We start from the raw sequence: 56193 nt of genomic DNA on the forward strand, positions 1-56193 counted from the left end.
CGGTCAACGCGTCAGGAGTGGCCGAGTTCCTCCTCGGGCCCCGCATCCTCCACCGAGCCGCCCGTACGGTCCGGCCGGAGAGGCAGCGGGTCGACCTTCGTCTCGTCGATCACCGGCGGCGCCGGCCGCGGCGGCTTCGGCATGACCGCGGCCTCCGAGTGGCCGCCGCAGCCGAACGTCAGCGAGACGACGCGGCCGTCCGCCGGAGAGAACTCGTTCGCGCAGACGCCGAACGCCTGCCGCAGCGATCCGGCCAGCGGGACCAGGAAGCCGCACGAGACGCAGGCCGCGGGTGCCGCCTGCGCCATGGGGGTCTTCGCACCGTAGCCCTCTTCCCAGCGGTCGGCCGCCGTGTGCAGGCCGTAGCGGGAGAGGACCCGGGCGCGGCGCATGCCCAGCTCCTCGGCGAGCGCGGCGATGCTGCTCCGCGACGGGAGGCCTTGCAGGGCGCCGGACGCCCCGTTCGCGGTGGTGGGCGGCGGCGTCGCGGACGCCTCACCAGCGGCCTCCCCCGCCGCACCGGCCGTACGGCGCGCTTCCGCGCTCCCGGCAGCCTCGCGCGCAGTCTCGTCCGTCGCTTCGCGCGCAGCCTCGTCCCGCGCTTCGCGAGCGGTCTCGTCCTCCGACTCGCGCGCCGCCTCGGCGTCCCCCGCGACCACGGAGTTCGGCGGCGGCTCGTCCTCGCCGGAGTAGCCCGGCTCCAGGCGGAGGTCGTCCGCCTCGATCGGCAGGAGATCACCGGGACCGAGGTCGCCGGGGCGCAGCCGTTCGCTCCACGGCACCCACTCCGGCGCGAGCAGCGCCTCGGGACCGGGCAGCAGCACGGTTTCGTCGAGCGTGACGAGCTTCGCGCGCGAGGCGCGGGTGACGGTCACCGCCCAGCGCCAGCCGCGGTAGGCGGCCTCGCGGCAGGCGAAGAAGTGCGTGACGACGCGGTCACCTTCCGCCACGGCGCCGAGGTGCTCGCCGACCGAGTCCTCGCCCGCGGCTTCGACGGCCGCGGCGAGGGCGAGTTCGACCGCCTCGGCGCACATGCGGTCAGGGGTACGGCTTCGCATCGTCGCAGCACTCACAAGAATCGATTCTCTCCTACGCCGTATCACGCGTGCGCCAGCCGGACCGTGCGAACCGGCCGTGGCCGACCGGACGGCCGGAGGGCGGCGGACGGAGCGGACCGCAGGACCGCGTCGACGTCCGCGCCCGATCGGCCTCGGGCGCACCTGCTACGACCCATTCTGCGGGATCGCCGACAGGTGCGGAGCCAAGAACGACGGCCGGTGCGCGCAACGCACGCTACCCCGCCCGGGGCCGCGGGGCCCACCCTCCCCCTCTCCTCGTCCCCACAAAGGCCCCGCGAAGGCCCCGCGACGGCCCCGCGAAGCCGTGGCTGACATGCCGCCGGGCCCGCGAAACAGCCATGCCTCGTACGAGTTGGGGCAGTATGACGGGGTGGCAGCCGACTGGTCGTCCGCACGCACGAGTCCGCTCCGGCGTATCGGCGCGGCGGTCGGACGTGCCCTTCATCTGCCGTTCACCGCCACCGCCCGGGGCATCCGCCGTGTCACGCACGCGCACGGTGCGGGTGAGTCGGGGCTGGGCAAGCTGATCGAGCTGCACGCCGTCAACGGCGCGGGCGACATGCTCATCACCATCGCCCTCGCCTCGACGGTCTTCTTCTCCGTCCCCACCGACGAGGCCCGCGGCCGCGTCGCCCTCTATCTGGCGATCACGCTGGCGCCCTTCGCGCTGCTCGCCCCTGTCATCGGCCCGATCCTCGACCGCTTCCCGCACGGCCGCCGCGCGGCGATGGCGGCCTCGATGCTGGCCCGTGCGCTGCTGGCGCTGACCCTGTCGAACGCCGTGTCCACCGGCGGCATCGAGCTGTACCCGGCAGCCCTTGGCGTCCTGGTGGCGTCGAAGGCGTACGGCGTCGTGCGCAGCGCCGTCGTCCCGCGGCTGCTCCCTCCGCGCTTCGCCCTGGTCAAGGCGAACTCCCGGGTGACGCTCGGCGGTCTGCTGGCCACGGGCATCGCGGCGCCGGTCGGGGCCGGGCTGCAGATGATCGGGTCCGGCTGGCCGCTCTACGGCGCGTTCGCCGTCTTCTGCCTGGGCGCGTTCCTGGCGTTCACGCTGCCGCACAAGGTGGACTCGGCGAAGGGCGAGGGAAAGGCCCGCTTCATCTCCCACGAGTTCCCTCCGCACCACAAGACACAGGACACACACCCGACGGGCGTGACCGGTGCCGGCGCGTCGCGCGCCACGCACGCCCCGGTGTGGTTCGGCAGGCTCCGGCGCGGCGGCGCCTCCGCGGGACGGAAGCCGAAGAAGCCCGGGCTGCGGACCGTCGGCCCGTCGGTGCTGCACGGGCTGCAGGCCAATGCCACGCACCGGGCGCTCTCCGGCTTCCTCATCTTCTTCCTGGCGTTCCTGCTGCGGGAGCACCCGCTGGGCGACCGGAGCGCGGCGTTCTCGCTGGGCATGGTGGCGGTCGGGGCGGGTGTCGGGAACGCGCTGGGCACGGCCGTCGGCGCCTGGGTCAGGTCCCGTACGCCGGAGCGGATCATCGCCGCGGTGCTCGGGCTCGCGCTGGGCACGGCGATCCTCGCGGCGGTGTTCTTCAACCAGGTGACGATCACCGCGCTGGGGGCGGTGGCGGGGTTCACGCAGGCCCTCTCGAAGCTGTCGCTGGACGCGCTGATCCAGCGGGACGTGCCCGAGGTGGTGCGCACCTCCGCCTTCGCCCGCTCCGAGACGCTGCTGCAGATGTCGTGGGTCGTGGGCGGCGCGATCGGTATCTCGCTGCCGCTCAACGGCGTCCTGGGCATGTCGGTGGCGGCGGCGATGTGCGCGGCCGGCGCGGCCCTGACCGTACGGGGGCTGCTGTCCGCGGGGCGGCGCGGCTCGCCGCACCCCCGCGTGGCGTGAGAGGAGCGGGCCGATAGCCTTCGCGCATGACCTCTGCGCTTTTCAGGAGCAAGACCCGCCGCACCGTGGTGGCAGCCGGTGCCGCCGTTCTCGGCCTCGTCGCCCTCTCCGCCTGCGAGAAGCCGACCCCGCTGGCGACGGTCACGGTGGGCTCGAACTCCGCTACCGCCGAGGCCGCCTGCTACAGCGACAAGGGGATCTCGCAGAAGGAGCTGCAGAGCTGCTTCTCCGAGAAGGGCGGCAAGAAGGTCACGGTGCACGACGGCGAGAAGATCCGCGTCGGGGTCGACCCGGAGATCGCCGAGTCCGGCTGGGTCATGGTCGTCAACGGCCAGCCCACGATGGCCGAGGCAAGCAAGGACACCTACCGCTCCTTCGACTTCGACCAGATCTTCGCCGCGCAGCAGGGTCAGCCGGGCGGTGCGGCCGCGGCGCCGAAGACCGCCAAGGTCGCGATCATCGAGCTCAAGGGCGGGGACGAGCCCAAGGGCCTGTGGCAGTTCAACCTCAGCAAGGCGTCCTGACGGACCGCCGCAGCTCCTCGATCGGGCACCGACGATGAGCGGGCCGGGCGCGCGGACCACGCCGCCACCGCCGGACGCGGAACGGCGGCCGGTGCGCCTGCTCGTGGTCACCGCCGTGACGGCGGAGGCGGACGCGGTGACGGCGGGCCTGGCCGATGCGGACGCCGTACGCGAAGCCCACTCCGTACGAACCGACGCGGACGCCGCCGTACGCGAAGCCCACCCCGTACGAGCCGACGCGGACGCCGCCCGGACGAACGCATCCGCCGCCGGTGTCCCGCTTCCGCAGCGGATGCGCCGCCCTGGCCTCCTCGCCGACGTCCTGGCCGCCGGGGTCGGACCCGCGGCCGCCGCGGCCGGCACCGCGACGGCGCTGACCACCGCCGCGCTCGCCGGCCACCCGTACGACGTCGTCGTCTCGGCCGGGATCGGCGGCGGGTTCGCGCCCGTCGCCCCGCTCGGCAGCCTCGTCGTCGCGGACGCGATCGTCGCCGCGGACCTGGGGGCCGAGGACGCCGGATCGCCCGACGGGTTCGTGCCCGTCGACGCGTTGGGCTTCGGCCGCACCGTGCACCACCCCCCGCCCGGTCCCGCCGAGCACGCCGCGAAGGGCCTGGAGCGCGGGGGCCTGCGGGCCGTGCTCGCGCCCGTCCTCACCGTCTCCACCGTGACCGGCTCCGCCGAGCGCGCCGCCGCGCTGCGGGCGCGCCATCCGCGCGCCGCCGCCGAGGCGATGGAGGGCTACGGGGTCGCCGAGGCCGCCGCCACGCGCGGCGCACCCTTCCTCGAAGTGCGCGCGGTCTCCAACCCCGTCGGACCGCGCGACCGCGGCGCCTGGCGGATCGCCGAGGCCCTGGATGCCCTGCGGCAGGCGTTCGGCCTGCTCGCCCCGATCGTCGAGGAGGAGTTCCGATGAGCCCGGCCGGCCCGGACGGCGCACTGCGGATCGCGTACTCGCCGTGCCCCAACGACACATTCGTCTTCCATGCGTGGGCCCATGGCCACGTCCCCGGCGCGCCCGCGCTGGACGTGACCTTCGCGGACATCGACCTCACCAACGGCATGGCGGAGCGCGGCGAACTGGACGTCCTCAAGGTGTCCTACGCGGTCCTGCCGTGGATCACCGACCGCTACGCGCTGCTGCCCTGCGGCGGGGCGCTCGGCCGCGGCTGCGGGCCGCTGGTGCTCACCCGCGAACCGGGCCCGGACCTCGCGGGCCGTACGGTCGCCGTGCCGAGCGAGCGGTCGACCGCGTACCTCCTCTTCCGGCTCTGGGCCGCGGACGAGGTGCCGGGCGGCGTGGGCGAGGTCGTGGTCATGCCGTTCCACGAGATCATGCCCGCCGTGCGCGACGGCAAGGTCGACGCCGGGCTGGTGATCCACGAGGCCCGCTTCACCTACCAGGACTTCGGGCTGCACCGCCTCGCCGACATGGGCGAGCACTGGGAGTCCACGACGGGGCTGCCGATCCCCCTCGGCGCGATCGTCGCCCGCCGCGACCTCGGCGAGGAGCGGCTGCGGCAGCTCGCGGACGCGGCGCGCGACTCGGTGCGCATGGCCTGGGCGGACCCGGAGGCCTCGCGCGCGTACGTGATGGAGCACGCGCAGGAGATGGACCCGGCCGTCGCGGACCAGCACATCGCGCTGTACGTCAACGAGTTCACGGCCGGTCTCGGGGACGAGGGTTACGCCGCGGTGCGCGCGCTGCTGACACGTGCCGCGGCCGAGGGGCTCGTACCGCCCGTCGGCCACGACGCGCTGAGTCTCTGAACCGATTCCCTGAGACGCCCGGAGCCCGGGCAGCGTTGCCGGTGCTGTTGCCGGTGCCGGACGGCCCCGCTAGACGTCCAGTTGGTCGGCCACCGCGCGCAGCATGCCGGCGATCTTGCCGCCGTGCGCCTTGTCCGGGTAGCGGCCGCGCTCGAGCTGCTGCGCGACGTTCTCCAGCAGGGTGGTGAGGTCCTGGACGATCGAGGCCAGTTCGTCCGGCTTACGGCGCTGGGCCGCCGCGACCGATGGTGCCGGGTCGAGCAGTGTCACCGAGAGGGCCTGGTCGCCGCGCTGGCCCGCGACCACGCCGAACTCCACGCGCTGGCCCGGCTTGAGTGCGTCCACTCCGTCCGGAAGCACCGAGGAGTGCACGAAGACGTCGCCGCCGTCGTCGCGGGAGAGGAAGCCGAAGCCCTTCTCACTGTTGAACCACTTGACCTTGCCGGTAGGCACGTCCGTCCTCGTCCTCGTGATCGTCGGGGAAAACACACACCACAAACAGCTCCGGAGAGCAGTACAGCGGGCCCGTCCGGACCCGCAGCCCCCCAAGGCTAATGGTCAGGTGGCTGGTGACAAGACGTCGCCGGGTGGTTCCGATCCGCTCCCGGACGCCACCTACCCTGGTCGGGTGACCCATGAAACCCGAGCGCCGGCCGCCGGACCCGGCGACCGCCTCGTCCGTATCGGCGCCATCGTCTTCGTCGTCGGCGCACTGGCCACACTGGCCACCGTGGCCCCGCTGTTCCTGGGCGCCGAACCGCTCCCGCCGGCCGCCTACTTCGTGTCCATGCTCATGGGCGCCGGCTTCGCCGTCGCCGCGGCCGGAGTGCTGAGGTCGGTGGCGGCGCAGCGCCGTCAGGCCAGGGAGGCGGCGCGGTCCTCCGCGTAGCGCTGCAGCCAGTCCGGGAAACCGGTCAGATCGGGCAGCACGACGTCCGCGCCCGCCGTGCGGAGTTCGGCCGCGTCGCACGGCCCGGTGGCGACCGCCACGGACAGCGCGCCCGCGGTGCGCGCACCGCGCACGTCGCCGGTGTGGTCGCCGACGTACACGGTGGCCCCGTGCGCGATCAGCGCCTCCGCCTTGGCCTCCGCCCACAGCCCGCCGATCACCGAGTCCGCCTCGATGCCGAGGTGGGTGAGGTGGGTCTCGGCGTGCGGCTGGTTCTTGGCGGTGACGACGACGGCGCGGCCGCCGAGCCGTCGCACCGCCGCAAGTGCCTCGCGCGCCCCGGCCATGGCGAGGGTCGGGGCGATGGCGTGGGCCGGGTAGAGCGAGCGGTAGAGGGCCGCCGTCTCCGCGATCCGCTCCTCGGGGAACCAGTGCGCCAGTTCGTGCTCCAGCGGCGGCCCGAGCCGGCTGATCGCGAGCTCGACGTCGATGTCCGTGGCGGTCTCGGCGACCAGGGCCTCGTAGGCGGCCTTGATGCCGGGCCGGGAGTCGATCAGCGTCATGTCGAGGTCGAAGCCGACCGTCAGCGCGGGTATGGGCATGCCCGCCATTGTGCCGTCCGCGGTCACGGCGCCCGACGGCCCCCTTATGCTGAGGCTTGCCTAACCTCCTGCACAGGATCGGCTCATCACACCGGAGGCCGGCGCCTGGTGCGCGCGCACCGGCGCCCTGTGCCAGGACACCGCAGCAAGAGAACAGCGAAGGGACCGATGACAGCCGCGACCGCCACCGGCCCCGGACGCGTTCTGGTGGCCCGACGCCTCGCGTGGACCGCCGCGGCCGTCGTCGCCCTGCTCCTCGCGGTGCTGCTGAGCCTCGCCGTCGGGGCGCGCGCCATCGCCCCCTCCGCGGTCCTCGACGCCCTGCTGCACGGCGGTACGGGCGAGACCGCCGAGATCGTCCGCAGCCTGCGCGTGCCGCGTACGGTCATCGCGGTCATGGTCGGCGCCGCGCTCGCCATGGCGGGCACGGTGATGCAGGGCATCACCCGGAACCCCATCGCCGACCCGGGCATCCTCGGCATCAGCCAGGGCGCCGCGGTCGGTGTCGTCCTGGCCATCGCCTTCGCCGGTGTGCACTCGCTCACCGGCTACGTCTGGTTCGCGTTCGCGGGGGCGGGCGTCGCGGCGGTCGCCGTGTACGCCATCGCCTCCAGCGGGCGGGGAGGGGCGAGTCCGGTGAAGCTCGCGCTCGCGGGCGCCGCCATCAACGCCCTTCTCGTCTCGGTGATTCACGCCGTCCTCACCACGGACGCCGCCACGCTGGACGAGTTCCGCTTCTGGCAGGTCGGCTCGGTCTCCGGGCGTGAGAGCGCCGTCATCGAGCAGACCTGGCCGTTCCTGGCGATCGGCACCGTGCTCGTCCTCTCCGTCGCCCGCGGCCTGGACGCACTGGCCCTCGGCGAGGACGTCGCCAAGGGGCTCGGCCAGAAGGTGGCGACCGTACGGATCGTGGGCGGCCTGGGCTCGACGGTCCTCACCGGCGTGGGGGTCGCCGCCGCGGGTCCCATCGCCTTCGTCGGCCTCGCTGTTCCGCACATCGCCCGCGCGGTCGTCGGCACCGACCACCGCTGGGTGCTGCCGATGGCCGCGCTCATCGGGCCGGTGATGCTGCTGGTCGCGGACGTCGCCGGCCGGATCGTGTTCCCGCCGTCGGAGGTGCCTGCGGGCGTGGCCACCGCGCTGATCGGCGTCCCATTCCTCGTCGCCCTGGTCCGCCGCAAGACGGTGTCGTCATGAGGGGCAGGGGATCCGGGGAGCGGACGGTTGGCGGCCACGCGGTGGGGCGCACGAGCTTCCAGCACGCCGGGGAGGGCGTATGACGGCGGTCGCCACCACGACGAAGTCCCGTACCGGGGGCGGCATACGGCCCGCCGGCTACACGGTCGTACGCGCCGGGCGCGGGTCGTTCCTGCTGCACCGCCGGGCCGCCGTCGTCGCCGGTCTGCTGACCCTGGCGCTGGCCGGCGTGTGCCTGGCGTATCTGTGCGTCGGGGAGTCGACGGCCGCGCCCGTCGAGGCCGTGAAGGCCGTCCTGGGGCTTCCGTCGCAGGAGGAGTTCGTCGTCGGCACGCTGCGGCTGCCGCGGATGACCGTCGGGCTGCTGGTCGGCGCGGCGTTCGGCGTCGCGGGCGCGCTCATCCAGACCGTCGCGCGCAATCCGCTGGCCAGTCCCGACGTCATCGGCATCAGCCACGGCGCGAGCGCGCTGACGGTGGGCGCGCTGACCTTCGGCGTCACCTCGTTCGCCGTCCTCCCCTACCTCTCCGTCCTCGGCGGCCTGTCCGCGGCCGCACTGGTGTACGTCTTCGCGTGGCGCGGCGGGCTGCACGCCGCGCGGTTCGTGCTCATCGGCATCGGCTTCGCGATCGCCCTGCGCTCGGTGACCCAACTGTTCCTCACCAAGGGGGACTTCCTGGTCGCCCAGCAGGCACAGGTGTGGATGACCGGCTCGCTCAACGGGCGGGGCTGGGAGGAGGCCGGGCCGCTCGGCTGGACCCTGCTGGCGCTGCTGCCCGCGATGCTGTGGGCGGCGCGCGCCCAGCGCTTCGTGTCGCTCGACGACTCGACGTCGACCGCGCTGGGCTCCCGGCTGGGGCGGGACCGGCTCGGCCTGGTCCTGCTCGGCGTCGTCCTGGCGTCCGTGGCCACGGCGTCCGCGGGGCCCGTGGACTTCGTGGCCCTGCTCGCACCGCAGATCGCCCGGCGCCTGACGCGTACGGCCCAGATCCCGCTGCTGTGCGCGGCGTTGACGGGCGCGTTCATCGTGGTCGCCGCCGACCTGCCGGCCCGGACCCTGTTCGCCCCGACCGAGCTGCCGGTGGGTGTGCTCACCGCCGCGGTCGGAGCCCCGTATCTCATCCTGCTGATCATCCGCAGCCGTACCGGAGGGCGAGCGTGACCGCGTCCGAGACCCCTGAGGCCCCCCAGACCCCGGCGAGCAGGCTCGCCGCCCGCGATCTGACCCTCGCCTACGAGGAGCGCACGGTCGTCGAGGGGCTCGACCTGTCCGTGCCGGACGGCGAGGTCACCGTGATCGTCGGCCCCAACGCCTGCGGGAAGTCCACCCTGTTGCGCGCGCTGGGCCGTCTCCTCAAGCCGCGCCGCGGCTCCGTCCTGCTCGACGGCCGTGAACTCGCGCGCATCCCCACCCGGAAGGTCGCGCAGTCGGTCGGGCTGCTGCCGCAGACACCGGTCGCGCCGGAGGCGATCACCGTCGCCGACCTGGTCGCACGGGGGCGCCAGCCGCACCAGCACTGGTGGCAGCAGTGGTCGGAGGAGGACGAGCGGGCGGTCGGCGAGGCCATGGCCCGTACGGATGTGACGGACCTGGCCGCGCGGCCCGTCGACGAGTTGTCGGGCGGGCAGCGGCAGCGCGTCTGGATCGCCATGGCCCTCGCGCAGGAGACGGATCTGCTGCTCCTGGACGAGCCCACGACGTATCTGGACATCGCACACCAGGTGGAAGTACTGGATCTCGTACGGCAGTTGAACCACGAACGCGGGCGGACGGTCGTGGCAGTGCTGCACGACCTCAACCAGGCCACCCGGTACGCGGGGCACCTGGTCGCCATGAAGGCCGGACGGATCGTGGCGCAGGGACCGCCCGCCGAGGTCGTCACGGCGGAGATGGTGCGGGAGGTCTTCGGGCTCGACTCGGTCGTCGTACCGGACCCGGTGACGGGCAGTCCGCTGGTGGTGCCGGGCGCTCCGTGGCGGGCGGCGGCGGACCGGTCGCCGGGCGCGAAGGCGCGCGACACGTCGTCACCGGTGGGTTCCTAGCACCCTCCGCGCTCCAACCGCCTCTGTGAGAGCAAATGTTGGTGCGCCGGATGGGGACTAGCCGCGCTGCCGGGCGCGCCACAGCAGATAGAGCGCGGACGCGACGGCCGCCGCGCGCAGGGCGACCGGCCACGTCTCTGTGAGCGCGGCGTCCATCTGCCCCTTCGCGATCGGCTCGCCCCACCGTCCGTCGAACCGCCCCCACAGCCACACCAGCGCGCCCGCCGCGACGACGCCCGGCAGCCCCAGCGCGGCCCACTTGTTCTCCGCGCGCGTCAATGTGCGGGTGCCGTACGCGATGAGCCAGCCGACGCCGAGCAGCACCAGCTGTCCCATGACGGCTCCCGCGACGAGCAGCCCGGCGGCCAGCAGCAGGAGCGGACTGAAGGAGCGCCGGACGACCTGCCGGCGTCGCCGGAACATCACGCGCCGCAGCAGGCCCGGGCCGTGCCCGGCCTTCGCCGCTTCGGCCTCCGCCGCCTCGGCGGCCTTGGCGGCGGCTTCCGCCTCCGCCTTCCGCAGGCGCTCGGCGTCGACCTCGGGTGCCGGTGGCGGTTTCAGTATCTCGGGGACCTCGATGCCGCCGACGAATCCGGGCACGGCGTCGCCCACGTCGCCGAACGGCCCGGGTTCGACGCGCCACCAGTCGGGGGTCTCGTCCTGCGGGCCGAGTTCGTCCTCGCCCGCGAGGTGCGGCGGCGACGGCTCGTGCGGTGAACGCGGCGGCGGGATCGTGCCCTCGGACTTGTCCACGATCCGGCCGGTGAGGGGCGTGGACCGCTCCGAGGCGGCGGGTACCTCGGGGCCGCCGGCATTCCCGCCGGCGGACTGCCCGTCCGTACCGCCCTCCGCGGCGGCGGGCTTCCGGCTGTCCGCCTTCCTCCCGCCCAGCCTGAAGCCGAAGGGGCCGGAGCCGAAGGAACCCGAGCCGAACGGGCCTGTGGAGCCCTCGCCCTTGCCGTCGGGCCGCTGCGCGCCGGGCGTCCGGTCGTCCCCTTCCGCGGCGGGCCGGTGCCGGGGCGCCGCGGGGCGGGTGTCGGTCCCGCCCGCCGCGGCCACCACGTCGGACGGCGTGCCCAGCTTGCCGAGGATGCGCTTCACGGACGCGGCCGAGTCCGCCGCACCGGCGCGCTGCGCGTCGATCTCCGTCCGCAGCCGGGTGACCAGGCGCATCCGGTCGCCGGACGGCAACTGCTGCTGCTGAGCGAGGTCTCCGACCCGGCTCAAATAGTCGAATACGAGCTTGTCGCTCTCGATTCCCACCAAATCCCCTGCGGGCGCACGCACTTCACCATGGCACTGCCCGACGCTACCGCTTCCCGCGCCTCCGGCGCCGCATCAACTCACGCTCAGCAGCCGCAGCTCCGTCTCCAGGTTGTACCGCGCCGTCCGTTCCCACCGCTCGTGCGCCGTGGGCGTGCGGAACAGGCTCGGCAGGTCGAGGAGTTCGCGCAGCACCGCGGAGCGCCCGTCACGGAACGCGTCGTGGGGCACGAAGCCGTACTCCTGGCGGACGGCGGCGGCGTAGGCGGCGTACGCCTGGGGCGGGCCCGCGAGCACAGCGAGGTCGGCGTCGCACAGCACCTCGCCGTCGGCGTCCCCCGGCTCGGGGTCGTGGCGGACGGTGAGCCGTACGAGCCGGGCCACCTCGGCCGTACGGGCCTCCGGGACCCCCGCCTCGGGCAGGGCGCGTTCGGCGAGGCGCGCGCTCCGCTCCTCGTTCTCCGAGCGCTCCGGGTCGTAGACGGCGTCGTGGAACCAGGCGGCGAGCCGTACGGCGTCGGGGTCGGCGCTGTGGTGGGCCAGTTCCTCGACGCGGTCGAGGACGGCGAGGAGGTGTTCGGTGGTGTGGTAATGCCGGTGGGGCTCGGCCCAGCGGGCGAGGAGGTTCTCGCCGTACGGGACCGGGTCCGGCCGGTCTTCCGGGCGGTCCGGCTCCTGGCAGCGGCTCAGCAGACGCGTCCACCGGGCGAGGAGGACGGCGTGCGTGGCTGCGGCATCGGCATGAGGGGCGGCGTTCTCGGCCATGGATCAATTGTGTGGCACGGTTCCCTGCGCCGGGCGCCTGTGGCACCCTGGGATATATGTCTAGACCAATTCTCGAGGTCATCGCGCTCGACGCCGACGACGCGGTCGCGGCGCAAGCCGGAGGAGCCGACCGCCTCGAACTGGTCACCGGCATGGCGGCCGACGGACTCACGCCCTCCCGCGAGACCTTCGCCGCGGTGCGCGCGGCCGTGGACCTCCCGCTGCGCGTGATGCTGCGGTCGGAAGCCGCGGGCCGGCGCGGCGAACGCCCCACCGCCGCCGAACTCCACGCCCTGTGCACGGAGGCGGAGGCGCTGCGCTCCGAGGGCGCGGACGCGTTCGTCCTCGGCTTCCTCGACCACGAGGGACACCCGGACCTCGTCGCGGTCGAGATGCTCGTCGCGGTGATCGAGCCCTGCCCGTGGACCTTCCACCGGGCCATCGACCGGTCGGCCCACCGCGACGCGCTGCGCAAGCAACTGGCGGGACTGCCCGGCCTGGACACGTACCTGACCGCCGGATCGGCCGCCGGTGTCGACCAGGGTCTGCCGGTCCTCCTGGCGGAGGCGGCACGCACGGGCGAACCGGGGTACGAGCCGCGGATCCTGGCCGGGGGCGGGCTGCGCCTGACGCACCTGCCGCGGCTGCGCGAGGCGGGGATCGACGCGTTCCACATCGGGTCGGCGGCCCGCCCGGGCGGCTGGTCCGCACCGGTCTCGGCGGCGGCGGTCGAGGAGTGGCGCGCGGCGCTGTGAGCGGTTGGTGGGCGAGGCTGTGAGCGGCTGCGGGGTGGGCTGTGAGCGGCTGGCGCGCGGCGCTGCGAGCGGCTGCGGGGGGCTGTGCGCCCTCCACGCCAGTTGTACTGGTACGCGCCGCGCGGGATTCCGTACGCCCCCGCGCGACCACCGGCCCCGACCGGCCCCTCCTCTCCCGTCCCTCCCGTCCCCCTCCCGTCCCTCCCTCAGCCCGCCCTGAGGCCCGGCGGCTCCCCAGCGGGCCCGGGTTCCCGGGCGGCCAACTCCGCAGGGAGCGGGGCTGCATGAATCACCGTCAGGCCCGAGACCGCCCGGGTCAGCGCCACGTACAAGCGCCGGAGTCCCGTACGCTGCGGTGCTTCCGGCAGGGCGGTCGGCGGTTCGGCGTCGACGACGGCGGCCGGTTCGTCGAGGACCACGTAGTCGTACTCCAGGCCCTTGGCGAGCGACGCCGGGACCAGCGTGAGGCGAGGGTCCGCCGGTCCCTCCCCCGCCTCGTCCGCGGTCGGTGCCCGGGGCCCGGCCGCGTCCGAACCCTCTACAGCCCCGGGCTCCGTGCCGAGTGCGGCGTGGGCGATCCCCGCGCCCGCCACCGCCCGTGCCAGCGCCGGGATCCGTGCGTCCGCGGCGATCAGACCCACCGACCCCTCGCACGTCAGCGCCTCTCGGCAGGCCGCGACCACCGCCGCGTCCAGCTCCTCCCCCGCCACCTCGCGGATCCGCAGCGACCCGGGCGCCTCGCGGACCGATGTGGCCTCCACCAGGCCCGGCGCGATGGCCGGGAGCAGCCGGGACGCGTACGCGATGACCTCGCGCGGGACGCGGAAGCCGGCCGTCAGCTCCTCGATCCGCCCCTCCGGCTTCCCCAGATGGGCCAGGGCCTCCGGCCAACTCCCCGTCGCCCAGGGCGTGGTGCCCTGCGCGAGGTCGCCGAGCACCGTCGCGGACCCCGTGGAGCAGCGGCGTCCCACCGCCCGGTACTGCATGGGCGAGAGGTCCTGCGCCTCGTCGAGCACCACATGCCCGAGGGAGGGTGTCCGCTCCACCAGATCCGCCGCCTCGTCGACCAGCACGGCGTCGGCCGCGGACCACTGCGCCGACTTCGGCCCGCGGGGCGGCTTCGCCCAGAGGATCTCCTGCTGCTCCCCGGCGGTCAGCAGCCCCTCCGCCTGCTCCGCCAGGAAAGCCGGGTCGGACAGCAGCCGGAACACGAGCTTCGCCGGATCGACCGGCGGCCAGACCGCCTTGACGGTCGCTTTCACGGCCGCGTTACGGGCCACCGCGTCCTGCACGCGGTCGTCCGGCGCCTCGCCCGCGGCCTCCATCCGTACGAGGACGGCGTGGGCGATGCGCTGCGGGAGGGCGGCGCGCGCGGCTTCGTAGCGGATGTCGCGCGCCAGCAACTCCTGGACCAGCTCCTCCAGTTCGTACGCGGGGATACGCCAGCGGCGCGAGCCGCGGACCACGACGCAGGGTTCGCCGGGCATCGTGACACCGGACCGCACGGCCCGCCGCAGCACCTCCGCCATCCGTGCGTCGCCCTTGAGAGCGGCGGCGGCCGGGGAGTCCTCCCCGCGGACCGCGACGCGCGCCACGAGGTCGTCGACGGTGGCCTGCTTGACCTCCAACTCCCCCAGAGCGGGCAGCACTTGCTCGATGTAGTGGAGGAAGGAGCGGTTGGGGCCGACGACGAGCGTGCCGGTACGCGCCAGCCGCTCCCGGTGCGCGTACAGCAGATACGCCACGCGGTGCAGGCCGACGGCCGTCTTGCCGGTGCCGGGCGCGCCCTGCACGCACACGGTGCCGCCGAGCCCGGCCCGTACGATCTCGTCCTGCTCCGGCTGGATCGTCGCGACGATGTCCCGCATGGGGCCGACGCGCGGGCGCTCGATCTCCGCCTGGAGCAGCTTGCTGGCCGTGCCCTTTTCGGCCTCGGCCGGGTCGGTCAGGTGCTCGTCCTCGTACGCGGTCAGCTCGCCGCCGGTGTAGCCGAAGCGGCGCCGGAGACCGACGTCCATCGGGTCCTTCTTGGAGGCACGGTAGAAGGGCTGGGAGACGGGGGCGCGCCAGTCGATGACCATCGGGTCGCCTTCGCCGTCGTGCACGTGGCGGCGTCCGATGTAGAACTGCTCCCCCTCGCCGCCCTCCGCCTTGTCGGCCCCGGGTGCGTGGAGGAAGTCGAGGCGGCCGAAGAAGAGCGGGGCGTGGGCGAGGTCGGCGAGGGCCTTGATGCGGTCGCCGATCTCGCGCTCCAGGATGAGCGCGCTCACCCAGTTCGCGGTCGTGTCGCTGATGTCGAGCGCCTCGACCTCGGCGCGCATGGCGCGCAGCGCGGCGCGGGAGGCAGCGAGGTGGTCACGCTCGCGGCGGAGCGGACCGTCCTCGGGGCCGGATCCCTGGTCCGATCCCTGGCCGGATCCCCGGCCGGACTCCCGGCCGGACTCCTGGCCGGTCCGGTGGCGGGGCGTCTTCTCGGGTGTCTGCTCCTGGTTCTCGGGGGGCTGCTCCTCGGCGTGGTCGCGGGCCTGGTCTGGGGCGTGCGCGGGCACGGCTATGCCTCCGGGCGGTGGGTACGAGCGGGGACACCGACCGGTTTCCGACCGGACGGGGGCTCTCCCTCAGCGGTACGGGAGGCGGGCAGACGCGGCATATTAGCCATCCCGTCCGGATAGGGCGAATCAATTTCCCGGACGCCCGCCCCGCCCGCCCCTCTCGTCCCCGAGATCGCCTCAGGGGCCATCCGCCCCAGGTATGGCGGGGCCTGCATCCCGGGGCTGACGGGCGACCCCCGTCGATTGCGCCCGCGGGCTGATGTGCTCCGAACGCGTGAAATCCATCATGGAAGACATGAGCGCAGCATCGATCACCTCAGCCAACCGTCCGGGCGCCTCGGGCGCCTCCGCCATCGGCTCCGGCAGCGACGAGCACCGCCACGTCCTGGGCAATGTCCTGCGGGCGATCCGCGTCTACGCCGAGACCGCCATCAGCGTCGTACTGCTCGGGGAGTACGCGGAGAGATCACCGGTGATCCGCCGCTGACCGCCCCGACCGCCTCCGCCGTCTCCAGCCCCCGGCCGCTCACGACCGGACAGGCCGGCCGCGGCCGGAGCCTCCCCGCGTCACACCTCGTCGGGCTTCCGCAGGTCGCCCGCGTCGACGATCCGGTACGCGTAGCCCTGCTCGGCCAGGAAGCGCTGGCGGTGCGCCGCGAAGTCCTGGTCGATGGTGTCCCGGGCCACGACCGAGTAGAAGATCGCCGGGTGCCCGTCGGCCTTGGGCCGCAGCACCCGCCCCAGCCGCTGGGCCTCCTCCTGCCGCGACCCGAACGTGCCCGACACCTGGATCGCGACCGTCGCCTCCGGAAGGTCGACCGAGAAGTTGGCGACCTTGGACACGACCAGGACGCCGATCTCCCCCTGCCGGAACGCGTCGAACAGCTTCTCGCGCTGCGCGTTCGTCGTCTCGCCCTTGATCACCGGCGCCTTCAGATGCTCGCCCAGTTCGTCGAGCTGATCGATGTACTGGCCGATGACGAGCGTCTGCTGCCCGCGGTGCCGCTCGACGAGCGCCTCGGTGACCCGCCGCTTGCTGTCGGTCGTGGCGCAGTACCGGTACTTCTCCTCCGTCTCCGCCGTCGCGTACGCCAGGCGCTCCGCGTCCGTCAGGTCGACCCGGACCTCGACGCAGTCCGCGGGCGCGATGTAGCCCTGCGCCTCGATCTCCTTCCAGGGCGCGTCGAAGCGCTTGGGCCCGATGAGCGAGAAGACGTCCGACTCGCGTCCGTCCTCCCGTACGAGCGTCGCCGTCAGACCGAGCCGCCGCCGCGCCTGCAGGTCGGCGGTGAACTTGAAGACCGGCGCGGGCAGCAGATGCACCTCGTCGTAGACGATCAGGCCCCAGTCGCGGGAGTCGAACAGCTCCAGGTGCGGGTAGATGCCCTTCCGCCGGGTCGTGAGGACCTGGTACGTGGCGATGGTGACCGGGCGGATCTCCTTGCGCGTACCGCTGTACTCGCCGATCTCCTCCTCGGTGAGCGAGGTGCGCCGCACCAGCTCGTGCTTCCACTGGCGGGCGGAGACCGTGTTGGTCACCAGGATCAGCGTCGTCGACTTCGCCGTGGCCATCGCCCCGGCTCCGACCAGCGTCTTGCCCGCGCCGCACGGCAGGACGACGACGCCGGAACCGCCGTGCCAGAAGTTCTCGACGGCCTGGTTCTGGTACGGGCGCAGCGCCCAGCCGTCCTCGTGCAGCTCGATGGGGTGCGCCTCGCCGTCGACGTAGCCCGCCAGGTCCTCGGCGGGCCAGCCGAGCTTGAGCAGCGTCTGCTTGATCTGGCCGCGCTCGGAGGGGTGCACCGCGACCGTGTCCTGGTCGATGCGGGCGCCGACGAGCGGCTGAACCCGCTTGGAGCGCAGGATCTCCTCAAGGACGGGTCGGTCGGTGGTGACCAGGACGAGCCCGTGGGTGGGGTGCTTGAGGAGCTGCAGCCGCCCGTAGCGGGCCATCGTCTCGGCGACGTCGACGAGGAGGGCGTGCGGCACGGGGTAGCGCGAGAACTCGACGAGCGCGTCGACGACCTGCTCGGCGTCGTGTCCGGCGGCGCGGGCGTTCCACAGGCCGAGCGGCGTGACGCGGTAGGTGTGGATGTGCTCGGGCGCGCGCTCCAGCTCCGCGAAGGGGGCGATGGTGCGGCGACAGGCGTCCGCCTGGTCGTGGTCGACTTCCAGGAGCAGCGTCTTGTCGCTCTGGACGATGAGAGGTCCGTTCACGCCTCGTCCCTTCCTGTCTGGGTTCACCGGCGGGTGCGGCCGCGGGTCGTGCTGTGGGGCGGTGGTGGTTCTGTACGGCGTGGGGTCGCCGGGCGGAAGCCCGGCGCGGCCGTACGGCCCGGGGCGGAGCGTCGCGCCAGCCCGCCAAACCTCCAGTGTGCCGCACGGCGGGACGAGCCCGGGCCGGGCCGGTGCCCCGGGACGAGCCGGTGCCCAGAGACGAGCCCGGGCCGGGCCGGTGCCCAGGGACGAGCCGGTGCCCCGGGACGAGGCCGGGCCGCAGGGGGTCCGTCCCGCCGCGCCGGGCGGGACGGCTCCGGCTAGGCCGGTCCGTCGGCGAGTTCGGCGACGCCGGTGATGCGGTGCAGGGGAAAGGTGCGGACCTCGTCCGCGGTGTGGTCGTACGCGGTGACGTAGCCGCCCTCGACGCGGACCGGCGCGATGACCCGCTGGCTGGCCGCACCGTCGGCGTTGACGTAGCCGATCCACACCGCGCTGCTGGTGAGCGCGGCGGCCTGCATGGTGGCGAGCGTCTCCGCGGAGGTGGTGCGCGGGAGGCCGCCGTCCCCGGACGCCGGACGCCCCGCGGCACGACCTGACGCCGGGCCCGCGGTGCCTCCGCCGGCGGCCGCTCCCGGTCCGGCGCCCGCGGCGGCCGCGACCGGTCTGGTCACCGCCGTCGCGGCAAGGTCACCGGCGCGGATCGCCTTGACCGCCGCGCCGAGCAGGGTGGCGTCGGGCAGGGGCGGGCCGCCCTGGACGGGGACGGGCGCGGTGCGCGGCGGCGTCCGGTACGCGTCCGCGCGCGCCACCACCACGTCGCCCTCCTCCGACTCGGCGGCCGGTGCGTAGCCCATCCCGCGCAGCCGCTCCAGCAGCACATCGGGGGTGGCCTGCGCGGCGAGCACGGTCGGGGCGAGGCGGCGCAGCCGCAGCCCGGACGCACGGCGGTCGGCCAGGATCTCGGCGAGCAGCGCGTCGTCGTCGCAGCGGACGTAGGCGAACGCCGCGCCGACCCTGAGGTGTCCGTGCTTCCGCGCGACGTCGTCGATGAGGTAGCTGAGCGGCTGCGGCACGGGCGTACGGGAGTGCTGCGCGAGGAACGCGTGCAGATCGGCGGCCGCCTGACCGGCGTCGAGGGCGCGGCGTACGGATCCCGGGGTGAAGCGGTAGACGGTCGCGCCGCCCTTGGACTCGACGTCCGCGAGGACCTCCAGCATCGCGGCGAGCGGCCGCTCGAGCGGGCCGGGCGCGACGGCGGTCAGGTCGGCCTGCAGCAGCACATGGTCCAGCGGCTCGGGGAGCAGCGGGGCGAGGAGCGCGGCGGCGCGGGCGGCGGAGGTCGCGGCGGCGTCGGGCGTGGGGGGCGGTGTCCGGACGGTGTCGGCAGCGTCTCCGCCGTCGGGTGCGCGTACGGCCTCGCGGGCCGGTGTGTCGTTGCCGGCCTGTGTGCCCTTTCGGGCCTTCGAACCGTCGCGGGTCCCTGCTCCGTCCTGGTGCGGTACGGCGTCGGCGGTCACCGGGGCGGCGGCCGCGGCGTCGCCCAGCAGCGCGCGCCCGTGGGTGGAGAGGGCGCCGCGGCCGGTGACGCCGAGGAGTTCGGCCTCGGCCAGGGTCCAGCGGGCGAGACGCGAGCGGAGATCGTCCGGGGCGGCAGCGCCGGTGGCCGTGAGCGACGGCGTGGGCTGCTCGGCGGCGGCGATCCGCGAGGCGGCGTAGCGCGCCCGCGCGGCAGGGCTCGTGGCGGGACCCGTGGAGGACGGGTTCGCGGCGGAGGAGCGGGCCCCGTTGGTCGCCGTGCCGGAGGCACCGCGCGCCGCAGCGCCGGTGGCTCCGGCGCCCTCGGCCGGGGCACCGTGCTCCCAGCGGAGCCGGGCCAGCAGCGTCGCCGGCGCGGCCGCGTGGCCGCCCGGGAGGTGGGAGAGGAGCTCCAGGACGCGGTGGCGGACGTGCGGGGCCGGTGTGCGGTCGAGCCCGGGGCCGAGCGCGGAGAGCGAACGCCCCTTCGCGTCCTGACCGCCGACGGTCCCGGCCGTACGCGTCGCCGACAGCCACGGCGCGACGAGCGCCGCCCACCGCCGCTCGGTCGGCAGGCCGAGCCATTCGTCACCGGCCGGGGTCGGCGCGAAGCGTTCGTCCGCCTCACCGTCGGAGGCCACGAGCCCGGCGGCGTAGGCGAGTTCGACCCAGAAGGCCGCGGTGGGCTCGTCCGTGTCGAGGGCGGTCGCGGTCCGCTTGAGGTCGCGGACGCTCAGCCCGCCCGCGCGCAGCACGGCCGGACCGCCGAGATCCCACTCCTTGAGCAGGTCCTCGACGGTGCCGACCGCGGTGAGGGCCTGTCCCGCGGCGGTCGCGTCGACGATGCCGGGCCGGTGCACGGCCGCGGACCCTACGGCGGGCGCGACCGGCTCCGGCGTACGGTGCGCGCGCCCCGCGCGCAGATGCAGGGCCACCTCGCGCGGCAGGACGACCGTCCCCGGCGCCGTCGGGAGCAGCAGCCCCCGGTCGGTGAGCCAGCGGACCGGCGCGGACGGCTGGGCGGGAACGGTCCCGTACGGCGGCCCCCAGACGAGGCGCGCCAGGATCTCGCCGGACTCCTGCGGCGCCTGCGCGAGCAGGGCCGTCATGCGCTCGCGCTCGCGGAAGAGGGCGGCGAGCGCACCGACGGCGGTCACGGGGTCGTGCGTGGCGGGCAGCCCGCAGGTGGCGATGATCTCCTGGAGGCGGCCGGGGGACATCCCGGAGGTCGCCTCGGCGACGGTCGGCCCGAGCCCGGTGGGCGAAGGACCGGCGGTGCCGCCGACCGCGCCGGAGGGGGTGCCGGGAGCGAGCACTTCGCGGGCCGTGCGGACCAGGTGCAGCCGGTCGTCACCGCCCCAGAGGAGCGCCTGCGTACGGAGTGCGGCGACGGCACGGGGAAGGGCCCGGACGATGTCCTCGACGTCTGCCTCGCCCGTGCTGTTCGTACGGCCGGCGCTGTCGGCGTCGCCCGTGCCCTCGGGGGCGGTCGCGTCGACCGGGCCGTCCGCGTCGCCCGCCATGAGCCCGAGCAGGACGTCGTAGGTGCAGGGGGCCGGTGCGACCGCGAGGGCTTCCGCGGTCTGCAGCGCGAACCGGTCGAGCCGCTCCAGGGCGCGGACGACGGACGCGCGGGTGCCGGCGCGGGTGGCGAGCTGAGTGAGATCACCCGGGACCGGCGAGAGCAGATCGGGACGAGCCCTGAGGAGGGCGGCAAGGTCCTCGTCCGGGCGCGCGCGCAGCTCCTCGGCGAGGGTGCGGGGCGCGGCGGAGGCGCCTCTGCCGCTGTCGCGGCGGGGCTCAGTCGGCACGCGCACCTCCCGATTCCGGCCCGGTGGTCATCCGCACCACGGTACCCGCTCGGACCGACACCCCTCTGAGGACCGGCCGGTGCCGGGGCGGGAGCGGCGGTGCTTCGGGAACTCGGAGCGGCAGCGGCGGTGCGACGGGGACTCGGGCGGTCGCCGGACGCGGACGTGGCGGTGCGACGGGGACTCGGGGCGGTCGCCGGACGCGGGCATGGACGGCGCGGGCATGGACGCGCGGGCATGGACGGCGCGGGCGTCGCGGCCGGTCGCCCTCGCAGCCTCACCCACGCCCCAAGGCGCACAAATGCACCCATACGAGAACAGAGTTGCGGTCACCGCACCATGGCGCGCCCCGCGATGCCCCGCGCCGTACGGAATGCCGTCCGGACGGCGCGCGTTGGCACCTGGTATGCCGAGCCCAGCCCAGCACGTCCGTGTGCCGAAGGCGGTCCACGTCCTCGGACTGAGCGTGTTCTCGCTCGGGACCTCCGAATTCATGCTTTCCGGGCTGCTGCCGCCCGTCGCCGACGACATGGGCGTGTCCATCCCGCAGGCGGGGCTGCTCATCTCGGCGTTCGCCATCGGCATGGTCGTGGGGGCGCCCTTCCTGGCCGTGGCGACCTTGCGGCTCCCCCGCCGTACGACCCTGATCACGCTGCTCACCGTCTTCGCCCTCGGTCAGGTCGGCGGCGCGATGGCGCCCGGCTACGGCTTCCTCTTCGCCACGCGCGTCATCAGCGCCCTCGCCTGCGCGGGGTTCTGGGCCGTCGGCGCGGCGGTCGCGGTCGCGATGGTCCCGGAGAACACCCGCGCCCGCGCGCTGTCCGTCCTCATCGGCGGCCTGAGCGTGGCGAACGTCGTCGGCGTTCCCGCCGGGGCCTTCCTCGGCGAGCACTTCGGCTGGCGGTCGGCGTTCTGGGCGGTCGGCGGGATGTCCGCCGTCGCGCTCGTCGGCGTGGTCGCCCTGATCCCTCGCATCCCCCTCCCCGAGACGCGGCCGAAGCTCCGCCGGGAGGTACGGATCTACCGCGACCGGCGAGTCCTCCTCGCGATCGGGACGATCGCGCTCTCCGCGGGCGGCGTCTTCTGCACGTTCAGCTACATGGCTCCGCTCCTGACGGAGGTGGCGGGGCTCGGGGGCAACTGGGTCCCCACCGTGCTCGGGTTGTTCGGGATCGGCGCGCTGATCGGCACGACGGTCGGCGGCCGGGTCGCGGACGCGCACCTCTTCGGCGTTCTGCTGGCGGGCAGCGCGGCCACGACCGTCTGCCTCGTCACGCTCGCCTTCACCGCGCACATACCCGCGGCCGCCGTGGCCGTGTCGTTCCTGCTGGGCGTCTCGTCCTTCTTCATGGCCCCCGCCCTGAACGCCCGCCTGTTCAACGTCGCGGCGGCCGCGCCGACGCTCGCCGGAGCGACGACCACGGCCGCGTTCAACCTCGGCAACACCAGCGGGCCGTGGATCGGCGGACGGGTCATCGACCTGGGATGGGGCTTCTCCGCCACGGCGCTGGCCGGTGCGGCGATGGTGGCGCTGTCGATCGGGGCGATCGCCCGAAGCCTCCGCCTGGACCGGCGCCGAGCGGCGAACACCCGCCTGGTCACGGGCTCGGAGCAGGGCGTGGAGCACGGCGTGGAGCACGGCTGGGAGCGCACCGGAAGCGACGGTGCGGCCGCGGCCGACGTCGCGGAGCACACGAAGGACCCGGCCGCCGCGCCCGCCCAACCCGCCCGCGCGGAGCAGGAGTCCACGGACACCCCGCGCGGCCGGTGAGACGGAGCGCGTCCGGCCGATGCCCGGCCCTTCACTTCCGGCCTGCGTACGGCTGCTCGCGCCTTCGCCCGGCGAGCAGCCGCCGGCTTCCGGCCTACGCCCCGCCGCTCTTGCGTCTCCTCAGTCCCGCCTCCGTGAGCAGCCGCACCAGCTCCTTGCTGCTCACCTCCACGGCGCCCAGCTCCACCGCGTCCCGGTACCGCGAGCTCGGCACGTCGTAGTGGTCGCGCTCGAAGGCCCGCTCCGGTGAACCGAGCCGGGCCGCGAACGCGTGCAGCTCCTCGTACGAGACGTCGCTGACCATGTGCGACCACATCCGTCCGTGGCCCGGCCAGTTGGGCGGGTCGATGTAGACCACCACGTTCAGGGCCCGAGGACGGTGCCGAGGCCGCCGACCGCCGCGACCGTCACGCCCGCCTCGGGGCACACCCAGCGCGGATCGGGGCCGAGTTCGGGCTCGACGGCGAGGGCGTGCCGGTCGCCGCTCTCGGTGCACACCGGGCACACGGGCCAGCGGCCGAAATTGTCCAGCAGCGCGTCCTGGACGTCCTGCGCGACCAGTCCCGCGAGGAAAGCGGCGCCCTCGGGCCACTGCTCGACCCACCAGCGCCGGTGGACGACGGCGTCCTCGACGAGCGAGACGACGTCGGCCTGGGCGACGTCGCCCGCGGACAGGTCGGCCAGTACGAGGGCACGGGCAGCGTGCAGCGCCTGCTCAAGCTCCATACGACCATTGTCACGCCCTTGTCCACAGGGGTTGACGCACCCCGCTGCTGAAAATACCTTCCAAGAGTGCGCAACCACCTGAAGGAAACTTTCAGCAGCAGCCCGGCGACGCGACCGCCCGGCTCCGGGGGTCCGCCTGCGGCACCGCAGGCGGGACCCCCCGCGCCTGCCGCCCTCGCCGCCAAGGTCCGCACGCTGGGGCCGTCAATGACCCGCTCGATGCACCGAGTTGCCGAAGCCGTGGCGGGCGACCCGGCGGGGTGCGCCGCGCTCACGGTCACCGGGCTCGCGGAGCGCACGGGCACCAGCGAGGCCACCGTCGTCAGGACGGCCCGCCTCCTCGGCTATCCGGGATACCGCGATCTGCGGCTCGCCCTCGCCGGGCTCGCTGCCCAGCAGCAGTCCGGGGCCGCGCCCGCCGTCACCGCCGACATAGCGGTCGACGATCCGCTGTCCTCCGTGGTGGCCAAGCTCGCGCAGGAGGAGCAGCAGTGCCTGGCCGACACGGCGGCCGGACTCGACACCACCCAGCTCGAGGCCGCGGTCTCCGCGCTCACCACGGCCCGCCGCATCGATGTGTACGGCATCGGCGCCTCCAATCTCGTCGCGCAGGATCTGGTCCAGAAGCTGCTGCGGATCGGGCTGATAGCGCACGCCCACGCGGATCCGCACCTGGCGGTGACCAATGCCGTACAGCTCCGCTCCGGGGACGTGGCCATCGCGATCACCCACTCCGGGCGCACGACCGACGTCATCGAACCGCTGCGCGTCGCCTTCGACCACGGGGCGACGACGGTGGCGATCACGGGCCGCCCGGACGCGGACGTCGCGCAGTACGCGGACCACGTCCTGACCACGTCGACCGCGCGCGAGAGCGAGCTGCGGCCGGCGGCCATGTCCAGCAGGACGAGTCAACTCCTCGTCGTGGACTGCCTGTTCATAGGCGTCGCACAGCGGACCTACGACGCCGCGGCGCCCGCCCTGTCCGCTTCGTACGAGGCGCTGGCCCACCGCCACAGCCCCAGACGCCGGTAGCCGCAAGGCAGCGGACCGCAAGGCGTGACGCGTGCGCACCTTCCACGGCCGCACCCGGCCCCCCGGCGCCCCGGCGAACGCGGCACAACCTGCACAGCAGCACACCAGCACACCGCACGTCCGGGAGCACACCCGCGGCCCACGGCACACACCGCCGGACCCGTCGCGGCGTCCCCACCTGCGCGGCGTCCCCACCCCGGGCGCCGCCAGGCCCATGGGTCCGCGAGCCTCACCGGGTCCGCGGACCGGAGCCCGCCCATGGACCGGAGCCCGTCCGTGACCGGAACCCGCCCATGGACCGGAGCCCGTCCGTGACCCCGGCCGCCCGCCGGGGCCTCCACACCCCCCACCCTCCGAGAAGGCTGAGTCATGTCATCGAGTGCCGACCACGTACAGTTGCGCGCCCAGCTCGACAGCCTCACCACCGAGGCCTTCCGCAGTGAGCTGGCCGACATCGACCAACTGCCCACGCGCGAGATCGCAGAGATCATGAACGGCGAGGACGCCGCAGTCCCAGGCGCCGTCGCCGCCGGGCTCCCGCAGATCGCAGCGGCCATCGACGCCGCCGCGGAGCGCATGGCCCGCGGCGGCCGGCTGATCTACGCGGGCGCGGGCACCGCCGGGCGGCTCGGCGTGCTGGACGCCAGCGAATGCCCGCCGACCTTCAACACCGCACCGCACGAGGTGGTCGGCCTCATCGCCGGCGGCCCGCCCGCGCTGGTGACCTCGGTGGAGGGCGCCGAGGACAGCGCGGAGCTGGCGGCCGACGACCTCGAGGCGCTGGGCGTCGCGGAGGCCGACACGGTCGTCGGCATCTCCGCCTCCGGCCGCACCCCGTACGCCATCGGCGCCGTCGAACACGCCCGCGCCCGCGGCGCGCTCACCGTCGGCCTGTCCTGCAACGCGGGTTCGGCGCTCGCCGCCGCCGCCGACCACGGCATCGAGATCGTCGTCGGCCCGGAACTCCTCACGGGCTCCACCCGCCTCAAGGCCGGCACGGCGCAGAAGCTCGTCCTCAACATGATCTCGACGATCACCATGATCCGCCTCGGCAAGACGTACGGGAACCTGATGGTCGACGTCCGCGCATCGAACGAGAAGCTGCGCGCCCGCTCGCGCCGCATCGTCGCGCTCGCGACGGGAGCGTCCGACGCGGAGATCGAGGCCGCGCTCGCCGCCACGGACGGCGAGGTGAAGCACGCGATTCTCGTCATCCTCGCCGCCGTCGACGCCCCCACGGCCGCCGGGCTCCTCGACGCGTCCCGCGGCCACCTCCGCGCGGCCCTGGAAGCCGCCCGGAAGGGCGACTGACGGCCCTGTGCGGGCCTGCGTTCCGCAGGACCGGGGCCTGCCTGGGGGAGGGTGGGCGGATACGACCGCCGGCCCCGCCCTCACCCCCGGGCCGCCCCCACGACCAGGCCCGTCCCCCGCACAGCAAGGCACGAACGCCCCATGGCACAGAACAGCGACCACTCCGCCACCGCGGCCGCGCTCCTCCCCCTCGTCGGAGGAGCGCGGAACGTCACGTCCGTCGCCCACTGCATGACCCGGCTCCGGCTGGGCCTCGCCGACCGGTCCCTCGTACGGGACGCCGAACTCCGGGCGCTGCCCGCCGTTCTGGGGGTCGTCGAGGACGACACGTACCAGATCGTCCTCGGTCCTGGTGTGGTCGCGCGGGTGACGCCCGAGTTCGAGCGGCTCGTCGAGTCGGGTCGGCACACGGCCCCGGAGCAGCCAGGCGCGGCCGTACGGGCGATGGATGCCCCGGACACCGCCCCCACCGACCCCGCCCTCCCCGGGAGCACCCCGCCCGGGACCACCGCATCCGGGCCCGCATCACCGGGGAGCTCGTCCGCCACCGGCGACGCGCTCGCCGCCCGCGGCGCGGCCCTGAAGGCCGAGCAGAAGCGGCGCAACGCCACCCCGGTCAAGCTGTTCCTGCGCCGCATCGCCAACATCTTCGTCCCGCTCATCCCCGCGCTCATCGGCTGCGGCATCGTCGCGGGCATCAACGGCCTGCTGACGAACCTCGTCAACACCGGCCACGCCTCCTGGGCGACGTCCCTCGTCCCGGCACTGGCTGCCATCGCCTCCGGCTTCATGTCGCTCATCGCCGTCTTCGTCGGCATCAACACGGCCAAGGAGTTCGGCGGCACACCGGTGCTCGGCGGGGCGGTCGCCGCGGTCGTCGTTTACCCGGGCGTGGCAGGCGTCAGCGCGTTCGGCCAGAAACTCGCGCCGGGCCAGGGAGGCGTCCTCGGCGCGCTCTGCGCCGCCCTGCTCGCCGTCCGGGTGGAGAAGTGGTGCCGCCGCCGGGTGCCCGAGGCGGTCGACGTCCTGCTGACCCCGACCCTCACCGTTCTGGTGGCCGGGCTCGTCACGCTCCTCGGCCTCATGTTCGTGGCCGGTGAAGTGTCCACCGCCATCGGCGACTTCGCGAACTGGCTGCTGGCCACGGGCGGCGCAGTCGCCGGATTCGTCCTCGGCGGCCTCTTCCTGCCGCTGGTGATGCTCGGCCTGCACCAGGCCCTGATCCCCATCCACACCACGCTCATCCAGCAGCAGGGCTACACCCTTCTCCTTCCGGTCCTCGCCATGGCGGGCGCGGGACAGGTGGGCGCCGCGCTCGCCGTCCTCCTCCGCCTCCGCCGCAACACCTCGATCCGCAGGACGATCCGGTCCGCCCTGCCCGCGGGCCTGCTGGGAGTCGGCGAACCCCTGATCTACGGCGTCTCCCTGCCCCTCGGCCGTCCCTTCGTGACGGCGTGCGTCGGCGGTGCGTTCGGCGGCGGCTTCGTCGGACTGCTGGGCCAGCTCGGCGACACGGTCGGCTCGACCGCGATCGGCCCGTCCGGCTGGGCGCTCTTCCCGCTGCTCGACGGCAGCGCGAGCCTCACCGCCACCATCGGCGTCTACGCGGCGGGGCTGCTCGTCGGCTACGTCGCGGGCTTCGCCGCCACGTACTTCTTCGGCATCAGCAAGCAGATGCGGGCCGAACTGAACGTCGCTCCCGAGCAGGCCGCGACCCCGGCCGCCGAACCGTCCTCGGCCCCGGTGCACGACGTACCGGGCGCGGAGGGCGGGAACCTGGCGGCTTCGGGAAGGATGACCCCATGACAGCCGACGCCATGACAGCCGGCGCGACGCGACGCCTGGTCGTCCTGCGCCACGCCAAGTCCGCCCGGCCGGACGGCGTAGCCGACCCGGACCGGCCCCTCGCCCCGCGTGGACGCCGCGACGCCCCGGTCGCCGGGGCGTGGCTGCGCGACGCGGACTGCGTCCCCGGCCTCGTCCTCTGCTCCCCGTCCCGCCGCACGCGCGAGACCTGGGACCTCGCATCGGCGGAACTCTCCGCCGACCCGCCGATCCGCTTCGACGACCGCATCTACCACGGGAGCGCCGAACAGTTGATCGCAGCCGTGGGCGAAACGCCGCCGGACGTACGGACGTTGCTGCTGGTCGGACACAGCCCCGGCGTGCAGGACCTGATCCTGCTCCTCGCCGGTGACGGCGACCCCGACGCCCTGGCCCGTACGGAGGAGAAGTTCCCCACGTCGGCCATCGCGGTCCTCCGCGTCCCGGGCGGGTGGCCCGAACTCGCGCCGGGAAGGGCGCAGTTGACGGAGATGGTGGTGCCGCGGGGCGAGAAGGACTGAGCCGCAGGAACCGCTCGTCCACCGGACCGCTGTTACGTGCGGCCGTTCCCTCCCGGCGTCAGGCGAAGTACTTCCTGACGTCGGCAGGAGTTTCGTCCCCTCTTCTCACAGCAGGAGATGCACGTTCCCCGCGCATCCGGAAGTGCGCCGAGGATCCACGGAAAACCCTCTTCACTCCACCAACACCCGTATTGCCGGTAGAAGTTCGGACTTCCGCGCCGTTCGCGGCAGCGGGGGTGTGCCCGCCTGCTGGAGTGCCGGAACAGGTCGGTAGTGTGCACTGCTCGATCGCGCGCAGAACAACAGGGGAGCAGCCGCATGGCAATCCGCAAGGCGAAGATGAAGGAACAGGTCGCGGAGGCGATTGCGCAGGCTGCGCCGGGAGATCGCCTGATCGTCACCATTGCCACGGTCACCGGTCCGAGCCCGTGGCTGATGAACGCGCTCGGTCTCATCGGGCAGCTTCTCGTGAAGTTCTACTTCGTGACGGTCACCGAACAGGCCGTCGTCTTCCACACGTTCAACCGCTTCACACAGCGGCCCAAGGAGTTGGTGTACGCCATCCCGCGCGCCCAGGCCCAGCCGCTGCTCGGCGAGGTGAAGCGGAACCCGCTGTGGAGTTCCTTCATGTTCGCGCTGCCGAATGAGCAGGGGCCCACCCGAATCAACGTCCACCGCATGTGGCGCAACGAGATGGACGAGCTGATCTCGCTCGTCACCGGGGCGCCGTACGGGGCGCCGGTCCCGCCGCACGCCCAGGGTGCGTCCGCCGCCCAGGGCTTCCCGCAGCAGCCCGGCGCGATGGCTCCCGGTTTTCACCAGCAGGCCGCACCCGGCTTCCCGCAGCAGCCGCCGGCCGGACCGGCGGGCCCGCAGCAGCCGCACACCGCCCCGGCTCCGGCGGCTCCGGCCCCGCAGTACGGCGCCCCGTACGGCGCCCCGGCTCCGCAGCACGGTGCTCCGTACGCCCCGCCCGCCCCGCAGCAGCCGTACCCGCCCCAGCCCCAGCAGCCCCAGGCGTACGCCCCGCAGCAGCCGCCGGCACACGCGTACGCGCAGCAACCGCCGCAGCCGCAGCCGCAGCCCGGAAACCCTTACGGCGCCTGACACCTGGCCGTCCGGCGTCCGACTCCGCGGCCCCTTCAAGGAACGGCTCGGTCTGCTCCGGAACCCGGGGTCCCGGAACCAACCCCACCCCCGGACGGGAAACGGAAACGCCACTGGGGCGGCACCCTCGCGAGGGTGCCGCCCCAGTGCTCAGGACGGTTGATCAACCGAAGCGGTCGATCAGAAGTCCATGTCACCGCCCGGCATGCCGCCCGGGGCCGCCGCGGCGGCCTTCTCCGGCTTGTCGGCGATGACGGCCTCGGTGGTGAGGAAGAGCGCAGCGATGGACGCGGCGTTCTGCAGCGCGGAGCGCGTGACCTTCGCCGGGTCGATGATGCCCTCGGCGATCATGTCCACGTACTCGCCGGTGGCGGCGTTCAGACCGTGACCGACGGTCAGGTTGCGCACCTTCTCCACGACGACGCCGCCCTCGAGACCACCGTTGACGGCGATCTGCTTGAGCGGGGCCTCCAGGGCCAGGCGGACGGCCTGGGCGCCGGTGGCCTCGTCGCCCTCGAGCTCGAGCTTCTCGAAGACCGAGGAAGCCTGGAGCAGAGCCACGCCACCACCGGCGACGATGCCCTCCTCGACGGCGGCCTTGGCGTTGCGCACCGCGTCCTCGATGCGGTGCTTGCGCTCCTTGAGCTCGACCTCGGTCGCGGCACCGGCCTTGATGACGGCCACGCCGCCGGCCAGCTTCGCGAGGCGCTCCTGGAGCTTCTCGCGGTCGTAGTCCGAGTCCGAGTTCTCGATCTCGGCGCGGATCTGGTTGACCCGGCCCTGGACCTGCTCGCTGTCACCGGCACCGTCGACGATGGTGGTCTCGTCCTTGGTGATGACGACCTTGCGGGCACGGCCCAGCAGGTCGACACCGGCGTTGTCGAGCTTGAGGCCGACCTCCTCGGAGATGACGGTGCCACCGGTGAGGATGGCGATGTCGCCGAGCATGGCCTTGCGGCGGTCACCGAAGCCCGGGGCCTTGACGGCGACGGACTTGAAAGTGCCACGGATCTTGTTGACGACCAGGGTGGACAGCGCCTCGCCCTCGACGTCCTCCGCGATGATCAGCAGCGGCTTGCCGGACTGCATGACCTTCTCCAGCAGCGGAAGGAGGTCCTTCACCGCGGAGATCTTGGAGTTGACGATCAGGATGTACGGGTCGTCGAGGACGGCCTCCATACGCTCCATGTCGGTGGCGAAGTAGGCGGAGATGTAGCCCTTGTCGAAGCGCATGCCCTCGGTGAGCTCGAGCTCGAGCCCGAAGGTCTGCGACTCCTCGACGGTGATGACGCCTTCCTTGCCGACCTTGTCCATCGCCTCGGCGATGAGCTCGCCGATCTGGGTGTCGGCGGCGGAGATGGAGGCGGTGGAAGCGATCTGCTCCTTGGTCTCCACGTCCTTGGCCTGCTCGAGCAGGGCGGCCGAGACGGACTCGACGGCCTTCTCGATGCCGCGCTTCAGGGCCATCGGGTTGGCGCCGGCGGCGACGTTGCGGAGACCCTCCTTGACGAGAGCCTGGGCGAGAACGGTCGCGGTCGTCGTGCCGTCACCGGCGACGTCGTCCGTCTTCTTCGCGACCTCCTTGACCAGCTCGGCGCCGATCTTCTCGTAGGGGTCCTCGAGCTCGATCTCCTTGGCGATGGACACACCATCGTTGGTGATCGTGGGGGCGCCCCACTTCTTCTCGAGGACAACGTTCCGGCCCTTGGGGCCGAGGGTCACCCTGACGGCGTCGGCGAGCTGGTTCATCCCGCGCTCGAGGCCGCGCCGCGCCTCCTCGTCGAACGCGATGATCTTGGCCATGTGAAGTGTCCTCCACGGACTGGGGTTCCCCCCGCCGTTAGCCGGGGGACGGTGGATTTCTCCGGACCGCGTGGCGCCCGCGACGGACGGCCTGCGTGCCCGGCGGTCCCTTGCCCCGCCCGGCCTGCCGGCCTCACCGACCCGGTCCTTCTGTCACTCTCAACCTCAGAGTGCTAACGCCAATGATTAGCACTCGGGGCCATCGAGTGCAAGCGCCTCAAGGGCTTCCACGGACTCCACGCCCGACGCGGGACCGGCCCTCGACCGAGCCCCGACCGGCACCGAAACGGCGTACGACCGGCCGCTCCGGGGACGGCGCCCTCCCCCGGCCACGTGCCGCGCACCCCGAACTCCCCGCCCCCGCCCGCCCGTCATGGCACCGCCGGGCACGACCCGCGCCCACCCACGGCGAAGGGCCCGCCCCCTTGAAGGGGACGGGCCCTTGCTTCGTACGCCAGTGGTCAGTCGGCGCGTCCTTGGTGTCAGCCTGCCACGCGGACCATGTCCGCCTGCGGCCCCTTCTGGCCCTGCGAGATCTCGAACTCGACCCGCTGACCTTCTTCGAGGGTGCGGTAGCCGTCCATCTGAATCGCGCTGTAGTGCACGAAGACGTCCGCACCACCGTCGACCGCGATGAAGCCGTACCCCTTCTCCGCGTTGAACCACTTGACGGTGCCCTGAGCCATCCCTAACTCCCCTATTACTGGCCCTTGCGCAGGACCGCACTCCGCGGACCCGGGTCAGACTTCACCCAGACCTCACACGACCACCCCAACCGGCCGGTAGGGGTGCGTCACGTGTGTGCCGGAACGCGTCGACCGCGGCTGAATGTATCTGCACGAATGCCGTCTGCAACAGGTCAATCAGACGAGAATTCTGGGCGCGCTCGAACGGCAATTCCCGTCCATATGCCGCCAGTTGGGGGCAACTCGGGCCGGGCATTGCTCATCAATCCGACATAGCGTGCACACACTTGGGGCACAACTCGTCGGTACTCATATGCGTTCGGCAAGGGCGCCTAGGGGGGATGCGCCCAACTCTACCGCGCTCCATGGCGCGGAATGACCCCCTCCACTTCTCTCACGGAGGGGGTCATCACGATTACGAAAGGTTGTTGAATTTCACCGCCACCCGGCCTCTGAAGGACCCGTTGGTGGACGGTTCGTCAGCAACCGCCCGCGACCGCCGGGATGATCGAGACCCCGGCGCCTTCGGGGGTCGCCGTCTGCAGCCCGTCCTCGAAGCGGACGTCGTCGTCGTTGACGTAGACGTTCACGAAGCGGCGCAGCTTGCCGGTGTCGTCCAGGACGCGCGCGGCGATGCCCGGGTGGTTCTTCTCCAGCGACTCGATGACCTCGGCGAGGGTCGCGCCGTCGGCGCTCACCTCCGCCTGGCCGCCGGTGTAGGTGCGCAGGATGGTCGGGATGCGGACGTTGACGCTCATGCGGTTCACCAATCGGTGGGAGGGGTGGGCGGAGGAGTGGGCGGGTCAGCCGGCGAGACCCGCGGCGCGGAACGCGTCCAGGCTCGGCCGGATCGTCGCCGTGGGCCGCGAGGTCGGAGCGACGGCGTCCAGGGTCTTCAGCCCGTCGCCGGTGTTGAGCACCACCGTCTCACCCGCCGGGTCGAGCCGCCCGGTCTCGATCAGCTTGCGCAGCACGCCGACGGTCACACCGCCCGCGGTCTCGGCGAAGATGCCCTCGGTGCGCGCCAGCAGCTTGATGGCGTCCACGACCTGCTCGTCGGTGACGTCCTCGACCGCACCACCCGTACGACGGCAGATGTCGAGCACGTACGGGCCGTCGGCCGGGTTGCCGATGGCGAGCGACTTGGCGATGGTGTCCGGCTTGACCGGCCGTACGACGTCGTGGCCGTCCTTGAACGCCCGCGACACCGGGGAGCAGCCCTCCGCCTGAGCGCCGAAGATCTTGTACGGCTTGTCCTCGACGAGCCCGAGCCGGATCAGCTCCTTGAGCCCCTTGTCGATCTTCGTGAGCTGGGAGCCCGAGGCGATCGGGATGACGATGTTGTCCGGGATGCGCCAGCCGAGCTGCTCGGCGATCTCGTACGCCAGGGTCTTGGAGCCCTCGCCGTAGTACGGGCGGAGGTTGACGTTGACGAAGCCCCAGCCCTCGCCGATCGGGTCGCCGATCAGCTCGCTGCAGAAGCGGTTCACGTCGTCGTACGTGCCCTCGATGCCGACCAGGTCACCGCCGTAGACCGCGGCCATGACGACCTTGCCCGCCTCCAGGTCGTGCGGGATGAACACGCAGGAGCGGAAACCCGCGCGGGCGGCCGCGGCGCCGACCGCGCCCGCGAGGTTGCCCGTGGAGGAGCAGGACAGGGTGGTGAAGCCGAAGGCGCGCGCGGCCTCGACGGCGATGGCGACGACGCGGTCCTTGAAGGAGTGCGTCGGGTTCCCGGAGTCGTCCTTGACGTGCAGGCCGCCGGTGACACCCAGCTCGCGCGCCAGGTTGTCGGCCCGCACGAGCTTGGTGAGGCCGGGGTTCAGGTTCGGCTTGCTCGCCACGTCCTCGGGGACGGGCAGCAGCGGGGCGTACCGCCAGAGGTTGCCGGGCCCGGCCTCGATGCGCTTCCGCAGGCCCTCGGGGTCGCCGCTCGGCAGGTCGTACGCCACCTCGAGCGGCCCGAAACAGACCTGGCACGCGAAGATCGGGCCGAGGGGGAAGCGTTCGCCGCACTCACGGCAGGACAGCGCGGCGGCGGGTCCGAGCGAGACGGAGTCGGTGCTGTTGGCAACGGTTTGCACAGCCATGGATGGCGAGGCCCTTTCTCCTCATCTTCCCCGTGACGGACTTCGCCACGAGACGGAATTGGCACCTTCCCGAGTCGGGAGCCTCGCTGGATGCACGAGACCGACTGGAGGGTTGCCGGGGCTTCAACGGGCCGTTCCCTCTGCCCCTCTGGATGAGCGGTATGGCTCCGGGCTGCTACGCCCGGGCGTTTGTGCGGGTCCACCCCGACATGAAGTGGACACCTGCGTTGTTCAAGACTGTAACGGACGGCGCGGACGGTTGAGATAGTCGTCCGAACCGCGAGACGGATCACGGACCCGGCCGGGTTCCGCGGCCCCGCACACGGTACAGACGGGCCCGTACGGGTCCCCGCACCCCAGGGAGAGACGCAGACGTGCTGGAAGAGGTGGAGCACTGGCTGGAGCACCGCTCCTGGTCGGCCGCCGACCGTCCGCTGAACCGGCTCCTGGCCGCCAAGCGGAACGCCGGGCCGGCCGGAACGGTCAGCGTCGTGCTCCCGGCCCTCGACGAGGAGGCCACGGTCGGGCCGATCGTCGAGACGATCCGGCGCGAGCTGATGAGCGAGGCCGTCCCGCTGGTCGACGAGCTGGTCGTCGTCGACTCCGGCTCCACCGACCGTACGGCCGAGGTGGCCGCGGAGGCCGGCGCCCGCGTCGTCCACCGCGACGCCGTCCTGCCGCGGCTGCCCGCGGAGCCCGGCAAGGGCGAGGTGCTGTGGCGGTCGCTGCTGGTCACCGGCGGGGAGATCGTCTGCTTCGTGGACGCGGACCTGCGCGCGTTCTCGTCGAGCTTCGTCTCCGGGATCGTCGGGCCCCTGCTGACCGAGCCGGACGTGCAGCTGGTGAAGGCGATGTACGACCGCCCGCTCGGTGCGGACGAGAAGCCGCCGGACGACTCCCTCGGCCCCGTCGAGCAGGGCGGTCGCGTCACCGAGCTGGTCGCCCGCCCGCTGCTCAACCTCCACTGGCCGCGGCTGGCGGGCTTCGTCCAGCCGCTCGGCGGCGAGTACGCGGTGCGGCGGTCGCTGCTGGAGCAGCTCCCGTTCCCCGTCGGCTACGGCGTGGAGCTGGCGATGCTCATCGACGCGCTCGACCTGGCCGGGCTGGACGCGCTGGCCCAGGTCGACGTCGGCGTACGGCGGCACCGGCACCAGGACGGGCAGGCGCTGGGACGGATGGCGGCGACGATCTACCGCACGGCGCAGGCGCGGCTGGCGCGCGGGCACCTCGTACGGCCGGTGCTGACGCAGTTCGACCGCACGGACGCGGGCTTCACCCCGACGGTCCACGACGTGGCGGCGGAGGAGCGCCCGCCGATGGCCACGATCCCGGAGTACCGGGCGCGCCACACCCCTCACGACGGCCGCGTGGCGTAGCGACCGGGGGGCAGTCGTTCCGCGGGAGGCCTTGGGTGGCAGTCGTTCCGCGGGGCGGTGGGGGTCCCCCCGGACGGAGTCCGGGGGAAGGGCAACCACACGCCACCGGCCGGCAGCCGAAAGGCATGGACGGCCCACGGCAAGACCTCGCGCTGCATGCGCCCGTGACCGCCGGCCGAACGTCGGGATCCCTTCCGCATCGCGGAATCGGATCCCGACATCACGCCGCCCCCGCCGGATGGCGAAACGCACGTTTGCGCGGATCTGTCACGGGCTAGGCTCGCGGCATGGTCGCAGAGCAGGCTGCCCAGGTTCTCGTCGCGTCCAACCGCGGCCCGGTCTCGCACACCCTCCAAGAGGACGGCTCGCTCAGTGCCCGGCGCGGCGGAGGCGGCCTCGTCTCCGGCCTGTCCGCCATCGGCCCCGACGCGGGCGCCCTGTGGGTCTGCGCCGCGCTCGGCGACGGAGACCGCGAGGCCGTCCGCCGCCGTGGCACCCGCCTGGACCCCGCCGAGACCGGCGGCCAGCACGTACGGATGCTCGACATCGACCCCGACGTCTTCGCCGACGCCTACAACGGCATCGCGAACTCGGTGCTGTGGTTCGTGCACCACCTGCTCTACCAGACCCCGCTCGAGCCGTCCTTCGACGCCGCGTTCCGCGCCCGGTGGACGTCCTACGAGTCGTACAACGCCGCCTTCGCCGACGCCCTCGCCGAGGAGGCCGCCGAGGGCGCCGCGGTGCTCGTGCAGGACTACCACCTGTGCCTGGTGCCGGGCATGCTCCGCAGGCGCCGCCCCGATCTGCGGATCGGGCACTTCTCGCACACCCCGTGGGCGCCCGTGGACTATTTCCGGCTGCTGCCCGACGACATCGCCCGGCAGCTCCTGCGCGGCATGCTCGGCGCCGACCGGGCGGGGTTCCTCACCCAGCGGTGGGCCGACGCGTTCGCCGCCTGCGCCGCGGAGGTACTCGACGGCGAGGTGGACTCCACGGACGGCGCCTCCGACGCCGTCACCTGCGAGGGCCGTACGACGCGGCTCGGGGTCCACGGGCTGGGCGCCGACGCCGACTTCCTGCGGGAGCGGTCGCACCGTCCGGACGTGGTCGAGCGGATGGCCGCCCTGCGCGAGCAGATCGGAGGCCGGGAGCGCCGGGTCGTCGTCCGGGTCGACCGCACCGAGTTGTCGAAGAACATCGTGCGCGGCCTCCACGCGTACCGGCAGTTGCTCACCGACCATCCGGAGTGGCGCGGCCTGGTCGTCCACCTCGCCTTCGCCTACCCCTCGCGGCAGGATCTCGCCGTCTACCGCGACTACACCGACGAGGTGCAGCGGGTCGCCGGGGAGATCAACGCCGAGTTCGGCACGGACGCGTGGCAGCCCGTCGTCCTGCATGTGAAGGATGACTTCGCGCGTTCCCTCGCCGCGTACCGCATCGCCGACGTGGCGCTGGTCAATCCGATCCGCGACGGCATGAACCTCGTCGCGAAGGAGGTGCCGGTCATCTCCGACGAGGGCTGCGCGCTGGTGCTCTCGCGCGAGGCGGGCGCGTACGCGGAGCTCGGCGAGGAGGCGCTCGTGGTGAACCCGTACGACGTGACGGGCACGGCGGAGGCGCTGCATCAGGCTCTGTCGATGGCGCCGGGCGAGCGCGCCGAGCGGACGAAGCGGCTGGCGGCCGCGGCGACCTCGCTGCCGCCGCAGAAGTGGTTCCTCGACCAGCTCAACGCCCTCGGCGGCTGACGGCCCGGGGTCCTGGCCCCTCGGCCGGGCCTACGAAGGACCGGGCTCCTCGTCCCGTTCGACGATCACGAGCGGGATGTCCCGCCCGGCCTTGTCCTGGTAGCTGTCGTACTGCGGGAAGATCGCGGCCATACGCCGCCACAGGTCCGGCTTCTCCGCCGCGGAGGCCGTACGGGCCCGGCCGGTGAACGTCTCCGCGCCGGCCTGAACCGTCACCTCGGGATGCTCCTGGAGGTTCAGGTACCAGGCCGGGTCGTGCGACGCCCCGCCGTTCGACGCCACCAGGAGAAAGCGCTCGGCGTCGCGGCCGTAGATCAGCGCCGTGCGCCGCAGCTTCCCGGACTTCCGGCCGCGGGTGGTCAGCAGCAGGGTCGGCATGCCGTGGAAGGTGTGGCCCTTCGTGCCGCCGGACTCGACGTAGGTGCGGATGTGCCGGGCCACCCAGGCGGTCGGGCTGTCGAGCACCTCCTCGTCGCCGGGCGGCGTCGCGGGCGGGGGCGGGTTTCCGGTCATCGCGCTCTCCTTCTCCTCGGCACCGCATGTCTCGTGCACCGCTGGCCTCGGCGCCACGTGTCTCGGACACCGCTGGCCTCGGCGCCGTGTGTCTCGTGCGGGCGCCTCGCCGTGCGCCGCCTGTCTCGCCTGAGCCGGGTGCGGCGTGCGTCGGGTGCGACTGCCTCGGGTGCGGCGTGCGTCGGGTGCCGCGCGGAGGGAGCCGGGCCGGGACTCGTCGTACGCCCTGCGGCGCGCTCCGTCCCCGCCCCGGGGGGTTACGTCTCCGCCCCAGGGGTGGTGAGCGCGTCCGCCAGGCCGCTCAGCAGCGCGACCACGCCCTGCGGCCCGTCGACCACCAGGTCGGCGCGCGCGGCGAGTTCGGTGACCTCGCTGCTGCCGCTGCAGACGAGGAGGCCCGGCAGGCCGTTGGACCGGAGCTTCTCGACGGCCGCGAAGGCCGCGAGGTCGCCGAGGTCGTCGCCCGCGTAGAGCACGGCGCTCGCGTCGGCGGCCCGTACGTGCTCCTCCAGGGCGACGCCCTTGTCCATGCCCGGCGGGCGGAGTTCGAGGACGAGGCGGCCCGGCTCGACGATCAGGCCGTGCCGCTCGGCCAGGGCGTACAGCGGCTGGTGCAGCGCCTCGAAGACGCCCTGCGGATCGTCGGTACGGCGTGTGTGGACGGCCAGCGCCCGTCCCTTGTCCTCGACGTACGTGCCGGTGCGGCCGCCGTCGCGGGCGAGTACGTCGGGCAGTTCGGCGCGTACGGCCTGGACGCCGGGGTGCGGGGCGGGCTCCTGGAGGGTGCCGGAGGCGGCGTCCCAGCGCTCGGCACCGTAGGCGCCGAGGATCACCAGGTGCTCCAGGCCCTCCACGCCCGCGAAGCCGCCGTAGCGGACGGCGACCTCCGCCGGGCGGCCCGTGATCACGGCGACGGAGCCGACGAGCGGGGACAGCCGGGCGAGGGCGGACACGGTTCCGGGGTGGGCACGGGCCTGGTCGGGGTCCGGGACGATCGGCGCGAGGGTCCCGTCGAAGTCGAGGCCCACGACGGCCCGTTCGGGGCGGGCGAGCAGCGCGGCGAGGCCGTCGCGGCCCGCGGGGGTGACCGGGGTCGGCAGGGATTCCGGGATGCCCATGCGGCCGACCCTACCGGCGCCGGGCCCGGCGCGGGCCGAGCCGCCGCAGGATCGCGCCGGGCCCGCTCCGTGCCGCCGGGGGGCGACGTCGCGGCCACGGTCACCCCGCCGCTCCATGGGCTGCACGGAGGGTGGCCGTCCGCGGCTCGGACCGGCGGGCGCGCGGGGAGGAGCGGTGACCGGTGGACGCGCGTCGGTCGGCGCCCGCGGGTGCGGGCGGGACCAGTGGACCTCAGCGGTTCGCGCGACGCGCGGCGCGGACGCGGCGCAGGCGGTTGACCGTGACGGGGTCGTGGGCGAGCGCGCGCGGGTCGTCGAGCAGGGCGTTCAGGAGCTGGTAGTAGCGGGTCGGGGAGAGGCCGAGCCGCTCCCGTATCACCCGTTCCTTCGCTCCGGGCCCGGACCAGCTGCGGCGCTCCACGGCGAGCACGGCACGGTCCCGGTCGGACAGCCCGTCGCTCTGGCCCTGCGTCATGTGGCTCACTCTAGCCGCCGCGTCCGACACCGCCCGGCCCGTGCCGGGCCCGCGCCAGGCCCGCCGCCGACGGGGCGGGAATCGCGTACGCCGCACAGATCCCGCCGCCAACTCCCGCCCAGGTCCGTACCTTTGCTGTCGGCTGGAAAGCCGCTCTTCCCTCCGCCTGACCCGGCCTGCTATCCACGACGGGTGGCCGGTACCCCGACCTGCCCCTCACCGCACCGAAGGAGCACCCGACCATGCCGGAGCCCGAGCAGCCCCCCACGTCCCGCACCGCGGCCGAGATCGCCACCCAGCCCGGCTGCTGGCGGCGCGCGGCGGAGGCCGCCGCCTCCGGGAAGGGTCTGCCACGACCGGGCGAGCGGGTGGCCGTCACCGGATGCGGCACGTCGTGGTTCATGGCGCAGGCGTACGCGGCGCTGCGCGAGGCCGCGGGGCAGGGCGAGACCGACGCCTTCGCGTCCTCGGAGTTCCCCCGGCTCGCGCCCGGGCCGGGACGTGACGGGCGGGTGTACGACCGGGTCGTCGCCATCACGCGTTCGGGCACCACCACCGAGGTCCTGGATCTGCTGACCGGGCTGCGCGAGCGTCCCGCCACTCCGGCCACCACCGCCCTGACCGCCGACCCGAAGACCCCGGTGATGGAGGCCGCCGACGCCGTCGCCGTACTGGACTGGGCGGACGAGGAGTCGGTCGTCCAGACCCGGTTCGCGACCACGGCCCTGGCGTTTCTGCGGGCCGGCCTGGAGGTGCACGGTCCGCTCCCCGCGGGGGTGAAGACGGTCGCCGAGGCCGCCGTCGACGCCGAACTCGCCGTCACCCAGCCGCTGCCGGAGGCAGCTGTCACCGCCGAGCAGTGGACCTTCCTCGGACGGGGCTGGACCTACGGGCTCGCGCAGGAGGCGGGGCTGAAGATGCGCGAGGCGGCGGGGGCCTGGACCGAGTCGTACCCGGCGATGGAGTACCGGCACGGGCCGATCTCGATCACCGGGCCGGGGCGCGTGGCGTGGATGTTCGGATCGCTTCCGGAGGGGCTGGCCGCCGACGTGGCACGGGTGGGCGGCACGCTGCTCGCCGACTCCGACAGCGCGACGGGGCCGCGGGCGCTGGACCCCATGGCGGACCTGATCCGGGCGCAGCGGCTGGCGGTCGCGGTGGCCGAGGCGCGGGAGTTCGACCCGGACCGGCCGAGGAACCTCACGCGGAGCGTGATCCTCGCGGGACAGCCCGAAGGCTGAGCGAAGCCCCGCACCCGGGCTCTCCCCGGGCTGCTCGTCCCTCCCATGCCGCATCGCGCACGGGAGGGACGCGAGAGGGCCGGCCCGTGCGGGCCGGCCCTCCTCCCCTGCTGCGCGCGCCGGGCGCGCCGGTGCCGCGGGACGGCTCACGCCGCCTGGGCACCGCCGTCATGCGTCGGCGTCGGGTGTCAGACGTTGACGCCGAAGTCCTGAGCGATGCCGGTGAGGCCGGACGCGTAGCCTTGGCCGACCGCGCGGAACTTCCACTCCGCGCCGTTCCGGTACAGCTCGCCGAAGACCATGGCGGTCTCGGTGGCCGCGTCCTCGCTGAGGTCGTAGCGTGCGATCTCGGCGCCGCCCGCCTGGTTGACGATGCGGATGTACGCGTTGCGCACCTGGCCGAAGTTCTGGCTGCGGGACTCGGCGTCGTAGATGGAGACCGGGAAGACGATCTTCTCGACGGTGGCGGGCAGACCGGCCAGGTTCACATTGATGGCCTCGTCGTCGCCCGCACCCTCGCCGGTGCGGTTGTCGCCGGTGTGCACGATCGTCTGGTCCGGCGTCGACTTGTTGTTGAAGAAGACGAAGTGGCCGTCGGAGACGACCTTCCCGCCCCCGTCGACCGCGATCGCGCTCGCGTCGAGGTCGAAGTCCGTGCCGGTGGTGGTCCGGACGTCCCAGCCGAGGCCGACCGTGACGGCGGTGAGGCCCGGCGCCTCCTTCGTGAGCGAGACGTTGCCGCCCTTGGACAGGCTTACAGCCATGGGATGTCCCTTTCCTCGTCATCGTGGTGCGGGCTCCGTGCCGGTGACGAAGCTACCGTCACCCTCCACAACGCCAGGACGGCATCGTGAGGTTCCACCCGGCTTTACTTTCTTTACGAACCTTGTGCGCCCCGGACCCGACCGGCCGCCGCGCCCGCGACCGCAACCCGCGCCTCCGACCGCAACCCGCGCCTCCGACCGCGACCCGCGCCCGCCCGCTACTCGCGCGCCCGCACCCGACCGGCGGCCCTCCCCGTACCCGTCCGCACCCGGCCGGAAAAAGCGGATGCCATCGGCGTCCTCGGCCGGGATCATGGAGGGCATGTCCGGGCCCTACGTCATCCGCGGTTCGGTCTCCCTCCCGGAGGCCGAGCTCATCTGGCGTTTCTCCCGCTCCTCGGGACCCGGCGGCCAGCACGTCAACACCTCGGACAGCCAGGTCGAGCTGCGCTTCGACCTCGCCCGCACCGAGGCGTTGCCGCCGGTGTGGAAGGAGCGCGCGCTGGAGCGGCTGGCCGGGCGCCTGGTGGACGGTGTGGTGTCGGTGCGGTCGTCCGAGCACCGCTCGCAGTGGCGCAACCGCGAGACCGCGGCCGTACGTCTCGCCGCCCTCCTGGCCGAGGCGACCGCGCCGCCGCCGAAGCCCCGCCGCAAGACCCGCGTCCCGCGAGGCATCAACGAGCGGCGGCTGCGGGAGAAGAAGCAGCGCGGCCAGACCAAGCGCGGGCGCAGCGGCCGCGACTGGTAGACGCACCCGCCGGCGGGCCCGGACGCGGGACACCCCGGTCCTGAACTGGGGGAAATCCGAACTCGGCGTTCTCTTACGGGAGTTACGGCGCTTTCGAAGCTCGAGGAACCCGGGGACGGGGTGACCCGGCCCCTAGTCCAGCCTCCGGTAGCGCCCCCGGAAGTACGTGAGCGGCCCGCCCTCCGCGCTCGGCGTGCGGGCGCCCAGCACCCGTCCGATCACCAGCGTGTGGTCCCCCGCCAGGACCCGGTTCTCCGTACGGCACTCCAGCACCGCGAGCGCTCCGCCCACGAGGGGTGCCCCGGCCGTCGTCCCGCGCTCGTACGCGATGTCCTCGAAGAGCAGCCGGTCGCTGATCCGGCCCTTCATGGAGAAGCGGCCGGCGATGTGGCGCTGGCTCTCCGACAGCACGGACACCGCCCACAGCGGCTGACGCTCCAGGAGCTCGTCCATCCGCGAATCGTTGCGAACGCTCACCATGACGAGCGGCGGGTCAAGTGACACCGACATGAACGCGGTCGCCGTCATGCCGACGTCCTCGCCCCGCGGGCCGTCCTCGGGATCGAACGCTGTCACGAGCACCACGCCCGACGCGAGCCGGGACATGGCGGCGCGGAATTGGTCGTCGCTCACCCCATCAGCATGGAGGATGGTCTCGGTACGCGGGTGCGGGGTCTTCGGCAACACGCGAAGAACGCTAGCGGCCGGCTCCGCTCAGCCGCATCGGACCCTGGACCCAGCCGGGACCTAGGCCGTACGGCGTACCTGCGCATTCATGCACGACGTGCCGGGCGAATTCCGAATTTGCGTTCAGGAACCGTAGAAGTCCTCCCATGCCAAACCCCCAACCCCCCACCACATCCTGTGACTTGAGTCACAGCAGGCGGTAATTGTTGACCCTGTGTACCGAGTGGGCAGCTCGCTGTGATTCAGTGGCCGTGGCAATGGATGTCTGACCCTGGATTTGCTGTCAGGTCTCGGGGGGTGCGAGCGATGGAGACGGAGTCGGAGCCCTACGTCCGGCTCGCAACCCTGCGTCAATTGCATCACGTCGTGGCGGACCTCAACACCGCCCGCAGCCTCGCCGACACTCTGCAGACGGTCGCCGACGGCGTCATCAACGGCCTGGGTTACGAGCTGTCCGCCGTGAACCTCGTACGCCCCGACGGGCACCTCGTCGTCGCCGCCGTCGCCGGCAGCGCGGGCGCCGAGGCCCTCATGGCGGGCCGCGTGGGCAACCGCACCGCCTGGGACCGCTGGCTCTCCATGGGCGAGCACTGGGGCGCGCTGCGCTTCATCCCGCACACCGAGGGCTGGGTGCTGGACGACGACGACATCCCGCAGTGGCGCAACGACGGGCCCGAGCCGCGCTTCGCCGACGACTGGCACCCCCGCGACCGGCTGCTGGCCCCGATGTACTCCGCCGGTGACGAACTCCTCGGCGTGATCACGGTCGACCGGCCGCGCAACGGCCGCAGGCCGGGCCCCTGGGGCCGCGAGGCGCTGCAGATGTACGCCTTCCAGGCCGCCATCGCCATCAGCAACGCCCGGCTGCGGGCCAACATGCAGCGCGCCCTCGTACGGCTGGAGCGCGAGCAGCAGGCCCTGCGCGCCAGCGAGGAGTCGTTCCGGCAGGCCTTCGAGTACGCGCCCAGCGGCATGGCGATCGCCGAGATGGGCGGCGACCAGCACGGCCGTCTCCTGCGCGCCAACGACGCGCTGTGCCGCCTGCTCGGCCGCCCGGCCGCCGCCATGCGCCGCTACTCCTTCTCCGACCTGGTGCACCCCGAGGACATCGGCACCCTGCTGCGCACCTCCGCCGAGGGCGGCCGCGCCGAGCTGCGCCTCGCCCGCCGCGACGGCACCTACGTGTGGGTGTCGCTGCGCAACTCCGTGGTCGCGGACGCCGCCGACGGGCCGCGCTTCCTGCTCACCCACGTCGAGGACATCGAGGAACGCAAGCGCCACGAGCTGCAGCTCGCGCACCGCGCCAGCCATGACTCGCTGACCGGGCTCCCCAACAGCGCCGAGCTGCGGGCCCGTCTCGGTGCCCGGCTGTGCGCCCGGCCGCCGCTGCCGTCGCAGCACGGGCCGAGCAGCCAGACCTTCGACGTGTCGCAGGGCGAGTTCGGCGGTGCCGCGTACGGGCCGCCGGCCGAGGTGGAGACCGATGAACTCGGCTTCCGCTCGGACGGGTTCGACTCCCCGTTCCCGGGGAGGGCAGGGCCTCCCGTGGCGCCGTTCGACCACCATGTGCACACCGTCGCGCCGCCCGAGGGCGAGGAGGACGACGGCACGAAGGGCCTCGCCGTCCTCTTCTGCGACCTCGACGGCTTCAAGTCGATCAACGACCGCTTCGGCCACCACACCGGTGACGCCGTGCTCATCGAGGTCGCCCGCCGGCTCACGGGCGGCGTGCGGGACGGGGACACGGTCGCCCGCCTCGGCGGTGACGAGTTCGTCGTCCTCGCCGACGGCCTGGGCCGCGCCGACGCCCAGGACCTCGCCGTCCGGCTGCGGAACGCGATCATCCCGCCGATCCGGGTGGACGGCCGCGCGGTCCGCGTCGGCGCCAGCTTCGGCATCGGCTGGGCGAGCTGCGGCATGTCGGCCGAGGAGGTCCTCCAGTCCGCGGACCAGCGGATGTACGTGGAGAAGCGCTCCCGCTCCAAGGCCCGCCGCGCGGGCTGAGTACCCTCCGGCGGCGGACCGCCGGAGGCCAGGGGCACAGCCCGGGGCCAGAGGCCAGGGGCACAGCCCGGGGGCAGATCTCAGGTCTGCGGTCAGGATCGGCCCCCGGCGCGCCCGGCAGCCGACGGAGCTCGGGCGGCACACCGCGCACCCTTCGCAGCGTGAGACGCCTCACCCTCCGCACCCCACCGCATGGGGATTCCCAGGCAGGGTAGGGGCGCCGGAGCCGCGCACGGTGGGCACCTCTTTCCGGTACGGCAAGCAGGGAACGGCGGGCACCGCGACCCGGTACGCTCGACCGGTCGGCGAGGTGCAGTACGGGGATCGTGATCGCCGGTGAATCGATCATGAACATTGGCCATCCGGACAGCGGAAGACCTGTCAGGGGCACCCCGGCCCTGATAGGAGCTGTCCTGGACGCTCCGCATCGGGAGCGCCGGTGGCCCGCTATCAGTTGGGAAGTGACAAGGGGATGACGGCCGGGAACAACGGGACGGGCACGCCTGACGGGTCGGGCACGCCTGAGAACGACGACCCGTTCGCCTACCTGTACCGCTCGGAGGGCGGTGACGGCGACACGCAGCCGACCGCTCCGACCGGCGGCTACGGCTACCCCGGTCCCGCCCAGCCCGGCGTCCCCCGCACCTCCTACCACCAGGTCTCGCGGGTCGGCGAGCGCCGCTACGGGCAGGGCCAGTACACCCAGCCCGGCCAGCAGGCGTACGGCCAGCAGCCCCCCGGGCAGTCGGCGTACGGCCAGCAGGCCAATCCGCACTACGCCGCCCCCGAGACGCTGCCCGGCGGGCAGGGCCACTCCACGCCGCCCCCGGGTGACTTCGGCGGGCGCGGCGGCGGGCGCGGGCCCAACCGGGGCCTGCTCATCGGTGCGATCGCCGTCGTCGCCGTGGTGGTCGGGGCCATCGGCATCGCGATCATGACGAACAGCGGCGAGGACTCCGGCGACGACGCGGGCGCCTCCGGCGGCTCGACCCCCGCCGAGAGCGTCGAGCCCGGCAAGGACAAGCCGAACAAGCCGGCGCGCGGCCTGCCGAAGGAGGACGCGGCCAGCCTCCGCATCGACGGCGCGGCGGCCACCGCCTCGGACATCAAGGGCGCCTTCAGTTCCACGGGCGCCTATGTGGGCATGAACGCGCCCGGCGCGGCGGCCACCTGGAACACCAAGGTGGCGAAGGCCGGGGAGTACAAGCTGTACGTCCGCTACGGGGTGCCCGGCAAGGACGCCGACCTCACGCTGTCGGTGAACGGCAAGCCCGACCCCCGGGCGATGAACATGGAGAACTTCGCCAACGCGCCCGAGGGCGACTACGAGAAGGGCTGGGCCAACACCTGGTCCGTCGTGCGGCTGGACAAGGGCGCCAACACGATCAAGCTCTCGTGCGAGTCGGGCAACCGGTGCGACGTCAACCTCGACCAGCTCGTGTTGCGGCCCAAGGGGGGCGAGGCACCGGCGGGTTGGTGACCCGGACGTTCCCCGGCCGGGCACTCCCGGTCGGTGAGGGCCCCCCCCGCCGGTGAGGGCCCCCGGCCGGTGAGGGCCCCCGGCCGGTGAGGGCCCCCGGCCGCTGAGGGCCCCCCGGCCGGTGAGTGCGCTCCCCTACGGGTGACGGTGCGGCCTCTACCGGTGAAGGTGCGGCCTCTCAGGCTCCGCCGGGCTCCCCGCCCGCGCCGCTCACGTCGTCACGGACACCGTCCCCGGTGCCGCCACCGACCGTCCGCAGAAAGCGGTCCACCGTGTGCGCCATCGCCTCGCGCGCGGGCGCCAGGTACTTCCGGGGGTCGACGACCCGCCCGTTGGCCTCCAAGAACGCCCGTACGGTGCCGGTGTACGCGGTGTTGAGGGCCGTACCGACGTTGATCTTCGACATGCCGGACGCGACCGCGCGGCGCAGCTCCATGTCCGGGACGCCCGACGACCCATGCAGCACCAGCGGTACGGGGACGGCGTCCCTGAGGCGGGCGATGAGCGCGTGGTCCAGCTCGGCGGTGCGTTCGGTCATGGCGTGCGAACTGCCGACGGCGACGGCGAGCGCGTCCACACCCGTGGCGTCGACGTAGGCCGCCGCCTCCGCCGGATCCGTCCGTACGCCCGGTGCGTGCGCGTCGAGGGTCGCGACGTCCGGCCCCGGCCCGTCGCCCTCCTTGCCGCCGACCGCGCCCAGCTCGGCCTCCACCCAGAGCCCGCGCTCATGGCCCCAGCGGACGGCCTCCGCCGTCGCCTTGACGTTGTCGGCGTAGCCCCGCTTCGAGGCGTCGAACATCACCGAGCCGAAGCCCTCGGCGTGCGCGGCGTGGAGCAGGTCGACCGACTCGACGTGGTCGAGATGGAGCGCGAGCCGGGCGCTCGACGCCCGCGCGACGGCGGCGGTGGCGGCGGCCAGCGGCCCGAGGCGTCCGCCGTGGAATCTCACGGCGTTCTCGGAGATCTGCAGGACCGCGGGCAGGCCGGCGGCTTCCGCGCCCGCCGCGACGGCCTCGGCGTGTTCCAGCGTGATCACGTTGAAGGCCGCGACGGCACGGCCCTCCGCGCGAGCCCGAGCGACCAGGTCTCCTGTGCCGACGAGTGGCATGCGCCCCCCAGACGTGGGCCGTTGCGGCCCGGTTGTGCCGGACGTCCGCCGCGACCGACCGGGAGGTCCGTCCGCGGACCCTCCCGGTCAGACCGGGACGTCCGACCGGTCCAGAACCTCGACCTGCGGAAGCAGGTCCTCGTACGTCGTGTGGTCGAACTCGCCCGCCACCGGCGCCTGTACGGTCGCCGCCGACAGGGCCACGGCACGCGCCAGGCGGTCCGGCCATGCCAAGCCCTCCACCAGGCCCGACAGCAGTCCGGCCACGGCGGAGTCGCCCGCTCCGGTCGGGTTGCCCGCGAAGCGGCGCGGGGGCGCCGCCTGCCAGCTCCCGTCGGCGGTCGCCGCGAACATCCCGTCGGAACCCAGCGAGGCGACGACGGCCCGGGCACCGCGGCGGCGGGCGTCGAGCGCGGCACGGATGGGCTCGGTGGAGCCGGTGAGTCCGGCCAGTTCGTCGGTGTTGGGCTTGACGAGGTCGGGGCGCGCGGCGATCCCGCGCCGCAACGGCTCACCGCTGGTGTCGAGGAGGACGGGCACGCCCGCAGCCTGTGCGTCGCGGACGAGCCGGGCGTACGAGCCGACGGGCAGGCCCGGCGGCAGACTGCCGCACAGCGCGACGGCCGTGGCCTCGCCGAGGAGCGCGGTGTACGTGTGCAGGAAGGCGTCCCACTCGGCACGGCCGATGGTCGGGCCGGGTTCGTTGAGCTGCGTGGTCTCGCCGGATCCGGCGTCGACGACCCCGACGGTGCGCCGCGTGGTCCCCTCGATGAGCGTGAGCGCGTCGAGCAGACGACCGTGGCGGCGGTGTCCGTCCGGCGACGGCGCGGTGCCGGGGGCGCCGCCCGGGAGGCGCTGGGGCGGTACGGCCGCCAGGGACCGGTCGGCGGACCCTTCGAACGCCGGGCCTCCGAACGCCGAGCCTCCGGGGAAGGTTCCGAAGGCGGCCCCGTGTGCGGAGCCTTCGGGCACGGAGCCTTCGGGCGCGGACTCCGGCGGCGGGTCCGCCGGCGGCCCGAGGACGGCGTCGGCCGCGAGCAGTTCCCGCAGCTTCTCGCCCGTCCGGCCGCCCACGAAGCCGGTGACGACCGCGCAGTGGCCGAGCGACGCGAGGACACGGGCCACGTTCAGGCCCTTGCCGCCGGGCCGCTCCGACACCTCGGAGACCCGGTGCGAGGCGGCGGGCCGCAGGTGGGGGACGCGATAGGTGATGTCGAGGGCCGCGTTGAGCGTGACTGTGAGGATCAACGGCTCCCCCTCCCGTATGTCGGTGGTGCCCCGTGAGGTCCCGGTTCCACCGGGCCCACCCGGACCTTCCGTCGTCGCGAACGCCGACCCGTCCGCGCCCGTCCGGGTGCGCAGCGATCATGCCACCGGGGCCTTCGGGCGGGCGAGACCTCTGACCGGGCCAATCGGAGCCCGGATCAGGACAGTTCAGGTGAAACCACCCATTTTCCCTTGCGCATGACGCCGACCGGCCGGAAGTCCCCGTCCAGCACGACCAGGTCGGCGTCCTTGCCCGGCTCCAGCGAACCGATCCGGTCGTACGCGCCGAGCAGCCGGGCCGGGGCCGCCGACACCGCCTCGACGACCTGCGCGACGGGCAGGCCGTCGACGGTGACGGCCCGCCGGAACGCCCTGTCCAGCGTCAGCGTCGAGCCCGCGATCGACCCTCCGTCCACGAGCCGGGCCACGCCGTCCGCGACCTCCACCTCCATCCCGCCCAGCCGGTAGCGGCCGTCGCCCTTCCCGGCCGCGCTCATGGCGTCGGTGACGAAGGCGACCCGGGAGGCTCCGGCACGGTGGAAGGCGAGTCCGAGGACGGCGGGGTGGAGGTGGACTCCGTCGTTGATCAGCTCGACGGTGACCCGCTCGTCCTCCAGCAGCGCGGCGATGGGCCCCGGCGCGCGATGGGCGAGCGGCGGCATCGCGTTGAACAGGTGGGTCGCCACGGTGGCGCCCGCGTCGATGGCCCGGAGCGTCGCCTCGTACGAGCCGTCGGTGTGGCCGACGGCCGCGACCACGCCCTGGTCGGCGAGCAGCCGCACCGACTCCAGACCCCCGGGCAGTTCGGGCGCGAGCGTCATCATCATCGCGGCACCGCGCGCCGCGTCGACCAGCTTCCGTACGTCCGCGGGGTCGGGGTCGCGCAGCAGCGAGGGCTCGTGGGCGCCGCACCGGTTGCGCGCGATGAAGGGACCTTCGAAGTGGATGCCCGCGAGGTCGCCCTGCTCGACGAGTTCGGAGAGGGCGGACGCCTGCTGGGCCAGGCTGTCGAGGTCGCCGGTGACGGTCGAGGCGACCGTCGTCGTCGTACCGTGACGCCGGTGGGTCGCGACGGCCTTCAGGGCCTGCTCGGCGCTCCCCGCGGAGAAGGAGGCGCCGCCGCCGCCGTGCACATGGATGTCGACGAAGCCGGGGACGATCCAGTGGTCGCCCGGCAGGGAGAGGATCGCGCCGCCCTCGACGCCCGCACGCGGGGCCGAGGTCCCGTCCTCGGGCCGGGGCGAGGTCCGGTCCGCGGCGCCGTGCGAGGTCCGGTCCGCGGCGCCGGGCGGCGTCAGGCCCCCGGCGTACGGCGCGATGGTGCGGCCGTCGACGGCGACAGCGCCGCCCTCGACGACGCCCGTCGGCAGCACCACCCGCGCGCCGGCCAGGACCTGGACTGCCTTGTGAGCCACCATCAGGCGGTTACCTCCGCGGAGAGACGATCCCAGGCGAGCAGGCCCGCGCCCAGGCAACCGGCGATGTCCCCGAGGGCCGCCGGGACGATGTGGGGGACGGTCTGGAAGGTGATCCGTTCCTCGACGGCGGCGCGCAGCGGGACGAACAACGTGTCCGCGGCCTCCGCCAGACCGCCGCCGACGATCACGGTGTGCGGGTCGAGCAGGGTGAGACCGGTGACGAGGCCGTCGGCGAGGGCACCGATCGCCTCGTCCCACACCGCCCGCGCCCGCGGATCCCCCGACTCGACGGCCTTCGCGCAGTCCGCCGCGTCCGCCTCCGGGTCACCGCTCGCGGCCGCCCAGGCGCGCGCCACGGCCGAGGCGGAGGCCAGGGTCTCCAGGCAGCCGGCCTGGCCGCAGCCGCAGGGCGGTCCCCCGGGGCGTACGACGATGTGGCCGATCTCGCCCGCGCACCCGTGGGCCCCGGCCTCGATCCGGCCCTCGATGCCGATCGCACCGGCGATGCCGGTGCCCAGCGGGAGGAACAGGAAGCGGTCGGCACCCCGCCCCGCGCCGAGGCGGCCCTCGGCGAGGCCACCGGTGCGGACGTCGTGGCCGAGGGCGACCGGGGCGCCGCCGAGCCGTTCGGCCAGCAGCGCGCGCAACGGTACGTCCCGCCAGCCGATGTTGGCCGCGTACACGGCCGTACCCGCCGCCTCGTCCACGATGCCCGGGACCGCCACACCGGCCGCGGACGCGGCCTCGCCGCATCGCGCGAGGCTCTCGCTCCGCAGCTCCTCGGCGAAGTCGAGGACGGAGGCGACGACGGCATCGGGCCCGCGCTCACGGCCGGTGGGCCGCCGGGCCTCGTGGAGCAGCGCGCCGTCCGCCGCCACGAGGGCGGCCTTCATGCCGGTGCCGCCCACGTCGAGGGCGATGACGTTTCTCACGGGGACAGTCTCGCGCGGGACCGACCAAGAGGTCTAGTCCACTCGCAGGCCCGTACCGGGCGAACCTTCACCCGCACGGTGAACCCGCAGCACGCGGGCGCACGGCGTGTGCGCGCCGCGCCGCCCCGCGCGGAGGGCGCGCGCGGGCGCGCCGCCGGTGCGCTGAGGGCGACGTGCGCGGGCGGTGCGCAGGCGGCACGACGAGAGACCGGCGCCCTGTCGCGGGAGGGGGATGCGCGTGGGCGTCGGCGGCGCGGCCGGCCGCGCGACGCACGTGTGCGTTGCGCGGCCGCCTTCCTGAACGCATGACGCGGGAAGGGGATCCGGGCTGCCACGTGCGGGACCCCGGCCGTGCCGAGCGCGGGTTGCCTGACCTCCGGCCACCGGGGGCGCGGGCTGCCCGGCGGCGGGTTCGGGGCGTTCGGCCGGCTCCGGGGTACGGGACCCCGCCTCCCCGAGCGGCGGAAAACCGATCGCGCCCCGCCCGTAGCCCCCGTTAGGGTCCGGCCCCGTGGAAATCCTGAGCTTTCCGGAGGCGGACACTCCGCCTGCCTTGCGCATCCAGGTCCTCGAACTGCAGGAGGAAGCCTGGCCGTCCGAGGCCGGAGCCGCGCCGCCCGCCCACCGGCTCAGCCACGATCCGGCCCTGCGCCCCCGGTCCGTACTGCTCATCGACAGCGACCGCGACGGCGACAACACCCGCACCGTGCTCGCCGCGCTCGACATCCTCTCGAAGGAGATCGTCCATGCCGGCCGCCGCTACTCGGCCGCCGGGCTCAGCACCGTCGCCACGCGTGCCGCCGTACGCGGGCAGGGCCTCGGCCGGCGGCTCGTGATCGCGGCCCGCGAGGAGATGGCCCGCCAGGGCACGGCCGAGGGGGCGGTCGACGTGGGCCTGTTCACCTGCGACCGGCCGCTGCAGGCGTTCTACGAGAGCGCGGGCTGGCACGTCCTTCCCGGCACGGTCCTCATCGGCGGGACGCCGGAGGCCCCCTTCCCCAGCGACCGGCCCGGGTTCGACAAGGTGACCATGGCCTGCTTCTTCTCGGAGGCGAGCCGCGCACACGAGGCGTCCTTCCGCGGCGCCCGTGTCGAGCTGTACCCCGGCGAGATCGACAAGCTCTGGTGACGCGACGACTCCCCGTACCGCCGGGCACCCCGTCCCGTACGAGCCGTACGGGCGCGCGTGACCGCCGGGCCGTACGGCACGCGCGCCGGGCGGCCCGTCCGCGCGCCCGGCGTTAGCGTCGACGCATGATCCTGGAACCGCTCACGCTGTCCGACGACGAGACGCACGGGCCCCACGGCCTGCCCGCGCCCCTGCTCGACGAGCTGACCGCGCTCTACCGTTCCGACCCCGTCTTCCAGCGCATCAGCGGCGACTTCCCCGACCCGGAGGACATCCGCCCCGAACAGGTCGCGGCGAGCCTCCGGGAGGAGCTGGAGCACCCGGCCGCCGAGGTGCTGCTCGGCCGCGAGGGCCACCGTCTGCTGGGCGTCGCCATCACGCTCGCCGAGCACCCCGACCCCGACGACCCCGACCCCTGGATCGGCCTGCTGATGGTGCACGGTCAGGAGCAACGGACGGGATACGGACGGGAATTGGCCGGGCTGGTGGAGGAGCGGCTGCGGGCCGAGGGCCATGAGGGCATCCGCCTGGCCGTGCTGGAGAACAATCCGCGGGCGCTGGCCTTCTGGGCCTCGCTCGGCTACGAGGTCATCGACCACCGCGAGGACCGGCGGCTCCACCGGCCGTGCGCGGTGCTGCGCAAGGACCTCGGCCGACCGTCCCCCCGGAACGGCTCGGGCAGCAGGCGCGCCGAAAGCGGCGGAGGCGGTCCGGGCGGCTTCCCGGGCGTACGGCCCTGAGAGGAGGGTGACACCATCGAGGCGTGATCGACCTCGGCTACTCGCTCTCATCCCGCTTTCCCGACCCTCCGCAGACGGACTACCGGAGTGCGGACGTCGCCGCCCTGCGGCACGACCTGTTCTGCGGGGACGTGTATCTCGCCGACACGGAGAAGGACGCGGAACTGTCCACAGCCTGGGGATGGGTGCCCGTGCTCGACTTCGCGTGGGCCCTGTGCGACATCGCGGAGCGGCTCGACCGCGACCCTCGCGGGAGCCGGTCGCATCAATCGCAGTACGCGGAACTCGACTTCACCGAGTCCGCGGACCGCATGGTCTTCGAGCGCCGCTTCGGCTGGGTCGACGTCTCGGCGGACTGGCAGCCCGCGGAGGAACCGCCGCTCACGTTCAACCACGCGGCGCTGCGCCGCGAGGCCCGCGACTTTCTTCAGGATCTGGTCGCGGACCTCACGGACATGCATGACGCCCTTGCGGGCAATCCCGTCGTCTGGGACCTCCAAGCACGTTTCCCCCGGGTCTGAATCGGCATATCGGTCAGGCCCGTCGCAGACGAACGGCCAGGCCGTGGCCGATCGCCAGGTACATCACGGCGGGCAGACCGTAATTGAGAAGGACACGCAGCCCCTCGGTCTCCATGGTGAAAATGTCCTGCGACCATCCGGCGAGGAAATCCGCCATGCCGTGCACGAATTCGACGAATACGTTCGCCTGATTCGCTTCCAGGAGATACAGCACGATCCACAGGCCCAGGAATCCTGCGGCGATGTCCGCGATCGTGTGGATGATGAGGGCCGCCCGGTTTGCTCCTGTGCCGGGCGGATTTCCGCGGTACGCGCCGTTCCCCCGATAGGGGTCGCTTCCGCGGTACGGATCGTTTACGGGTACGGGCTCACGGCTGTTGTCCATGTCCCCGTTGATAGCCGACTCCGCCCACGGGAAACCACCCCCGGGCCTTGCGATTCGATATCAGTCACCGGGATTCGCGACCCGTACGCCGATCTGCGCGGCGAATGCCGGTGCCAATTCGAGGAGTTGGGCCGGACTGATGACGGCTCCGGCCAATCGGTCCACGCCGCGCGCAATGTCCAGTTCGGCCACCTCCCGCAGATCCACCTCATTCATGCGGGCATTACTGAAATCGACCTGGCGCAGGATGCAGTCCCGGAAGACGACCCGCTCCAACTGGGCTCCCGCGAAGTCCGCGTCGACCAGCACACATCCCTCGAAGACGACGTCCTTGAGCTTCGCGCCCCGGAGGTTGAGATAGTCGATCTTGCCGCCGCGCACGACGAGCCGCTCCATGACGGAACCGTGCATCTGCACCCCGCCCAACCGGGCGTCGGTGAGCGTCACATCGCGCAGCACGGCCCCCGCCAGGTCGGTGCCGATACCGCGCATCTCCTCCAGCTCGGTGTCGATGAACCGCGCCCCCGTCAGGCGCGTCTCGTCGAGGCCGCAGCGGCGCAGCGCGCAGTCCAGGAAGCGGGCGTCCCGCCCGTTCTGCCCGGCGAGGTCGAGGTCCGCGAAGAGCAGGCCCTCGTAGTCACCCTCGCCCTCGAGCCCGCCCTCGGCGAACGGCTGCAGCTCCATACGTCTCTCCCGCTGTCCGGTCTGCGTCATACCCGCCCCCATCGTGCAGGCACCCACTGACAACGGCGCCGGACGGGGCTCCGGATGCGGCTGTTGACCTCAAGCAAGCTTGAGGTCGCAGAGTTGCGCCGGGCAGCTCCGCACCCCGGTGACCGCGGCGAACGAGCCGTCCCTGCCCGCCCCGACCGTCCCCGCCTGCCCCGACCGACCCGGGAGTCCGCCATGCATGCGATCCGCCAGTACGCCTTCGGCCCGGCCGAGAACCTGCGGTACGAGAAGACCGAGGACCCGGAACCCGGCCCCGGCCAGGTCCGGGTCGCGGTCGCCGCCGCCGGCGTGCACCTGCTGGACACCTCCCTCCGCCAGGGCGCGGCAGGCCCGTATCCGCCTCCCCCTCTGCCGATGACACCGGGCCGTGAGGTCGCCGGCACGGTCGACGGACTCGGCGAGGACGTCCCCGGCGACCTGCTCGGCCGCCAGGTCGTCGTCCATCTCGGGCGCTTCCCCGTCCACGGTGGCTACGCCGAACTGACCGTGGCGGACGCCGCGTCCCTCCACCTCGTCCCGGACGGGCTCCCACCGGAGAAGGCCGTCGCCATGATCGGCACGGGCCGTACGGCTCTCGGCATCCTGGACCTGGCCGCCGTCACGCCGGACGACGTGGTGCTGGTCACCGCCGCCGCCGGCGGGCTCGGCACCCTCTTCGTGCAGTACGCGCGCGGCGTGGGGGCCACGGTCGTCGGCACCGCGGGCGGACCGGCCAAGACCGCGACCGTACGGGCCAACGGCGCGGACGTCGCGGTCGACTACGACATGCCGGGCTGGGCGGACGAGGTCCGCACCGCCCTCGGCCCCCGCACCGTCACCCTCGCGCTCGACGGCGTCGGCGGCGCCGCGGGCCGCACCGTGTTCGGCCTCCTCGGGCGCGGCGGCCGCCACGTCGTGTACGGCTGGGCCCCCGGCAGCGCCGTCACGGAACCCGACGAGGCCGAGCTGTCCGAGCGCGGCGTCACGTCCGAGGTCGGCTCGCGGGTCCGCGTATGCTCGCCCGCCCCGGCGGTCTGCGCAGCCTGGAGACGGCCGCGCTGGAGGCGGTCACGGAAGGACGGCTGGACCCCGCGCTGACGGCCTTCCCGCTCGCGCGGGCCGCGGACGCGCACCGCGCCCTGGAGTCACGCGGGACGACCGGCAAGGTCGTCCTGATCCCCTGAGGCCGCAGCGGCGCCGCCCGCCCCCGTCCCGTCGCCGGAGGCCGTGACCGGACCCGTCCCTGCACCGCGGACGCCCGTCCCGGTGCCGGAGGCGCCCGCCCCGGTCGCGGACGCGGCCGTCCCGTCGCCGGACGCGGCCAGCTCCGACAGCGGGCCGCCGGTGAGACGGAAGCCGGTCCACTCGTCCAGGGGCACGGCGCCGAGCGACCGGTAGAAGTCGATCGACGGGGTGTTCCAGTCGAGCACGGACCAGTCGAGACGGGCGTAGCCGCGCTCGGCGCAGAGACGGGCCAGCTCGGCCAGGAGCGCCTTGCCGTGGCCGCGGCCGCGGGCCTCGGGGCGGACGTAGAGGTCCTCCAGGTGGATGCCGTGGACGCCGGTCCAGGTCGAGAAGTTGAGGAACCAGAGCGCGAAGCCCTCGGTCCGGCCGTCCGTCTCCGCGATGTGCGCGAACGCCGCGGGCCGGTCGCAGAAGAGCGCACGCCGGATCTGCTCCTCGGTCGCCTCCACTTCGTGCTCCGCCTTCTCGTAGGCGGCGAGCTCGCGGATCATGGCGACGACGGCGGGGACGTCCCCGGGCGTGGCGGTACGGATCATCCGCCCAGGCTATGACCGGCCCCGCCCCCGCCGCGGCGGCGCAGATCACATCCGCGACGCCCGGACACCCGCGCCCGGTGCGCCGCGTATCAGCGGCCGTCGGCGCCCGCGCCGTGCAGCCAGGCCACCTTCGCGTACAGGTCCTCCTGCGACAGCGACGTCAGCATCGCGTTCCGTCGCGCCGCCTCCGCACCAGCCGGGTGGTAGAGCAGCGTCCCCATGTCCCGCGACACGAGCTGGGCGCGGGAGGTGCGTACCCGGCGGCCCTCCGCGTACGCCGTCAGCGTCCGCGGCACCTCGTCCTCACCGCGGCCGCGCAGCGACTCGCCCAGGAACACCGCGTCCT

General features: G+C 73.6%; 51 protein-coding genes, 2 pseudogenes and 1 riboswitch (1 of these 54 only partly in view). Of the genes and pseudogenes, 26 read left to right on the forward strand and 27 right to left on the reverse strand.

Annotation, left to right across the window (positions count from 1 at the left end; genetic code table 11):
* Positions 1 to 11 precede the first annotated feature (11 nt).
* Positions 12 to 1058 carry a DUF3027 domain-containing protein gene (locus ABZ822_RS02210; protein WP_360845824.1) on the reverse strand — a complete coding sequence of 349 codons (1047 nt, stop codon included), beginning with the start codon at positions 1056 to 1058 and terminating at the stop codon, positions 12 to 14.
* Between the two features lie 334 nt (positions 1059 to 1392).
* Between ABZ822_RS02210 and ABZ822_RS02215 the strand changes: the two genes are divergently transcribed.
* The 4 genes from ABZ822_RS02215 to ABZ822_RS02230 are packed head-to-tail and all read left to right on the forward strand — an operon-like array spanning position 1393 to position 5219.
* Positions 1393 to 2925, forward strand: a complete 1533-nt coding sequence (locus tag ABZ822_RS02215; RefSeq protein WP_360846952.1) for an MFS transporter — start codon at positions 1393 to 1395, stop codon at positions 2923 to 2925.
* 26 nt (positions 2926 to 2951) lie between these two features.
* The gene (locus tag ABZ822_RS02220; RefSeq protein WP_360845825.1) at positions 2952 to 3449 is read left to right on the forward strand and encodes a hypothetical protein; all 498 of its coding nucleotides are present in this window, start codon (positions 2952 to 2954) and stop codon (positions 3447 to 3449) included.
* A gap of 34 nt (positions 3450 to 3483) precedes the next feature.
* Positions 3484 to 4365: a futalosine hydrolase gene (locus ABZ822_RS02225; RefSeq protein WP_360845826.1), complete on the forward strand. Its 882-nt coding sequence runs from the start codon at positions 3484 to 3486 to the stop codon at positions 4363 to 4365.
* Positions 4362 to 5219 (forward strand): 1,4-dihydroxy-6-naphthoate synthase, encoded by an 858-nt coding sequence (locus tag ABZ822_RS02230; protein ID WP_360845828.1) that lies wholly within the window; start codon positions 4362 to 4364, stop codon positions 5217 to 5219. Before ABZ822_RS02225 ends, ABZ822_RS02230 begins: the two co-directional genes overlap by 4 nt.
* Before the next feature lie 69 nt (positions 5220 to 5288).
* Here ABZ822_RS02230 and ABZ822_RS02235 read toward each other — a convergent pair whose 3' ends face one another.
* Positions 5289 to 5672 carry a cold-shock protein gene (locus ABZ822_RS02235; RefSeq protein ID WP_360845830.1) on the reverse strand — a complete coding sequence of 128 codons (384 nt, stop codon included), beginning with the start codon at positions 5670 to 5672 and terminating at the stop codon, positions 5289 to 5291.
* 175 nt (positions 5673 to 5847) lie between these two features.
* Here ABZ822_RS02235 and ABZ822_RS02240 point away from each other — a divergent pair, with 175 nt between their 5' ends.
* Positions 5848 to 6108 carry a hypothetical protein gene (locus tag ABZ822_RS02240; protein WP_360845832.1) on the forward strand — a complete coding sequence of 87 codons (261 nt, stop codon included), beginning with the start codon at positions 5848 to 5850 and terminating at the stop codon, positions 6106 to 6108.
* Here the strand turns inward: ABZ822_RS02240 and ABZ822_RS02245 are convergent.
* A complete protein-coding gene (locus tag ABZ822_RS02245) occupies positions 6075 to 6719 on the reverse strand; it encodes an HAD hydrolase-like protein (RefSeq protein ID WP_360845834.1) in 645 nt (214 codons plus the stop codon). The genes ABZ822_RS02240 and ABZ822_RS02245 overlap by 34 nt on opposite strands.
* Positions 6720 to 6878: 159 nt before the next feature.
* Here ABZ822_RS02245 and ABZ822_RS02250 point away from each other — a divergent pair, with 159 nt between their 5' ends.
* The 3 genes from ABZ822_RS02250 to ABZ822_RS02260 all read left to right on the forward strand — a co-directional run bounded on the left by ABZ822_RS02250 (position 6879) and on the right by ABZ822_RS02260 (position 9950).
* Complete coding sequence (locus ABZ822_RS02250) at positions 6879 to 7907, forward strand: iron ABC transporter permease (RefSeq protein WP_360845836.1); 1029 nt, start codon at positions 6879 to 6881, stop codon at positions 7905 to 7907.
* Between the two features lie 79 nt (positions 7908 to 7986).
* A complete protein-coding gene (locus ABZ822_RS02255; protein ID WP_360845838.1) occupies positions 7987 to 9069 on the forward strand; it encodes an iron chelate uptake ABC transporter family permease subunit in 1083 nt (360 codons plus the stop codon).
* On the forward strand, positions 9066 to 9950 hold the full coding sequence (locus ABZ822_RS02260; protein ID WP_360845840.1) for an ABC transporter ATP-binding protein: 885 nt from the start codon (positions 9066 to 9068) through the stop codon (positions 9948 to 9950). Before ABZ822_RS02255 ends, ABZ822_RS02260 begins: the two co-directional genes overlap by 4 nt.
* Before the next feature lie 57 nt (positions 9951 to 10007).
* Here ABZ822_RS02260 and ABZ822_RS02265 read toward each other — a convergent pair whose 3' ends face one another.
* Together ABZ822_RS02265 and ABZ822_RS02270 are read right to left on the reverse strand one after the other, a co-directional pair.
* The gene (locus ABZ822_RS02265) at positions 10008 to 11213 is read right to left on the reverse strand and encodes a hypothetical protein (RefSeq protein WP_360845842.1); all 1206 of its coding nucleotides are present in this window, start codon (positions 11211 to 11213) and stop codon (positions 10008 to 10010) included.
* Between the two features lie 75 nt (positions 11214 to 11288).
* Complete coding sequence (locus ABZ822_RS02270; protein ID WP_360845844.1) at positions 11289 to 11978, reverse strand: HD domain-containing protein; 690 nt, start codon at positions 11976 to 11978, stop codon at positions 11289 to 11291.
* A gap of 56 nt (positions 11979 to 12034) precedes the next feature.
* Here ABZ822_RS02270 and ABZ822_RS02275 point away from each other — a divergent pair, with 56 nt between their 5' ends.
* The gene (locus ABZ822_RS02275) at positions 12035 to 12733 is read left to right on the forward strand and encodes a copper homeostasis protein CutC (protein ID WP_360845846.1); all 699 of its coding nucleotides are present in this window, start codon (positions 12035 to 12037) and stop codon (positions 12731 to 12733) included.
* A gap of 206 nt (positions 12734 to 12939) precedes the next feature.
* On the opposite strand, the gene ABZ822_RS02280 is transcribed toward ABZ822_RS02275, so the two are convergent.
* Positions 12940 to 15063 (reverse strand): AAA family ATPase, encoded by a 2124-nt coding sequence (locus tag ABZ822_RS02280; RefSeq protein ID WP_360846956.1) that lies wholly within the window; start codon positions 15061 to 15063, stop codon positions 12940 to 12942.
* A gap of 517 nt (positions 15064 to 15580) precedes the next feature.
* On the opposite strand from ABZ822_RS02280, the gene ABZ822_RS02285 reads away from it, so the two are divergent.
* Positions 15581 to 15772, forward strand: a complete 192-nt coding sequence (locus tag ABZ822_RS02285; protein WP_360845848.1) for a hypothetical protein — start codon at positions 15581 to 15583, stop codon at positions 15770 to 15772.
* Positions 15773 to 15852: 80 nt separating this feature from the next.
* Here ABZ822_RS02285 and ABZ822_RS02290 read toward each other — a convergent pair whose 3' ends face one another.
* Positions 15853 to 17502 carry a DNA repair helicase XPB gene (locus ABZ822_RS02290; protein WP_360845850.1) on the reverse strand — a complete coding sequence of 550 codons (1650 nt, stop codon included), beginning with the start codon at positions 17500 to 17502 and terminating at the stop codon, positions 15853 to 15855.
* Between the two features lie 320 nt (positions 17503 to 17822).
* Positions 17823 to 20831, reverse strand: coding sequence for a helicase C-terminal domain-containing protein (locus tag ABZ822_RS02295; protein ID WP_360845852.1), 3009 nt, complete (start codon positions 20829 to 20831; stop codon positions 17823 to 17825).
* Positions 20832 to 21264: 433 nt separating this feature from the next.
* Here ABZ822_RS02295 and ABZ822_RS02300 point away from each other — a divergent pair, with 433 nt between their 5' ends.
* Positions 21265 to 22602 (forward strand): Cmx/CmrA family chloramphenicol efflux MFS transporter, encoded by a 1338-nt coding sequence (locus ABZ822_RS02300; RefSeq protein ID WP_360845854.1) that lies wholly within the window; start codon positions 21265 to 21267, stop codon positions 22600 to 22602.
* A gap of 94 nt (positions 22603 to 22696) precedes the next feature.
* On the opposite strand, the gene ABZ822_RS02305 is transcribed toward ABZ822_RS02300, so the two are convergent.
* Positions 22697 to 22963: a DUF4031 domain-containing protein gene (locus ABZ822_RS02305; protein ID WP_360845855.1), complete on the reverse strand. Its 267-nt coding sequence runs from the start codon at positions 22961 to 22963 to the stop codon at positions 22697 to 22699.
* A gap of 2 nt (positions 22964 to 22965) precedes the next feature.
* Positions 22966 to 23328, reverse strand: a complete 363-nt coding sequence (locus tag ABZ822_RS02310; RefSeq protein WP_360845857.1) for a hypothetical protein — start codon at positions 23326 to 23328, stop codon at positions 22966 to 22968.
* Between the two features lie 66 nt (positions 23329 to 23394).
* Here ABZ822_RS02310 and ABZ822_RS02315 point away from each other — a divergent pair, with 66 nt between their 5' ends.
* From ABZ822_RS02315 to ABZ822_RS02335, 5 genes are all read left to right on the forward strand, one after another.
* Positions 23395 to 24363: a MurR/RpiR family transcriptional regulator gene (locus ABZ822_RS02315; protein ID WP_360845859.1), complete on the forward strand. Its 969-nt coding sequence runs from the start codon at positions 23395 to 23397 to the stop codon at positions 24361 to 24363.
* A 369-nt stretch (positions 24364 to 24732) separates the two neighbouring features.
* Positions 24733 to 25674, forward strand: a complete 942-nt coding sequence (gene murQ / locus ABZ822_RS02320; protein WP_360845861.1) for an N-acetylmuramic acid 6-phosphate etherase — start codon at positions 24733 to 24735, stop codon at positions 25672 to 25674.
* 141 nt (positions 25675 to 25815) lie between these two features.
* Positions 25816 to 27480, forward strand: a complete 1665-nt coding sequence (locus ABZ822_RS02325) for a PTS transporter subunit EIIC (protein WP_360845863.1) — start codon at positions 25816 to 25818, stop codon at positions 27478 to 27480.
* Positions 27477 to 28019: a histidine phosphatase family protein gene (locus ABZ822_RS02330; protein ID WP_360845865.1), complete on the forward strand. Its 543-nt coding sequence runs from the start codon at positions 27477 to 27479 to the stop codon at positions 28017 to 28019. Before ABZ822_RS02325 ends, ABZ822_RS02330 begins: the two co-directional genes overlap by 4 nt.
* Before the next feature lie 318 nt (positions 28020 to 28337).
* The gene (locus ABZ822_RS02335) at positions 28338 to 29126 is read left to right on the forward strand and encodes a hypothetical protein (RefSeq protein ID WP_360845867.1); all 789 of its coding nucleotides are present in this window, start codon (positions 28338 to 28340) and stop codon (positions 29124 to 29126) included.
* A gap of 180 nt (positions 29127 to 29306) precedes the next feature.
* On the opposite strand, the gene groL is transcribed toward ABZ822_RS02335, so the two are convergent.
* The 4 genes from groL to thrC form a co-directional block, all read right to left on the reverse strand.
* Positions 29307 to 30929, reverse strand: coding sequence for a chaperonin GroEL (groL, locus tag ABZ822_RS02340; RefSeq protein ID WP_360845869.1), 1623 nt, complete (start codon positions 30927 to 30929; stop codon positions 29307 to 29309).
* Between the two features lie 482 nt (positions 30930 to 31411).
* Entirely contained in the window at positions 31412 to 31615 is a 204-nt protein-coding gene (locus ABZ822_RS02345) for a cold-shock protein (protein WP_003986833.1), read from the reverse strand.
* Between the two features lie 479 nt (positions 31616 to 32094).
* Positions 32095 to 32373 carry a ubiquitin-like small modifier protein 1 gene (locus ABZ822_RS02350; protein WP_360845871.1) on the reverse strand — a complete coding sequence of 93 codons (279 nt, stop codon included), beginning with the start codon at positions 32371 to 32373 and terminating at the stop codon, positions 32095 to 32097.
* 45 nt (positions 32374 to 32418) lie between these two features.
* Positions 32419 to 33705 (reverse strand): threonine synthase, encoded by a 1287-nt coding sequence (gene thrC / locus ABZ822_RS02355; protein ID WP_360845873.1) that lies wholly within the window; start codon positions 33703 to 33705, stop codon positions 32419 to 32421.
* 18 nt (positions 33706 to 33723) lie between these two features.
* Positions 33724 to 33864: riboswitch (SAM riboswitch) on the reverse strand.
* Between the two features lie 215 nt (positions 33865 to 34079).
* Here thrC and ABZ822_RS02360 point away from each other — a divergent pair.
* Positions 34080 to 35081, forward strand: coding sequence for a glucosyl-3-phosphoglycerate synthase (locus ABZ822_RS02360; RefSeq protein ID WP_360845875.1), 1002 nt, complete (start codon positions 34080 to 34082; stop codon positions 35079 to 35081).
* Positions 35082 to 35368: 287 nt separating this feature from the next.
* A complete protein-coding gene (locus ABZ822_RS02365) occupies positions 35369 to 36826 on the forward strand; it encodes a trehalose-6-phosphate synthase (RefSeq protein WP_360845877.1) in 1458 nt (485 codons plus the stop codon).
* Between the two features lie 30 nt (positions 36827 to 36856).
* Here the strand turns inward: ABZ822_RS02365 and ABZ822_RS02370 are convergent, their stop codons facing one another.
* The 3 genes from ABZ822_RS02370 to ABZ822_RS02380 all read right to left on the reverse strand — a co-directional run bounded on the left by ABZ822_RS02370 (position 36857) and on the right by ABZ822_RS02380 (position 38932).
* On the reverse strand, positions 36857 to 37339 hold the full coding sequence (locus tag ABZ822_RS02370) for a nitroreductase family deazaflavin-dependent oxidoreductase (protein ID WP_360845879.1): 483 nt from the start codon (positions 37337 to 37339) through the stop codon (positions 36857 to 36859).
* Positions 37340 to 37596: 257 nt separating this feature from the next.
* Entirely contained in the window at positions 37597 to 38457 is an 861-nt protein-coding gene (gene otsB / locus ABZ822_RS02375) for a trehalose-phosphatase (protein ID WP_360845881.1), read from the reverse strand.
* Between the two features lie 232 nt (positions 38458 to 38689).
* Positions 38690 to 38932, reverse strand: a complete 243-nt coding sequence (locus ABZ822_RS02380) for a DUF3263 domain-containing protein (RefSeq protein WP_360845883.1) — start codon at positions 38930 to 38932, stop codon at positions 38690 to 38692.
* A gap of 242 nt (positions 38933 to 39174) precedes the next feature.
* Here ABZ822_RS02380 and ABZ822_RS02385 point away from each other — a divergent pair, with 242 nt between their 5' ends.
* On the forward strand, positions 39175 to 40173 hold the full coding sequence (locus ABZ822_RS02385) for a sugar isomerase (protein WP_360845885.1): 999 nt from the start codon (positions 39175 to 39177) through the stop codon (positions 40171 to 40173).
* A gap of 188 nt (positions 40174 to 40361) precedes the next feature.
* Here the strand turns inward: ABZ822_RS02385 and ABZ822_RS02390 are convergent, their stop codons facing one another.
* Positions 40362 to 40937 (reverse strand): TerD family protein, encoded by a 576-nt coding sequence (locus ABZ822_RS02390; protein ID WP_360845887.1) that lies wholly within the window; start codon positions 40935 to 40937, stop codon positions 40362 to 40364.
* Between the two features lie 322 nt (positions 40938 to 41259).
* Here ABZ822_RS02390 and arfB point away from each other — a divergent pair, with 322 nt between their 5' ends.
* Positions 41260 to 41685, forward strand: coding sequence for an alternative ribosome rescue aminoacyl-tRNA hydrolase ArfB (gene arfB, locus ABZ822_RS02395; RefSeq protein WP_360845889.1), 426 nt, complete (start codon positions 41260 to 41262; stop codon positions 41683 to 41685).
* A gap of 132 nt (positions 41686 to 41817) precedes the next feature.
* Here arfB and ABZ822_RS02400 read toward each other — a convergent pair whose 3' ends face one another.
* Complete coding sequence (locus ABZ822_RS02400; RefSeq protein WP_360845891.1) at positions 41818 to 42318, reverse strand: flavin reductase family protein; 501 nt, start codon at positions 42316 to 42318, stop codon at positions 41818 to 41820.
* A 360-nt stretch (positions 42319 to 42678) separates the two neighbouring features.
* Here ABZ822_RS02400 and cdgB point away from each other — a divergent pair, with 360 nt between their 5' ends.
* On the forward strand, positions 42679 to 44376 hold the full coding sequence (gene cdgB, locus ABZ822_RS02405) for a diguanylate cyclase CdgB (protein ID WP_360845893.1): 1698 nt from the start codon (positions 42679 to 42681) through the stop codon (positions 44374 to 44376).
* A gap of 472 nt (positions 44377 to 44848) precedes the next feature.
* Positions 44849 to 45856, forward strand: coding sequence for a carbohydrate-binding protein (locus ABZ822_RS02410; RefSeq protein WP_360846959.1), 1008 nt, complete (start codon positions 44849 to 44851; stop codon positions 45854 to 45856).
* Positions 45857 to 46034: 178 nt separating this feature from the next.
* On the opposite strand, the gene ABZ822_RS02415 is transcribed toward ABZ822_RS02410, so the two are convergent.
* The 4 genes from ABZ822_RS02415 to ABZ822_RS02430 form a co-directional block, all read right to left on the reverse strand.
* Complete coding sequence (locus ABZ822_RS02415) at positions 46035 to 46964, reverse strand: class II fructose-bisphosphate aldolase (protein WP_360845895.1); 930 nt, start codon at positions 46962 to 46964, stop codon at positions 46035 to 46037.
* 87 nt (positions 46965 to 47051) lie between these two features.
* Positions 47052 to 48212, reverse strand: coding sequence for a 1-phosphofructokinase family hexose kinase (locus ABZ822_RS02420; RefSeq protein WP_360845897.1), 1161 nt, complete (start codon positions 48210 to 48212; stop codon positions 47052 to 47054).
* A gap of 176 nt (positions 48213 to 48388) precedes the next feature.
* Entirely contained in the window at positions 48389 to 49648 is a 1260-nt protein-coding gene (nagA, locus tag ABZ822_RS02425; protein WP_360845899.1) for an N-acetylglucosamine-6-phosphate deacetylase, read from the reverse strand.
* The gene (locus ABZ822_RS02430) at positions 49648 to 50580 is read right to left on the reverse strand and encodes an ROK family protein (protein ID WP_360845901.1); all 933 of its coding nucleotides are present in this window, start codon (positions 50578 to 50580) and stop codon (positions 49648 to 49650) included. The genes nagA and ABZ822_RS02430 overlap by 1 nt, the downstream gene beginning before the upstream one ends.
* A 511-nt stretch (positions 50581 to 51091) precedes the next feature.
* Between ABZ822_RS02430 and ABZ822_RS02435 the strand changes: the two genes are divergently transcribed.
* The 3 genes from ABZ822_RS02435 (at position 51092) to ABZ822_RS02445 (ending at position 52970) form a co-directional block, all read left to right on the forward strand.
* Entirely contained in the window at positions 51092 to 51709 is a 618-nt protein-coding gene (locus tag ABZ822_RS02435) for a GNAT family N-acetyltransferase (RefSeq protein WP_360845903.1), read from the forward strand.
* 125 nt (positions 51710 to 51834) lie between these two features.
* Positions 51835 to 52449 carry a GNAT family N-acetyltransferase gene (locus ABZ822_RS02440; RefSeq protein ID WP_360845905.1) on the forward strand — a complete coding sequence of 205 codons (615 nt, stop codon included), beginning with the start codon at positions 51835 to 51837 and terminating at the stop codon, positions 52447 to 52449.
* Between the two features lie 23 nt (positions 52450 to 52472).
* On the forward strand, positions 52473 to 52970 hold the full coding sequence (locus tag ABZ822_RS02445; protein WP_360845907.1) for a hypothetical protein: 498 nt from the start codon (positions 52473 to 52475) through the stop codon (positions 52968 to 52970).
* Between the two features lie 13 nt (positions 52971 to 52983).
* Here ABZ822_RS02445 and ABZ822_RS02450 read toward each other — a convergent pair whose 3' ends face one another.
* Positions 52984 to 53355, reverse strand: coding sequence for a hypothetical protein (locus ABZ822_RS02450; protein ID WP_360845909.1), 372 nt, complete (start codon positions 53353 to 53355; stop codon positions 52984 to 52986).
* Positions 53356 to 53415: 60 nt separating this feature from the next.
* Positions 53416 to 54039 carry a pentapeptide repeat-containing protein gene (locus ABZ822_RS02455; RefSeq protein ID WP_360845910.1) on the reverse strand — a complete coding sequence of 208 codons (624 nt, stop codon included), beginning with the start codon at positions 54037 to 54039 and terminating at the stop codon, positions 53416 to 53418.
* A 222-nt stretch (positions 54040 to 54261) separates the two neighbouring features.
* Here ABZ822_RS02455 and ABZ822_RS02460 point away from each other — a divergent pair.
* Positions 54262 to 55250: pseudogene (locus tag ABZ822_RS02460) on the forward strand (zinc-binding dehydrogenase).
* Positions 55251 to 55382: 132 nt separating this feature from the next.
* On the opposite strand, the pseudogene ABZ822_RS02465 reads toward ABZ822_RS02460, so the two are convergent.
* Positions 55383 to 55847, reverse strand: a pseudogene (locus tag ABZ822_RS02465) (GNAT family N-acetyltransferase); the annotation flags it as partial.
* A gap of 89 nt (positions 55848 to 55936) precedes the next feature.
* On the reverse strand, positions 55937 to 56193 hold the 3' portion of the coding sequence (locus ABZ822_RS02470) for an FAD-dependent monooxygenase (protein WP_360846962.1). Its footprint extends 922 nt past the window's final position; only the last 257 of its 1179 coding nucleotides appear in the window; its start codon lies beyond the right edge, outside the window; its stop codon occupies positions 55937 to 55939.

The sequence above is a fragment of the Streptomyces sp. NPDC047108 genome (assembly GCF_040643575.1).
Taxonomy (GTDB): Bacteria; Actinomycetota; Actinomycetes; order Streptomycetales; family Streptomycetaceae; genus Streptomyces.

Coding starts and splice junctions, on each gene's coding strand:
- ABZ822_RS02365 (WP_360845877.1), top strand. CDS start 35,369: ATGGTCGCAGAGCAGGCTGCCCAGGTTCTCGTCGCGTCCAACCGCGGC.
- ABZ822_RS02220 (WP_360845825.1), top strand. CDS start 2,952: ATGACCTCTGCGCTTTTCAGGAGCAAGACCCGCCGCACCGTGGTGGCA.
- ABZ822_RS02455 (WP_360845910.1), bottom strand. CDS start 54,039: ATGGAGCTGCAGCCGTTCGCCGAGGGCGGGCTCGAGGGCGAGGGTGAC.
- ABZ822_RS02215 (WP_360846952.1), top strand. CDS start 1,393: ATGCCGCCGGGCCCGCGAAACAGCCATGCCTCGTACGAGTTGGGGCAG.
- thrC (WP_360845873.1), bottom strand. CDS start 33,705: ATGGCTGTGCAAACCGTTGCCAACAGCACCGACTCCGTCTCGCTCGGA.
- ABZ822_RS02350 (WP_360845871.1), bottom strand. CDS start 32,373: ATGAGCGTCAACGTCCGCATCCCGACCATCCTGCGCACCTACACCGGC.
- ABZ822_RS02390 (WP_360845887.1), bottom strand. CDS start 40,937: ATGGCTGTAAGCCTGTCCAAGGGCGGCAACGTCTCGCTCACGAAGGAG.
- cdgB (WP_360845893.1), top strand. CDS start 42,679: ATGGAGACGGAGTCGGAGCCCTACGTCCGGCTCGCAACCCTGCGTCAA.
- ABZ822_RS02270 (WP_360845844.1), bottom strand. CDS start 11,978: ATGGCCGAGAACGCCGCCCCTCATGCCGATGCCGCAGCCACGCACGCC.
- otsB (WP_360845881.1), bottom strand. CDS start 38,457: ATGGGCATCCCGGAATCCCTGCCGACCCCGGTCACCCCCGCGGGCCGC.
- ABZ822_RS02310 (WP_360845857.1), bottom strand. CDS start 23,328: ATGGAGCTTGAGCAGGCGCTGCACGCTGCCCGTGCCCTCGTACTGGCC.
- ABZ822_RS02250 (WP_360845836.1), top strand. CDS start 6,879: ATGACAGCCGCGACCGCCACCGGCCCCGGACGCGTTCTGGTGGCCCGA.
- ABZ822_RS02335 (WP_360845867.1), top strand. CDS start 28,338: ATGGCAATCCGCAAGGCGAAGATGAAGGAACAGGTCGCGGAGGCGATT.
- ABZ822_RS02385 (WP_360845885.1), top strand. CDS start 39,175: ATGCCGGAGCCCGAGCAGCCCCCCACGTCCCGCACCGCGGCCGAGATC.
- ABZ822_RS02450 (WP_360845909.1), bottom strand. CDS start 53,355: ATGGACAACAGCCGTGAGCCCGTACCCGTAAACGATCCGTACCGCGGA.
- ABZ822_RS02325 (WP_360845863.1), top strand. CDS start 25,816: ATGGCACAGAACAGCGACCACTCCGCCACCGCGGCCGCGCTCCTCCCC.
- ABZ822_RS02330 (WP_360845865.1), top strand. CDS start 27,477: ATGACAGCCGACGCCATGACAGCCGGCGCGACGCGACGCCTGGTCGTC.
- ABZ822_RS02275 (WP_360845846.1), top strand. CDS start 12,035: ATGTCTAGACCAATTCTCGAGGTCATCGCGCTCGACGCCGACGACGCG.
- arfB (WP_360845889.1), top strand. CDS start 41,260: ATGTCCGGGCCCTACGTCATCCGCGGTTCGGTCTCCCTCCCGGAGGCC.
- ABZ822_RS02225 (WP_360845826.1), top strand. CDS start 3,484: ATGAGCGGGCCGGGCGCGCGGACCACGCCGCCACCGCCGGACGCGGAA.
- ABZ822_RS02370 (WP_360845879.1), bottom strand. CDS start 37,339: ATGACCGGAAACCCGCCCCCGCCCGCGACGCCGCCCGGCGACGAGGAG.
- murQ (WP_360845861.1), top strand. CDS start 24,733: ATGTCATCGAGTGCCGACCACGTACAGTTGCGCGCCCAGCTCGACAGC.
- ABZ822_RS02410 (WP_360846959.1), top strand. CDS start 44,849: ATGACGGCCGGGAACAACGGGACGGGCACGCCTGACGGGTCGGGCACG.
- groL (WP_360845869.1), bottom strand. CDS start 30,929: ATGGCCAAGATCATCGCGTTCGACGAGGAGGCGCGGCGCGGCCTCGAG.
- ABZ822_RS02415 (WP_360845895.1), bottom strand. CDS start 46,964: ATGCCACTCGTCGGCACAGGAGACCTGGTCGCTCGGGCTCGCGCGGAG.
- ABZ822_RS02230 (WP_360845828.1), top strand. CDS start 4,362: ATGAGCCCGGCCGGCCCGGACGGCGCACTGCGGATCGCGTACTCGCCG.
- ABZ822_RS02345 (WP_003986833.1), bottom strand. CDS start 31,615: ATGGCTCAGGGCACCGTCAAGTGGTTCAACGCGGAGAAGGGGTACGGC.
- ABZ822_RS02380 (WP_360845883.1), bottom strand. CDS start 38,932: ATGACGCAGGGCCAGAGCGACGGGCTGTCCGACCGGGACCGTGCCGTG.
- ABZ822_RS02210 (WP_360845824.1), bottom strand. CDS start 1,058: ATGCGAAGCCGTACCCCTGACCGCATGTGCGCCGAGGCGGTCGAACTC.
- ABZ822_RS02285 (WP_360845848.1), top strand. CDS start 15,581: ATGAGCGCAGCATCGATCACCTCAGCCAACCGTCCGGGCGCCTCGGGC.
- ABZ822_RS02255 (WP_360845838.1), top strand. CDS start 7,987: ATGACGGCGGTCGCCACCACGACGAAGTCCCGTACCGGGGGCGGCATA.
- ABZ822_RS02440 (WP_360845905.1), top strand. CDS start 51,835: ATGATCCTGGAACCGCTCACGCTGTCCGACGACGAGACGCACGGGCCC.
- nagA (WP_360845899.1), bottom strand. CDS start 49,648: ATGGTGGCTCACAAGGCAGTCCAGGTCCTGGCCGGCGCGCGGGTGGTG.
- ABZ822_RS02245 (WP_360845834.1), bottom strand. CDS start 6,719: ATGGCGGGCATGCCCATACCCGCGCTGACGGTCGGCTTCGACCTCGAC.